Origin of the sequence: Blautia sp. HCN-1074 (assembly GCF_037890165.1) — a bacterium.
In the GTDB taxonomy this organism is placed as follows: domain Bacteria; phylum Bacillota; class Clostridia; order Lachnospirales; family Lachnospiraceae; genus Blautia_A.
In genome coordinates this window covers 1-57671 of sequence record NZ_JBBKBP010000023.1, presented here as the reverse complement: position 1 = coordinate 57671, position 57671 = coordinate 1, and the positions used below count along the sequence as shown (strand labels likewise).

Here is a 57671-nt window from a genome sequence, read left to right as displayed (position 1 = left end):
TATACGGAGAACATCCGTTTTTGGAGTTTGATTATGTGCATGGAAAAGCTGTTTTAAGGAATGATATCCAATCTACAAATATGGTGCTTGGAATTGATGAATATCTGGAAGGAGATGCGAGAGATAAAGACCTCGAATTTATAGAATTTAAGAAATTTTTTCAAAGAATACATAAGGAAACAGGGGGCTTATATGAAGGCTGGCTTGAGGAAATTCAGTCTGAGAAAAAAATATATGAAATATCAGCAATCGTTAAAGAGAATGGAATAGTTAAAAAGCATCACAGAGTAGTTAAGTACCATAAAGTTTTTATATTTGGACATTCATTAGATATTACGGATAAGGATATATTAAGAAAATTTATTTTAAACGAAAATGTTAAGATAATAATTTTTTACACTGATAAAGAGGATTATAAAAAGAAGATTATCAATCTGATAAAAATTATAGGGCAGGATGAATTGGTAAAGAGAACGGGTGGGAAAAATAAAACAATAGTGTTTCAAAAGATAAATACGTGCACATTGGAATCTGATTCCATGAGGGAAAAATAAAAAAGAATAAAGCATGGGAAGATTTGTGAATCCAGACAATAGTGCATTTCAGTTTGCTCTGAATTCCAGAATATATGTGGATAAGACAGATATTATTAGTATGCACGATGGAGAAAGAGATGAAGAAATGTCTTGTCAATGATTGACAATCGGTAGTATATCTGCTATATTAAGACATATATCTGAGAAAAATCGTTAACCGTTCGGTTATTTAATTTCCCTGTGTGACAATATGATAGAAATGATATTCAGAAAAACATGACATATTAAAAGTAAAGGGTGATAAGATGCTTACAATTGTAAATGGAGTTACATCTAAACAGGTGCTTGCAAATGAAATTATAAATCTTTTGGAAACAATGGGATTAGACGGATATTTTTATTTGGGCTACCCTGTTTTAGGGGGAATTGATGGAAAAATTAAAGTTGATGCATTGTTAGTGAGCGAACAGACGGGTATTGTGCTTTTTGATCTGGAAACATTAGCAGAAGAAAATATGGAAGATAAAATTCAGTTATTGGATGAACTATATAATAATATGGAAGCCAAGCTGAAAAGATATGGATATCTGTCAAAAAGACGAGTTTTACAAGTGCCGATTAATGTACTGTCTTATGCACCCCTTTATAAAACGAAGAGTGATGAAATTTGTACATCAATAGAAGAAGTAAAGGAATATTTAGAAAGTCTGGAATGGAAACAGGGCGAAGAATATTATAAGAAATTACTGGAAGCGATTCAGATGATTTCACAACTGAAAAAAAGAGGTGGCAGAAAAAATCTTCAGAAAGCTTCGTCAAGGGGATCAAAATTAAAAGCAATTGAAGACCAGATTTCCTGCCTGGACAAGTATCAAAGTAAGGCAGTCATTGAAACGGTAGAAGGTGTTCAACGAATCCGGGGTCTGGCAGGATCGGGAAAAACAATTGTTCTGGCATTAAAGGTAGCATATCTGTATACTATGTATGAAAATAAGATGATAGCAGTTACATTTAACAGCCGGGCATTAAAGGGTCAATTTATTCAACTGATCACAAACTTTATTGTTGAAAATACAAATGAGGAACCTGATTGGAGCAGAATTAAAATAATTCATGCATGGGGAAGTAAAAATTCAGAAGGTCTGTATTTCAATTTTTGTAAGGCAAATAATCTAGTTTGTTATGATTATATGGATGCGTGCCAGAAATATGGAAGAAATTCATCTGCTTTTGACAGAGTATGTGAAGAAGCCGTAGAATCAGTAACGAATCCCCAGCCATTGTATGATGTGATTTTAGTAGACGAAGCACAGGATTTTTCAAAATATTTTCTTCAGATGTGTTATATGTCACTCCCACATGAAAGCCGTATGCTTGTATATGCATATGATGAACTCCAAAGCCTGGATAACAAAAACGTTGAATCTCCGGAAGACATTTTTGGATACAGTAATGGACGGCCGAATGTAGTGCTTGATAACAGTAATGGTAAGGCGGAGGATATTGTCTTATCAAAATGTTATCGTAATTCAAGACCAGTTCTTATTACAGCACACAGCCTGGGATTTGGAATTTACAGAAAAAAAGAGGCACGGGAGGAAACATCGTTAGTTCAATTATTTGAAGATAAACAGTTATGGGAAGATATTGGATATACAGTGAAAGAAGGTGTGATCAGAGATGGAGAATTTGTAACGCTATATAGAACAGAAGAAACAAGTCCTGCATTTTTAGAGGATCATTCGTCAATTGACGATCTTATACAATTTAGAAGATTTGAAAATAATGTACAGGAAGCGGATTGGATAGTTGAAGATATCGAAAAAAATCTGCATGATGAAGAATTAAGATATCAGGACATTATGATCATTCACCCTGATCCCAAAATTACGAAGAGTTACGTGTCACATATCCGTGTTAAATTAATGGAAAAGGGAATTAAATCGCATATTGTTGGGGTACAGACAACACCAGATGATTTTTTTCAGGAGGATTCTATTGCAATCTCTCAGATTTACAGAGCAAAAGGAAATGAAGCAGCAATTGTTTATCTGATAAATGCGGATCTTTGCGCAAGAGGCATCAACTTATCAAGAAAACGAAATATTATATTTACTGCTATGACAAGATCGAAGGCATGGGTACGGGTTAGCGGAATCGGAGATGATATGGATCTGTTAATACAGGAGTTTAACAGCGTTAAGGAAAGGAATTTTCAATTAGAGTTCACGTACCCGGACAAATCACAACGAAAGAATATGAGAATTATTCATAGAGACATGACTCAAAATGAATTAAGAGATATCAGAAAAAGCAATTCTAATCTGGCGGATATTACCAGTAAACTTGCAAATGGAGAAATTCGAAAAGAAGATTTAGATGAAGATACTGTGAATCGCTTAAAGGATGTGCTGTATAATTGAAAGAACAAGAAAAAGTATTTCGAGAGTTAAAGAAAGTTACAAGGGAATTGATCAGATGTGGACTGGCAGAAGAATATAACTATCCTGTAATTCAACAAATGGATATTGTATGGGAAAAATATCAAAATATTTCGTTATATTTAAGGAATATGGATTACAGTACAATTTATGATGAAATAGAAAAAAATCATAATTATAATGTTAAATTGCCAGATGGCGGTATCATACAGTTGATGTATCGCTTTAATAGAACGGGAACAGAATTGATTTCGCACAGATTGGGGTATTATCCATCACCGTCGTATGAACTTTATCAGAATGATCCGGAATTATACGATGTTGACTATATTTACGGAGATATTTTAAATAAATCTGTATTGCCTGTGATTATTCGAGCTGATTACAATCGAGATCCGGAGGAGAGCGAACTGCATCATCCATATTCACATATTACTTTAGGGGGATATAAAAATTGTAGAATTCCTGTAGATCGTCCAATATCACCGATGAAATTTGTGAAATTTATTATGGAACATTTTTATTATGTTCCGAGTTCACAGTTGGAATTCAATTTTGAAATTGAGGGTATAGTAGCTTTCGAAGAACATATTGCAGAAAAAGACATAAATAAGAGCAGAATAATAGTATGAAAATGGAGAATGAAATATGGAAATTGTTAGAGAATCTATATTCATACAAACAGCTATAAAATTATAGTGTAAATTATAGTAGAAAAGTAATTGACATATTCATGGTGGCAAGTTAATATAATATTAACAACAGGCAACATGAGTGTCTGTCAAGCGTTGAAGTAAGGTGTTGTGCCAGGAGGCAGTGCCTTACCAGCTTTATAAGGGGTTAGCATATACCACAATCTGGCTAGGGAGCAAAAGCTCTCAAAAGAAAATGCTGGGAGGCTCTGCCAAGTGCAGGGCCTTTCTTAATTTTATTATGAAATAAAGGGAGTTGCGGAAAATATAGATGAGAACAGTTGTTGATTGTGTATCATCATTTATTCCTCTCTTATCAACAATCAACAGAGTATGAAATTGTTCTGGGAAGAAAAAATGTTGCGGTTAAACTTATAATAACGTTTGATAAGAAGGACTGTTTTCATTTGATGGGATTACAGGATTACATATATTATACGACAGATTGAAAAAAGATGTAAAATAGCAAGATTGCCTGATGGAAAATATTTATTCCATCAGGCAATCCTATGTAAACATTTCTTTAGTTTTGATTATTCTGCAGATTCTTTAGAAACAGAATTTTTCTTTTTTCTGGATTTACCAGAAATCATTTTATGACCGGAGTAGACAGCCATAATCATGCAGAGAAGAGAGCTGCAAGCAAAATATTTGTGAGCAGTTTTCATGTTTTTATAGCCGGTATAAAAGGTTCCAATCATGGCTGCCAATGCACCAAGTGACCAATATTTATGTGCTTTCATTTGATATACCTCCTGCGTTTTTTTATATAATACCTCTTTTTAGAAAGCATGAAAACAGGAAATTTATAAATTCTGTTCTTTCTCAATCTGCTGTTCCTGTTCGTAGCTCTTCCCAAGGATCATATCAATATTGGCAGACACGGTACGAAACTCCCGTTCATAATTCCGGCGGTTAGAAAAATCTTCCCGTTGCATATTTCGCAATTCAATAAGTCGGTCTTTTTCAGCATAGAGGGCTTTCGTGGAAGGCAGCTTATTTCCGACAGATTTTTCTTTCAGTGTTCGGAGAGCTGTATCATAAAGAGAAACTTTTTATTTTTATGGTAATAGCTGTTTAGTTTCTGACATTCAGATTACAAACCTGTTTGCGGCAGAGTTATTGATGCCGTATGAAGTCTTTCGGAAAAATTTCTTTGCACATATGAACGAATTGGAAATAACTCCCGGGAAGGTACGGTTGGATGAGGCTATCCGTCTGATTGTTTGTCAGATGAGTGATTTTTTGGTTCCTTATGCGATTAGCATAAATTAAGTTTGCGAAGCAAATGATACTCCTTGGGCTTTGCACAAGGAGGTTCATATTCTCTGTATCGCATAGTGTGTTGCTATGTACGGAGTGAACAGTAACCAGTAAATAAACAATTTATTGACAAATAACTGACCAGATGTAATAATACCACTCAGAGATAGTATTTGGACTCAAAACTATACTCTGGCTGAAATCACTGGAATCTTATATAAAAGCAGCCAGCCGGAATCCGGGAACGGGAACGGAGGGATGTATGTAATTTTAAAAGATACGAGCCGGTATTTATGATACAAAAAATCAGATTTCCAATAATCTATGGAATAGTAAAACATATTTTATGTATCAGAAACAGGACTCAATATACAGGGAATCAATCAGAAGCGTTTCAGGGTCAAAGTGTATCCTGATGCGCTTTTTTGCAGATCATAAAGGTATATTTCCTTTTTATGGTGCTGCTTGACTCTGATTTTTCCCGCAGGAAAGGACTATATAAGATGACAATAGAAATGTTAAAAGGAAAAATCCACAGAGCAACTGTTGTCCAGGCCGAACTGGATTATGTGGGAAGCATTACTGTGGATGAAGAACTGCTGGAAGCTGCCGGAATACTGGAATATGAGAAAGTTCAGATTGCAGATGTGAACAATGGCAGTCGATTCGAGACATACACAATCTGCGGAAAACGCGGAAGCGGTATGATCTGTCTGAACGGAGCAGCAGCAAGATGTGTAAGCACAGGTGACAAGATTATCATCATGGCTTACGCAGGATATGAGCCTGAAGAGGCACGCACTCATAAGCCTGCAGTTGTATTTGTAGATGAAGAGAATAAGATCAGCAGAGTGACCAATTATGAGAAACATGGTCTGCTGAAAGACATGGCCTGAAAACGTTGATATCAGATTAGAGGCTATCATAAGATGAAAGTGAATTCAGAAAAGAGGCTATCTCAAAATCTATGATACCGGTCCATTGACCGAGAAAGAGGAGATAACAATGCAGGTAACAAAAACAGTAGAAGAAACAAGAAAACAGATCAAAGCATGGAAAAAAGAAGGTAAAACTATAGGTCTTGTTCCAACAATGGGATTTCTTCATGAGGGACATGCAAGTCTGATCAAAAAATGCAGAGAACAGAACGACATTGTAGTTGTGTCTGACTTTGTCAATCCAACACAGTTTGGTCCGACAGAGGATCTTGAGGCATATCCAAGAGATTTCGAACGCGACAGCAAACTCTGTGAAAGTCTTGGCGCAGACCTGATCTTCTGCCCTGAACCTTCTGAAATGTATCATGATCCCCATGCATTTGTAAGTATCGATACATTATCTGAGACACTTTGTGGAAAAACACGTCCTATCCATTTCAAAGGTGTGTGCACAGTTGTAACCAAGCTGTTCCATATTGTAGCCCCGGACAGAGCATATTTCGGACAGAAGGATGCTCAGCAGCTGGCCATCATCCGCAAAATGGTCCAGGATCTGAATTTTGATATAGAAATCGTAGGCTGCCCGATTGTCCGTGAAGAGGACGGACTGGCAAAATCCTCCAGAAATACATATTTAAGCGATGAAGAGAGAAAGGCTGCTCTCTGTCTGTCCAGATCCGTAAAACTCGGACAGGAAATCATTCACGCAGGCATTTCCGCAGAAGAACTTCTCGGCAAAATGCGTGCAGTGATCGAGGCAGAGCCTCTGGCAAAAATCGATTACGTTTCCATGGTAGATGCACTTACCATGCAGCCTGTGGAAAAAGCTGATCATAATGTTCTCGTAGCAATGGCTGTCTATATTGGCAAAACAAGACTGATCGATAACTTCAGCTACGAGGTATAATATATGGAAAATATTTTAAAGAAAATAGGAAAAATCAGCAGTTTTGCATCCAGATATATTGGAATCATCATCATTGCCTTTTCATGCCTTGCCTTTTTCTGGAGGGATGGATTTGCATGGATGACAAATTATACATCTGTTTTTCTGGGCGTGATCATGTTTGGTATGGGACTGACCATACGTCTGGAAGACTTCCGGGCAATTTTTTCCAGACCAAAGGAAGTGATCATTGGCGCAGTTGCACAGTATACGATCATGCCAGTCGTAGCCTGGGTATTGTGTAAAATTATGAATCTTCCCGCAGATCTGGCTCTGGGTGTGATTCTTGTGGGATGCTGTCCTGGTGGAACAGCCAGCAATGTGATCACCTATATTGCAGGCGGTGATGTTGCACTTTCAGTAGGAATGACCATCGTTTCCACTCTGGCTGCTCCTGTTATGACTCCATTTCTTGTGTACATTCTGGCAGGTGCCTGGGTGGAAGTATCCTTCTGGGCAATGGTACTTTCTGTTGTAAAAGTAATTCTGGTTCCTGTACTTCTTGGAATCCTTCTCCGTACACTTGCAGGAGATCATGTAGATAAAGTTTCAGATGTTATGCCATTGATCTCTGTTGTAGCCATTGTTATGATCATTGGCGGAATCGTGGCAATTAATGCAGAGAAAATCTTAAGCTGCGGAGTTCTGGTCCTTGGCGTTGTTGCGATCCACAATTTCTGTGGTATGATGCTTGGACTCCTTGCAGCAAAAATTTTCCATGTAGAATATACACGGGCAACAGCTATAGCTATTGAAGTGGGCATGCAAAACAGTGGACTGGCAGTTTCTCTGGCAGCAGCTAACTTTGCAGCCAATCCACTGGCAACTCTTCCAGGTGCTATTTTCAGTGTATGGCATAATATTGCAGGCTCCATCTTTGCAGGAATCCGCCGTTCCGGCGTAGAAAACCGGACACGCACAGGTGAAAATGGTGTGTCTGCAGCATAAATAACAAGGGAACGTAGAAAAAAAATCCCCGGAATCCTTGGCTTAACAGTGATAAGAAACTAACACATTGGGGTCAGACCATCCGCTTTTTACAAGAGCAACCGTAGAACTCTTTGCAAAAGAAGGAGCAAAAGTCATAATTGTTGGAACAAAGGAAGAACTGGGAGAAAGCTGTGTGAATGAAATCAAGTCAGCCGGAGGAGAAGCGATTTTCTGTAAAACAGACGTGACATCTGATGAAAGTCTTGATAACCTGGTTAAAACAGCTCTGGACGCCTACGGAAAAATAGACATTCTCGTTAATAATGCAGGAGTAGGCGGAACAACTGCCGATATGGATCAGATCACAATGGATGAATGGAACACTGTTCTTGCAACAAATCTCACAGCACCATTTGTTCTTTGCAAGAAAATAATTCCTATTATGGAAAAACAAGGAGCTGGAACCATCGTCAATGTAGCTTCCATGGCAGCAACCGCAGCAGGCCGCGGAGGGCTTGCTTACACTTCTGCCAAACATGGCCTTCTTGGACTCACCCGTCAAATGTCATTGGATCATGGACGTACAGGAGTGCGTATAAATGCTGTTCTTCCAGGACCGATTGCAACAGATATGATTGCACGTGTGCTTGCAATTCCACAGCATCCGGTAACAATGAAGATTGGAATGAGTCCGGCAAAACGTCCTGGAGAACCTATCGAAGTAGCACAGGCTATTGCATTCCTTGCATCAGACGAAGCTAGTTTCATCCATGGAGCGGCTTTGGCTGTAGATGGCGGATATACGATATTTTAAAAATAATTGATATGCATTGGAAAAAGGAGTCATTTGGACTCCTTTTTTTCAGTACGTAAGACTTGACTGCGGAGATATCTCAAAACATGGTGACCTTAAGGAAAGTCCCCCAAATCTGACATCCTATGAAAAATCAAAACATTTTTATGTGGATCTGCTTGGGTTTAAAGTAATCAGAGAAAATTATCGAAAAGAACGTGATGATTACAAGATTGATCTGGCATGTGGAACGCAGGAAATAGAACTTTTTATAATAAAAAATGCTCCAGCTCATGTAAATTATCCGGAAGCATTGGGATTACGCCATCTGGTATTTAAAGTTAAGAGTGTAGATGATACAGTAAAAGAATTGAATGGGAAAGGAATTGAAACAGAGCCGGTACGCCTGGATGATTATACCGGAAAGAAAATGACATTTTTCCATGATCCAGATGGACTTCCATTGGAAATTCATGAGTAGAAAATAGCATAGAATAGAAAGAGACAGATGCAGGTAATGAAATACTCCCACATCTGTCTTTTTTGCGCAAAGATTTATTTATCGGAATGTCGCAGACAGCTTTTTATAAAGGTAGCAGCTTTTATCATTTGTTCTTTTTCTTCATTTCTTTTAAAATCGGGTCTGTAAAATTCCTAATTTTACCATCAATGCTTCCTGCAAGACCTGAGAAAAGTTAATGTTTTCACGGATTGCAGCTTCATTAAGCCATTCTGGGATGCTCAATGTTTTCTTTACTGCACGAGAACAATTCGCTCTGCGATATTCCGCCATATCAAATTCTACGATCACTAGAGTTCCATCTTCTGGATCTATAGCATCAAGAGCTGAGGCTTCTGGTATTGGTTCCTTTTCATTTTCTCTTGCGGTCAATGCCAGTCCAAGGGCATCCACAGACATTTCATATGCTTCCTGCATATCTTCGCCCTGTGTCATACATTCTGGAATATCCGGAAATGTAACCCAAAATCCGCCTTCCTCTGCTTTATGAAATACTGCCGGATAAAATAATCTATTCATATAAACACCCTCCATTTCAGGCGGCAGGGCTATTTAAGCCCCGCCTGTTTAAGTATTGCCTGCTCCAATCCCTTTTTCAGATCTTTGGAGTGATAAGGAACGATTACCGTTCTTCCGGTTTCTTGGTTATTCAGTTTGACATGAGAGCCATTCTGATTTACCGTTTCGAAACCATTTTCTTTCAGGAGAGTTAACATCTCCTTAGGACTCATTGGCATCTTTTGTATCTCCTTTCCTTATCATACTTATATTGTAATACGTATTTATACGTATGTCAATTGCTTCGTATGCTTTTTGTATTGCATATTGTAGTCTGGTGGAAAGGCAATATGTGGGTTTATCGATACGGTGAGATTTCATACAGCTCTGCGGTGTCGGAAGGAACTATTCATGCTATACAAGGATTGTACGTCAACTGGAGAGAGCCTATACTTTGGCTTCCAGCTCTTTCCGTTCTCTCTGGCATTTGTACAATCTGTATGCATAACTGGAGAAAGCAGCATAAGAAAAGAAGAGATCCTGTCAGCGGTTGTAAAAAATGGGCGGTCATATGAGGAGATCATGAACTTTTTGAATGCAGAATCAGATGGAGAAAAGACGGAAAAATAGAATTATTTTGAGTCGCAGATATAGCGACACTCGATTTAGGCGGAAAAAAACTGGAAGTTCACAATTCTTGTTACTTCAGTGGTAAAGGAGAAGGAAAAACCAGAAAAATTTATCTGAAAATTATAGTGCGAGTTTATTGACAAAAGAGCTATGAGGGCATAGGATAATAATGTATGAACTGATAGACTTTTGGGCGAGCACAAAAAAAGCAGTAAAAACAGTAATTTACAGAAAATTCTGTTAATTACTTGCAAAAATAGCTCTCGGAAGCCGCTAAAATCAAGGGTTCCGAGAGGCTACCGTAGAAATGAAAGTAAGCCCGTTGAGGGCATTGACACTTTTCTTAGACAGTTTCATAGTAATGGCTTTTGCAAAACATATCGGGTCGAGTAGACGCACCCCTTGCGGTCGTACGCCCCTCGCAGAATCCGGACTTGCGGCTTTGCCGCATACGGCTCTTTGCGAAACGAATCGTTCACATTTATCAATCGTATACACTGACATATATTCTTGCTCTTACTAACGGGTAACTGTTATCAATCATATTCAGAAACTTTACCCAGTTGTAGCTTTTCATAACATTATAACGAAATGCTGTGATTCTCTCTGAATTGTCAGTGATGCCATAGTAATGGAAATAACCAGTCAGTATCTCATTAAGCTTGGAAATGATTTCTTTTACTCTTAAAGTCCGCATGGCCCAGGACACCGGATGAAGTAAGGAAAATCTCTTTCCAGCAGGTGTAATGGCTCCTCCAGGGACTGGAAATCGAACAGAAAAAAGCCCATCATCAGGTAAAGATAGACTATGAAAACAGCTGTTTCTGATCTTCCGTGATAATGCTGTGAAAAAGCCTTGGAAAGCCTTGAAATTCAGCACTTTTCGGGGGTTCAGATATCGTAAAACAGTAGATAAAAATGTCGAAAAATGGTATGCTGTTTCTATCAAAAGTACGGAGTAAAACAGCATGACAGAGCATGAAGAATTACTAATGCTGAGAGCTCTTGCAGCAAAACAGGCGCAGGAACTGGAAGCCGGTAAAAGGATCATTGCCGAGCGTGATGAAAAGATCAGAAAACAGAATATCCAGATCGACAACATGATCCAGGCACTTCTTCATGCCCGGAAACTGCTTAAGAGTTTTGATGGATACCTGATCACGGATGCCTAAGGCTGTTCGTCCAGTTTAAAGTCAGTATGTTCTAAAACAGACTGCAAAATTAAATAGGAGATAATCAAATGGCAAAGAGTACAAGAGGATTTTGCAAATATTGCGGAAAAGAATACACAAGAACGGGGATAGCAAAGCATTTACAAACGTGTAAGAAAAGAGTTGATTCGTGCGAAAAAGCGGAAAAAACAGAAAAATATTTTGAATTGTTGTTATATGGAGCATATAATAAAGACTATTGGCTGATTATTCAAATCAAAGAGAATGCAACATTGGATGATCTGGATCGATTTATCCGTGATATTTGGGTAGAGTGTTGCGGACATTTAAGTGCATTTGAGATTGATGGTGTAAGCTATGAAAGGGAACCCGATGATGATTTTGGTTGGGGTGAGCCGGCAAAGAGTACGAATCATACATTAAAACAAGTGCTTACAACGGGAATGATTTTTAATTATGAATATGATTTTGGTTCTACAACAGAAATTATGGTCAAAGTGTTGGATCATTACAGTGCCCAAAAGCAGAACGAAAAAGTTGTGATTTTATCCAGAAATAATCCGCCACAGTTTGTATGTTCTATTTGCGGAAATCAGAAAGCAACATGGATCAATGCATTTCGTATTTATGATGAAGATCTATTCTGGTGCGAAGAGTGCGTGAATAAACTGGAAGAGGGTGAACTTGAAGCGTATGAGAATGACGTATGTTTTCTTCCAATCACGAATTCCCCAAGAATGGGAGTTTGTGGCTATGAAGGAAGTGATATTTATCCGGAACAATTTGAGCCGGATATACCAAAATAAGGATGTATGACGGGGAGTTTAAAGTCCTCTCCCTTTGGAATTTCACGTAGTCCCAAAAGGGAGAGGTTCTTTCATTAATCCAACAATTTTCCCTCTCTGTAAGACCATTCAAGATAATCTGGATTCTGGTAATATAAGTCTGTTTTAAAATCAGATATTTTATCACTGATAAAGGAAGAAAAGATGTTTATCAGCTCCTGTACTTCCGCCCCTGCTTCCGCACAATCTTCTATCATAATACTATAAAGCCTTCCAATATCAAGATAACTCGGAATGGAATATTTACAGTCAGATATAGTATCGAAGGTCCCCTGTTTTATCTGATAATAACTAATTACTTCATCACTTACCTGTTCAAAACTGAGACAATGGTTTACTTCCGCATCATATAAAAGCTTTTTTATCCCTTCCTCACCAATTGCCTTAACGATATCACCTCTATGGTTCTTAGTCTCTCTGGCAATGTATTCTATCAATGCACACACATAAAAATAATCATTTCTTTCTTGTTCTGTCATACACTACCTCACTTTTCATAAATGTCAGACAATCAATTGCCGAAAGGGTATGGAAACTGATCTGATGAGTTGGATATTTAAACTCAGCTAATACCCAGAACTGTCTTCTTGTAATTCGCCCGGTAAGAAAATCATTCACATAATTCCATACGGTATCATTTGCCATCGGTCCCTCTACAATATCATATGTATGCGTTTTTCCGCTTCTACATTCTGCAATAAAATCCAACCACTCATCAGATATCTCAGGAAATCTCAGTATTTTTAAATTTTCAGTTGGCACATACTCATAATAATTGATAATTGGTTCGCCGATTCCACGATTTGCCCAGCGTATAGCCTGATTCATATTATTTGTACAATAAAATCCCCATGAAAAATCTTTTGTATATTTTGTTTTTCTTATTTCTGGATATTGAACAATTTCTTTGCTTGCGTGATATAGTTCCATAGATTCTCACCTCATAAAAATAGTTCCACAGTACTGAGTTAATAATATCATGAAACCATTTTATCGTAAAGCTAAAAACCATCACTAATTTCTATTGCGCATCGCTCCATACTTTTCCTCAGATTGTTTGACTTGATTTGCGATTCTGCAATTTACAGTCAATACATTTCCGGGAAATGGTTGACAATCAGCTCCTTGTGTTTTAAAATGGTAAACCATAAAGCAAATGGAGGTTTACAAATGACAAAAACAAAGAGCATGATTTATTGCGGTCTTTTTACGGCGTTGATTGCAGCGGGGGCATTTATTAAAATCCCTGTACCTGTGGTTCCGTTTACACTGCAGTACCTGTTCACTATGCTTGCCGGATTGTTTCTGGGATCCAGAAGGGGTATGATTTCTGTGGTTGCCTATATGCTGCTGGGGCTGGCGGGACTTCCGATCTTTTCGGAAGGCGGTGGAATCTGGTATATTTTCAAGCCAAGCTTCGGTTATATTATAGGGTTCTGCCTGGGAACATACGTAACCGGACTTATTGCAGAACGTCTTAAGCAGAAGACAGTTTTTCGCTATTTACTTGCAAATCTGGCAGGTCTGATGATTGTCTATATCTGTGGAATGGTTTATTACTATGTGATCTGTAACTATGTGATTGATACACCGATTGGAATCTGGCCGCTGATTCTTTATTGTTTTCTGCTTGCGGTACCCGGCGATATTGCATTAAGTATCCTGGGAGCTGTCATTGCAAAGCGTGTCAGACCGGTAGTGCATCAATATCTTTTTGATTCAAAATCAAATGTCAGACTGAAAACGGAGGAGCTTGCAAAATGAATCCACTTATTTTAGCACAGGAAATTATTGATGGGCGCAGAATTACAAGGGAGGATGATCTTTCCTATTTTCTTACCTGTGATTTAGATGAATTATGTGAAGGAGCAGACCGTATCCGCGAAGCATATATCGGTGATAAGGTAGACCTCTGTTCCATCATCAATGGCCGCAGCGGCAGGTGTCCGGAGGACTGCAAATATTGTGCGCAGTCAGTACACAACCATACTTCCTGCGAGATCTATGATTTTCTTCCGGAGGAAAAGATTCTGGAAGCATGTAAAATGAACGAAGAGGAGGGCGTTGACCGTTTCTCGATCGTTACTGCAGGAAAGGCCCTGACTGGAAAAGAATTTGATCAGGCGATCCACGCCTATGAAACCATGCATAAGGAATGTAATATTGATCTCTGCGCTTCCATGGGATTTCTTTCTTCTGAACAGCTGCATCGTCTTCATGAAGCCGGAGTAACCAGTTACCATCATAATATTGAGACTTCAAAGAGAAATTTTCCTAATATATGTACGACACATACATACGATATGAAGATTGAAACTCTGAAAAAGGTAAAGGCAGAAGGAATGTGTGCATGTTCCGGCGGTATCATAGGAATGGGAGAGACCTGGGAGGATCGTCTGGATATGGCAGTCAGCCTTGCGGAGCTGGGGATTGATTCTATTCCGATCAATGCATTGATGCCCATTCCGGGAACACCTTTGGAACACCTTGATCAGCTTTCAGAGCAGGATATCCTCCGGACAATCGCCTTCTTCCGTTATATTAATCCTGAGGCTAATATTCGTCTTGCTGCCGGACGGGCACTTCTTACCAATGACGGGGAAACCGCCTTTAAATCCGGAGCCTCCGCTACAATAACAGGGAACATGCTGACTACCGTTGCCTGTGCAACAATCCGCAGCGATCGAAAAATGCTCTCTGATATGGGCAGAGATGTAACACCGGAATATTGGAAGGAAGCGGAAGAATCATGAGTAAAGCGGTATTTATTACAGGAACAGGAACGGACATCGGCAAAACCTATCTCTCAGGATTGATCGTAAAAAAACTGGCGCAGGCAGGAAAAAATCCGGCTTATTATAAAGCTGCAATGAGCGGAAATGACCGGCGTACAGACGGAAGTCTGATCCCGGGTGATGCACTTTTTGTCAAGGAGATGTCCGGTATTTCCCAGTCTCTGGATGATATGTGTCCATATGTATATGAAAATGCCTGGTCTCCTCATCTGGCTTCAAGAGTTGAGGGCAATCCGGTGGATCTTGATGTTGTGCGAAGAGGATTTTTGAAGGCGGCAAATGATTATGAATATATTACCATGGAAGGAAGTGGCGGTATCCTCTGTCCGCTCTGTTTTGATGAACGCAAAATCCAGCTTGAGGATGTGATAAAAGAGTTTGAACTTTCCAGTATTCTGGTGGCAGATGCAGGGCTTGGTACAATTAACAGTGTTGTATTGACAGCTGAGTATATGAAAGCCCATTCCCTTCCCATCAAAGGTATTATTTTTAATCATTACCATCCCGGAAATATTATGGAAGAGGATAATATTGTTATGTGTCAACATATGACTGGCCTTCCGGTTATTGCAAAAGTAGAGGATAATGCAAAAGATCTTGAGATAGATGCAGATGCACTGGCAGAATTTTATGATGAGGTGAAGATCAAATGATATGGTATCCCTATGAACAAATGAAAACAATGAAAGATCCGTATAAGATTCTGGATGCAGAGGGTGTACATCTTTATACAAAAGATCAGAAGCTGATAGACTCTATATCTTCCTGGTGGTGTATGATTCATGGATATAAGCATCCGGAACTGACAGAAGCTATCAAGGAACAGGCAGACCGTTTCTGTCATGTAATGCTTGGGGGACTGACACATGATCCGGTGGAAAAGCTTTCTGCGAAGCTGCAGGAATTTCTGCCAGGAGATCTGGATTATTGCTTTTTTTCAGATTCAGGAAGCGTTGCTGTGGAGGTTTCGCTTAAAATGGCCCTTCAGTATAACACCAATCAGGGAAGAAAGCGCCCGTTAGTGCTGGCTCTTGAACATGCATATCATGGGGATACCTTTAAGGCAATGGAAGTTGGTGATGATGAGGATTATCATTTCGCTTTTGACAAAAAAGAGGGTGTTGTCCATATTCCGACTGAGATTCCGGCCTTGGAGGAGGCATTTGAACAGTATCATGACCGTCTGAACTGCTTTATTGTGGAGCCTCTTTTACAGGGAGCAGGAGGAATGCGGATGTATGACATTTCATTCCTGAAGAGAGCAAGAGAATTGTGTGACCAGTATGATGTTCTTTTAATTTTTGACGAGGTTGCAACCGGGTTTGGCCGCACAGGTAATCGCTTTGTGGCAGATCTTGTTCTGCCGGATATCCTGGTTCTTGGAAAGGCGCTTACTGGAGGATATATTGGTCATGCTGTCACTGTGGCAAATCATAAGGTATTTGATGCCTTTTACAGTGATGATGACAGACTTGCCCTGATGCATGGTCCTACTTTTATGGGAAATCCGCTGGCATGTGCTGTGGCTTTAAAGGGAATTGAGATTTTTGAGCGCGAAGATTATATGAGTAAGATCCGTCATATTGAACAGGTTTCACGCCGTGAGATGGAAGCGTTCACAGACCCAAGAATCAAAGAGGTCCGCATCATGGGTGGCTGTGTGTGCGTGGAGGTTCATGATTCCGGGGATCTGGAAGGCTTCCAGCAGTTTGCTTATGAGCGGGGTGTGTTCAGCAGGCCATTTTTGAACTATATGTACTCTATGGTTCCATATGTGATCAGGGACGAGGAGCTTATAAGAATTTTTGATGTGATGAAAGAATGGTTTACTTTGGAGCATATTTGAGAATGCCGGAGGAATGCCGAGGTCTGACCCTATGAAGTATAGATTGTTCATACAACTAAATAGCAAAAATATAGAGCTTTTGAGAAATCAAAGGCTCTTTTTGTGCCCTAAAGTTGTTCCTGACTAGTGGATATATACGGTCAATGGAGTGTTACTGTTCACACACCACTATCCCGCGAGGTGTTTTGGCATGAATATGCCAAAATCCCGAGACATACCGCGCGAATTTATGCGAATAGCATAAATTCTGTGCATCGCGAAGCGTGTTACTGGGCACGGAGTGAACAGTAACAATGGAGTCCGAAATAGTGGAGGTCCGTGGACTCATTGACTTGCTATTTGACCTGCTAAATGGTAAAATAAAAATACGCTGGGGAGACTGCGAAGAGCTTGTTCTTTTTGCACATTACTCTAGAGCGTGTAAAGTATACTGGAATTGAAAAAACTGCCAGTTGGGTTTGGAAGTTTTCAGGAAATTCGGAAGCTTTTCTGGGTTATCTGTTAGCAGGATTCCTTACTGCCTGAGGGACACGAGGTGAGAAAAATGTTTATATTAAGAGAAAAAGAAGTAAATGTTGGGCGACAGAGGGAACTGGATCTGGTGAAGGGGTTCCTGATGATTATGATAATCTTTATTCATTCATTTCAGACAATAGGAAACATGGAAGCTGTGACATCAAATGCACATATGGTTCTGTTTACACTATTTATGCCGACAGGTGCCTGTCTTTATTTGTTTGCCATGGGTTTTGGAAGTGTCTTTACACGGCATTCTAAACCTGAAGATATGGTTAAAAACGGTGTAAAATTACTATTATATCAGGGATTGAGTAATTTATGTTATGCTGCAGCGATAGTGATCAGCTTTGGTATAAGAAATCTGATTGCAGGTGAATCAGCAGTTGGTAGAGAAGCATATGCGGAAAATCTGTATGCAGCGCTTACGTTTGTAAATATATTTTTTATATCGGGTATGTGTTATCTTGTATTGGCTATATACAGGAAATTAGGAGTAAGCCTGAGAGGTTATATAATAAGTGCCATAATAGTAGCAATCATATCGCCATTTGCAAAATTGCTGGTTTCTGATAATTCGGCAATTAACTGGATCCTGGATATGACTTTTGGCGGAAAAGGTGAGACAAGTTTTTGTTTCTTTCCATATTTAAGTTATGTATTTCTGGGCTATGTTTTTGGAAAGATACTCAGAAGAATTCCTGAGAATGAAAAAGGTGATTTTTACAGGAAGAGCGGGATAATATGCGGAGTGATAGCCGTGATATGGTTTGCATGTTGCATGATATTACATCCGGGCATTGAAGAATTTTTTAATTATATGCTTGAACAGTACAGAATTCCGGGACTTGCAAAGGTAGCAGGAAGTTTCTGTGCGATAATGTTTGTTTTTGCGATTGCATTCTGGATAATGCCGATTATAGAGAAATGGAAATTCGGATATCATAAGCTGTGCTATTATTCAAAACAGATATCTAAGATATATGCTGTACATATAGGTGTATATTATGTGATTGGCGGTTTTGCTGCTTTTGGTGGATTCAGTGTAAAAGGATGCCTCATATGGTCAGTTATTGTGCTGGTAGTAACGGATTTGCTGGTTCAGGGATATATTTCGATTGTAAATAAGATAAAGAGTGGAAAAAACTAATAGAAAGCAACAGGAGCATATCATGCACATTCAAAATTATACAGAAGAATTAATTAAACTGAGACGATATTTCCATCAGCATCCAGAGCTTGCGCTTCAGGAGGTAGAAACTTCTGCATATATTCAAAAGTATCTGAAAAATTTAGGGTATGAAATAAACCATGTAGAACCTACAGGCATTATTGCAGAACTTCCAGGTCTTTCGGACAGAGAGAAAATGGTGGTTCTCAGAGCTGAAATGGATGCGCTGCCAATACAGGAGCAGACGGATATGGCATATGCTTCGGTAAATGATGGATGTATGCATGCCTGTGGACATGATTTTATTATTGCTGCTGCGTTGATTTTGGCGAAAATTGTGACAGAAGAACAGGAGAATTTTCCTGTCAGGATCCGTTTCCTTTTTGAACCTGCAGAGGAGATCGGAGAGGGAGCGAAAAGGATGCTTCAGGCTGGCGCTTTAGAGAACCCGAAAGCGGATGCTTTCCTGATGTTTCATTATGCAGCAGATATGACACTGGGGATGGCGGTTCATCAGGGACAGGCATCTTCTATGATCAACAGTATGCAGATTCATGTTCATGGAAAATCCAGCCACTGGTGCGAGGCAGAGAAAGGGATTGATGCCATTTATGCTGCCTCACAGGTAGTCAACGCTATTCATGATCTGAATGAAAATTTCAAAAAGAAACATATAAATCCAGGAAAATATATCGTAGGAATTGGTACGGTTCATGGTGGTGAATATACGAACATTGTTGCAGATCATGTAGTGTTGAATGGAAACATCCGTGCAGTTCATGAAGAAACATATGTTGCGTTAAAGGAAGAACTGGAAAAATGTCTGCAGGAAATTGAGATAAGGACAGGGGCAGACATTCATATGGAATTTCCGAAATCTCCGGTGTATGCATTTGCAAATGATGATGAACTGGTACAGACTGCAAAATGTGTCGGGAAAGAAATATTTGGTGAAAAGTTTGTTCTGGAGGGAGAAAACGAACTGTTTTTATCCGGTGACAATGCCTATCGGTACTTCAGGGAAACAAAAGGGCTGTTTACCGTATTTCTGGCAGGAATTCGCGGAGAAGAATATCCCCTGCATCACCCGAAATTTCGGCTGGATGAGAGGATTCTTCCGTTCAGTGTAGAAGCACTGTATGAGATAGTCAGGAGAATAGGAAGCAAAGATATTACGGATTCGTTCACATGAATATTGGTATGGTAACTCCTGAGATGCAGGGGCGTCAGCTTTTTTGATAAAATTATGTATAAAAGCAGATAGAGCTGATTTTATGTGGTGAGAAATAGAATCAGGTGATGACCTTTTCTGGGGCTTATCTGGTTATTATTTTAGTGTCCCAAGTAAATACGGCAGAGTATGTCTCAGATATTCTTTTTGCTGCTGTGGATTATTCAGAAAAGCATCGGAGCAGGCGTACCAGGTATAGCAGGTATCTTTGGTGGCTGCTTTCCGGTGTTTTTTGTCAATTCCGGATCCGAGAGATTTCGGGATAACGGTATCTTCTTCTGGAAGATAATAATAATCTTTCGGGTTAGGATAATATTGTTTCAATTTACTGTTTTCTGCTTTGACAATAAATTTCACAAGTTCATCCTCACCGGTCAGATAGAATTGTTCATTTCCATTAGAAAATTTCTGCGGCAATTTACATGGAAGCTTCATTTCCAGAATCAGGTTTTCGCCGTCGAATTCCCCATATGTAATTTCATATTCTGAATCATAAATGCAAAGGTAACCAAGCATTTCAAAAATTCTCCCAAGTCCGAGCACATCTTCCAGGTTATGGCCAAGGACTTCATCGGCTATCACGTGGTCTCTCTTTTTCAGAAAATCTTTATAAAGCTGAATGCATTCTTTTCCATTGTCATAAATTCGATTTTTGATTCCGAGAAATTCCTCCAGGCATGGCTGTTTCATGGCCGGGAGTTTCAAAAGTGTCTTTAATGGCTTCAAGGTCAGATAGAGATCCAGAGAAATTTTTCCTTCAAATGGGGATGGAAGACCATATTTTTCATATCTGGCTTCCAGATAGGGCTGATCGAAGCGTTCTCCATTGTAAGAAATCAGGCAATCATACTGTTCAAGAAATTGTGAAAAAATTCTCAGAATTGTTTCTTCTTCCTTGTCATTTTCGGCCATCCATTGATAAAAAGTCCAAGTTTTATCTTCAATTCCAACAGCTCCGACCAGGTATAAATACGTGGTTTTTCTTGATAATCCGGTGGTTTCAATGTCGTAAAAAACAGGTGAAAAATTGTATTTCTGGAAGAATTTTCCAGTGAAAAATTTAACAGTCTCAAAGTCTGGAAACCCTTGCAAAATGGGCATTTTTTTAACAATCATGTTAACATTTTTTCCTTTCTGAAATTGTATTTAATTATACACAAGAAATTGAAATTTGGGTAGTGCTTTTTTTGAAAAAATGGTTTATAGTATAACTGTAAGTGATAAAAATATACAAAAAAGGGAAGAAAAAGCATGTGGAATTTATCAATTTTGAGGATTGATTTTCAGCACCTCGTGAATTGGCTTATCATATGTAGTTTCTTCAGTCTGTATGAAAGGCTTGCTATATCTCAGATGTTATATCTCAGATAGGAAAAAAGCACTCTTGAGATGCTTAATATAAAAAGGAGGGAACGAAATGGGAATTTTAACCTTTAAGGGTGGTGTTCATCCTTATGACGGAAAAGAATTATCCAAGAACAGTCCGGTAGTGAAATATCTGCCTAAGGGAGATATGGTATATCCTCTTTCCCAGCACATCGGTGCGCCGGCTGCGCCGATAGTTCAGAAAGGAGATCATGTGCTTGCAGGACAGAAGATCGCAGATGCGGCAGGATTTGTCTCATCACCGATCCACGCATCTGTTTCCGGTATGGTAAAGGGAATAGAACCACGCCTGACAGCAACAGGATCCATGGTTAATTCTATTATTATTGAGAATGACCAGAAATATGAGAGTATAGAATACACTCCTGCGAAACTGGAGGATTTATCTAAAGAAGAGATCCTTGCAAGAATCAAAGAAGGAGGAGTTGTGGGAATGGGCGGTGCCGGATTCCCGACACAGGTAAAACTTGCTCCGAAGGAACCGGATAAAATTGATCATATCCTTGTAAACGGTGCTGAGTGTGAACCGTACCTTACCAGCGACTACAGAAGAATGCTGGATGATTCTGAGAAGCTGATCGAGGGCTTGAGAGTTATGCTGAAGCTTTTTGACAATGCGAAGGGATATATCTGTATTGAGGATAATAAGCCTGACTGTATTGCGAAGCTGAAAGAGATGGTAAAGGATATTCCGCGTATTGAAGTTGCGGAGCTGATGACTAAGTATCCACAGGGTGGTGAGCGATTCCTGATCAAGGCCGTTACAGACAGAGAGATCAACTCCACCATGCTTCCGGCAGATGCAGGATGCGTAGTAGATAACGTAGATACAGTGATTGCTGTTTACGAAGCTGTTATCCTTGGAAAACCTGTTATGGACCGTATCGTAACAGTAACAGGACAGGGAATTAAGAATCCTCAGAACTTTGATGTCCTTTCAGGAACAGATATGGCAGAACTGATTGAAGCTGCCGGTGGTCTGACAGACAATGTATCTAAGGTGATTTCCGGTGGCCCTATGATGGGATTTGCCATGTATGATACTCATGTACCATGTATTAAGACAAGTTCTGCATGCCTCTGTCTGGAGAAAGATGATGTAGCAGATGCTGAACAGACAGCATGCATTAACTGCGGCAGATGCGTAGGAGTCTGTCCTGGGCATGTCATTCCTGCAAGACTTGCAACTTTTGCAGAGCATGGTGACATGGAGAGCTTCCAGAAGTTTGATGGTATGGAATGTTGTGAGTGTGGCTGCTGTAGTTATATCTGCCCGGCCAAACGTCCGCTGACCCAGATGATCAAATCTATGCGTAAGATGGTTCTGGCAAGCCGTAAGAAAAAGTAAAAGGGGGACATCATAATGGATCAGATGTTACATGTATCATCCAATCCCCATGTCCGGGATAAGATGACAACAAGCAAAATCATGCAGCTGGTTGCGCTGGCGCTTTTGCCGACCACGCTGTTTGGAATTTATAATTTTGGCGTTCGCGCATTACTGGTAGTAGTGATCACAGTTGCTTCCAGTGTATTCTTTGAGTGGATCTATGATAAGCTGATGCACAAGAAGAATACGATCACAGACTTCAGCGCGGTTGTTACAGGTTTATTACTTGCATTAAACATGCCGGTATCTATTCCACTCTGGATGCCTGTACTTGGCAGTGCATTTGCAATCATCGTTGTAAAACAGCTCTTCGGTGGTCTGGGACAGAACTTTATGAACCCGGCGCTGGCAGGAAGATGCTTCCTGATGATCTCTTTCGCAGGAAAGATGACAGACTTTGCAGTAAGTGATAAATTCAGAGGTGTTGTGGATACAGTATCCGGTGCGACTCCGCTGGCAGCCCTGAAACAGAATGGATTTACAGACAGCTCTGTATCCGTATTACATATGTTCCTTGGTGATATCCAGGGTACGATCGGTGAGACATCTGCACTTGCAATTCTTATCGGTGCAGCAATTCTTCTGATTTTTAAAGTTATTGACCTTAAGATTCCGCTTACTTATATCGGATCTTTTGCAGTATTTGTAATCCTCTATATGTTAGGAACAGGAAAAGGATTTGACGTAAATTATCTGTTCAGCCACATCTTTGGTGGTGGTCTGATGCTTGGTGCATGGTTTATGGCTACAGATTATGTCACAACACCGATCACACCTAGAGGACAGTATGTATATGGTGTCTGTCTTGGTGTACTGACCGCGATTTTCCGTCTTTTCGGCGGTTCCGCAGAGGGCGTATCCTATGCGATTATTTTCTGCAACCTGTTAGTTCCTATGATTGAACGTGTGACTCGTCACCCGGCATTTGGGAAAGGGGGCAAAAAAGCATGAGTAACAGAATTATCAAAGATACGATCGCTATTACCGTGATCACACTTGTTGCCGGACTTGCACTTGGTGTAGTCCAGGATATTACAGCAGATCCGATCGCAAAGCAGGAAGCGCAGGCGAAACAGGATGCGTACAAAGCAGTATTTGCTGACGCTGACAGCTTTGATGTAGTAGATGTAGACGCAGATGCGCTCCAGTCTTTCCTGGACGAGAACGGATATGCCGCACAGTCTATTGATGAGACAATGCTTGCGAAAGATGCTTCCGGTAATGAACTGGGATATGCATTTACAGTAACTACTTCTGAAGGTTACGGCGGAGATATCCAGTTTGCCATGGGTATTCAGGATGATGGAACATTAAACGGAATTTCCATTCTTTCCATCGGTGAGACCGCAGGTCTTGGTATGAGAGCAAACACAGATGCATTTAAAGATCAGTTCAAAGATAAGAAAGTTGATAAATTTGAATATACAAAAACAGGTGCCACAGCAGACAATCAGATTGATGCTTTAAGTGGTGCCACGATCACAACGAATGCCATGACAAACGGTGTCAACGCCGGTCTTTGTGCATTCCAGTATGAGAAAGGAGGAAATCAGTGATGAAACCAAACACACCTGCAGAACGTTTGTATAACGGAATCATCAAAGAAAATCCTACCTTTGTACTGATGCTTGGTATGTGTCCGACACTGGCCATCACCACATCTGCAACTAATGGTATCGGAATGGGACTTACTACAACCGTAATTCTTGCGGCATCTAACCTTATGATTTCTCTGTTACGTAACTTTATTCCGGACAGAGTACGTATGCCTGCATTTATCGTAGTTGTTGCTTCATTTGTAACAGTTGTACAGCTCCTTTTACAGGGATTTATCCCAAGTCTGTATGACTCTCTTGGAATCTATATTCCTCTGATCGTAGTAAACTGTATCATCCTTGGACGTGCAGAAGCATATGCATCCAAGAATAAACCGATTGCTTCTTTATTTGATGGTATTGGTATGGGACTTGGATTTACCTTGAGTATTACCTGTATTGGTGCAGTTCGTGAGCTGATCGGTGCCGGTTCTATCTTCGGACACCAGATTCTTCCTCTGGCAGATGCTGCAGCAGGTAAAGCTGGTTATGAACCAATTACGATCTTTATTCTCGCACCTGGAGCATTCTTTGTTCTGGCAGCTCTTTCAGCATTACAGAACAAATTTAAACTTGGTGCTGCCAAACGTGGCATTGATCCGAGTAATCCGGATTGCGGCGGAAGCTGTGCAGCCTGCGGAAATACCATGTGCAAGGGAAAAAGGGGGTAATGGATTATGAAAGAACTTTTGATCATACTTGTAAGCTCAGCAATCGTAAATAACGTAGTCCTCAGCCAGTTCCTTGGTCTTTGTCCTTTCCTTGGTGTTTCCAAGAGTGTGGAGACAGCAGCCGGTATGGGCGGCGCGATCATTTTCGTTATCACACTGTCATCTTTTGTGACAGGTATCATTTATAATGCTATTCTGGTTCCTACAAACCTGACTTATCTGCAGACAATCGTATTTATCCTTCTGATTGCTGCACTGGTACAGTTTGTAGAGATGTTCCTTAAGAAAGCAATGCCTTCTCTGTATCAGGCACTTGGTGTGTATCTTCCTCTGATCACAACAAACTGTGCTGTTCTCGGTGTTGCCCTTACAAACGTACAGAAAGGATACAATATCCTTCAGGGAACAGTTAACGGATTTGCAACAGCAGTCGGCTTTACGATTTCTATCGTGCTGATGGCTGGTATCCGTGAGAAAATCGCATACAATGACATTCCAAAATCCTTCCAGGGATTCCCTACAGTTCTGCTGACAGCCGGACTGATGGCAATTGCCTTCTTCGGATTTTCAGGACTGATTTAAGGAGGGGACTGGTATGAATATAGGAGCAATTATCGCGGCAACTGTACTGGTTGCGGCAGTAGGCCTTTTTATCGGTATTTTCCTTGGAGTGGCCGGTAATAAATTTGCTGTGGAAGTAGATGAGAAAGAAGTAGCCGTACGTGAGGCTCTTCCTGGAAATAACTGTGGTGGCTGTGGTTATCCTGGCTGTGATGGTCTGGCAGCAGCAATCGCAAAGGGTGAGGCACCTGTAAACGGATGTCCTGTAGGTGGTGAGCCTGTCGGCAAAGTGATCGCAGCAATCATGGGACAGGAAGTTGTTGAGACAGCCCGTCAGGTTGCATATGTAAAATGTGCAGGTACCTGTGAGAAGACAAAAGATAATTATGAATATACAGGCGTGGAAGATTGCGAAATGATGGCATTCATTCCTGGTGGCGGAGCGAAGGCATGTGCATTTGGATGTCTTGGATTCGGAAGCTGCGTGAAGGCCTGTCCGTTCGGTGCGATTGATGTAGTGAATGGTGTGGCTGTCGTTGACAAAGAGGCATGTAAGGCGTGCGGCAAGTGCGTTGCAAAATGTCCGAAACATCTGATTGAGCTTGTTCCTTATGATCAGACTACATTTGTACAGTGTAGTTCTCATGCAAAAGGTAAGGCTGTTACTTCTGCCTGTGAGGTGGGATGTATCGGATGTAAGAAGTGTGAGAAGACTTGTCCGAATGGGGCAATTACGGTTGATAATTTCTGTGCACATATAGATTACAGTAAGTGTACAAACTGCGGAGCCTGCAAAGAGGCTTGTCCGAGACATATTATTCAGTGATTATGGAGAGAACTGCTATGGGAAACTATGGCAGTTCTTTTTAAATAATGTCCTGCGCTGTACTAGAAAAAACTAAATAAATTTATTTCAGGAATCCGAATATATGTTTGCGTTCTGGAAGGGGATGTGTTATGATGGTTCAGAAGTGATGAAGATGGAAACGGAGGAAGCATTATGATTGCATTTGTTCGTGGAACGGCGGTGGATATGACCGAGAATTCTGTCATTGTTGAGGCAGGGGGAATCGGGTATGAGATATATATGACGGGTACGGATCTTTCGCAGATTCATATGGGAGAGGAAGTGAAGATTCATACTTATTTTAATGTGAGAGAGGATGCCATGCAGTTGTATGGTTTCAGGTCTAAGGATGATTTGCAGATGTTTAAGCTGCTTCTGGGCGTGAACGGAGTAGGTCCGAAGGCGGCTGTTGGAGTTCTGGCGGGAATTACTGCGGATGAATTGAGATTTGCGATTCTTTCGGATGATGTGAAGACTTTGTCTAAGGCTCCTGGAATTGGTAAGAAGACAGCTCAGAAATTGATTCTTGAGTTGAAGGATAAGATGAAGCTGGAGGATGCTTTTGAACTGAAACTGGCTCATGAGCAGGAGAAGGCTGTTGCGGGACTTGGAGAGATTTCGGATGGCAGACAGGAAGCTGTGGAGGCGCTGGTTGCGCTGGGCTACAGCAGTACAGATGCACTTCGCGCTGTGCGTAAGGTTACGGATGTGGCACCGGATGATGTGGAAGGACTGCTGAAGGCTGCGTTGAAGAATTTTTAAGTGATTGTTGAAAGGTCAGGAGCAGTATTAAATGGAGAAACGTATTATAACTACAGATGTGACGGAGGAGGATTTTTCGCTTGAGGGGAATCTTCGTCCGCAGACTCTGGATGATTATATTGGTCAGGAGAAGACTAAGAATACTTTGAAAGTATATATAGAGGCTGCCAAGCAGAGGCATGATGCGTTGGATCATGTGTTGTTTTATGGTCCTCCGGGGCTTGGTAAGACGACGCTTTCCGGTATCATTGCCAATGAAATGGGAGTTCATATGAAGGTGACTTCCGGTCCTGCGATTGAGAAACCGGGGGAGATGGCGGCGATTTTGAATAATCTGCAGGAGGGAGATATTCTGTTTGTCGATGAAATCCATCGTCTGAACAGACAGGTGGAAGAGGTGCTTTATCCTGCGATGGAGGATTATGCGATTGATATTATGATTGGTAAGGGTGCCTCAGCCAGGTCGATTCGTCTGGATCTGCCTAAGTTTACTCTGGTAGGGGCAACTACGAGAGCAGGACTTCTTTCTGCACCGCTTCGTGATCGTTTTGGTGTGATGCACCATCTGGAATTTTATACGCATGAGGAATTACAGACGATCATTATCCGTTCAGCGCAGGTTCTGGGAGTGGAGATCGATGAGAAAGGTGCTGCGGAGATTGCCAAGAGATCCAGGGGAACGCCGCGACTTGCCAATCGTCTGTTGAAGAGGGTACGTGATTTCGCGCAGGTGAAATATGACGGCAGGATTACTTATGATGTGGCCTGTTTTGCATTGAATCTGTTGGAAGTGGATCAGTATGGACTTGATAAGATTGACAGAAGAATTTTGCAGACCATGATCGTGAACTTCCAGGGCGGACCGGTCGGCCTGGAGACGCTGGCGGCTGCTATTGGAGAGGATTCAGGTACTCTGGAGGATGTGTATGAGCCTTATCTGCTCCAGAATGGCTTTTTGAACCGCACACCGCGTGGGCGAATGGCTTCTGCACAGGCGTATAAACATCTGGGGTATCCGATGCCTGATAAAAACTGAGTAAAAAAACTGTTAAAGAGATAAAAATTAAAACTTTTTTAAAAATTCCTATACATTTCGACCGCTTTCGAGTATAATGAAGTAAATGTCTGAGAATCTCAATAAATAGGAGACAGATAATCCTGATGGTAAATTGGATGATTTTATTTGCCTGATATGGGCAGGAAATGACATATATGTATATTTACAGAGACAATTCAGATTACTGAAAAATAGTAATAATTAAGATACAGGAGGCTCGTACGGATGGCGGTCAAAAATACAGCAAAGGTAATCATAGGAGGTAAGATTATTACGCTGGGAGGTTATGAATCGGAAGAATATTTCCAGAAAGTAGCATCCTATATAAATAAAAAGATGGATGAATTAAGCGGTATGCCTGGTTACAGCAGACAGCCGATGGAAACTAAGCATACACTTTTAAGCCTGAATATTACGGATGATTATTTTAAGGCAAAGAAGCAGGCGGAGATTTTTGAACAGGATTTACAGCAGAAGGATCAGGAGATGTATGATCTGAAGCATGAACTGATTTCGCTTCGCATGCAGATTGAGGAAGCTCAGAAGAATGAGCAGGAAGCACTTGAACAGAAGAGCCTTCTGGAAGGAAAGAATAAAGAACTGGAAAAGCAGATCGACGAGCTGCTGAAATAATAAGAGGGGGGATTGCTTCGGTGATTTCCCCTTTATGATTTGTTAGTGCTTTTATAGCAATTCCCAAAAATAATGCAATTAATCCAGACCATCAGAGCGTGAAGTCCCGCGGCAGATATCTTTGTTGTGCGTCAGCACGCCGGCAGATATCTTCCTTGTCCTTCGCACTCTGCTGGACTGTCTTATTTGTATTATTTTGTAGAATTGCTATAGAATGAATAATATTTTGGAATGAGGTATGTAAGTGAGAAGAGAAGAGATAGAACTTCTGGCACCTGCGGGTTCCTATGAGGGATTTGAGGCTGCAATCGGTGCAGGAGCAGATGCGGTTTATGTGGGTGGCGCAGCATTTGGTGCGAGAGCCTATGCAAAGAATTTCGGTGAAGAGGAACTTCTTCGTGCGATAGATACTGCGCATATTCATGGGAAGAAGTTGTATTTGACAGTAAATACGCTTCTAAAGAACAGAGAACTTTCCGAACAGCTTTATGATTATCTGCTTCCGTATTATAAGGAAGGCTTGGATGCGGTGATCGTTCAGGATTTGGGTGTGTTTAAGATGATCAGGGAGATGTTTCCGGGAATGCATCTTCATGCCAGCACACAGATGACGGTAACTGGTCCTGAGGGAATGAAGTTTCTGGAAGAGCAGGGAGCGTCCCGCGTGGTAACTGCCAGAGAACTTTCCCTTGATGAAATCCGGAGAATGCATGAGACAAGCCCGATAGAGATAGAATCGTTTGTCCATGGAGCATTATGTTACAGTTATTCGGGACAGTGTCTGATGAGCAGCATTCTTGGGGGCAGAAGCGGAAACAGAGGACGTTGTGCCCAGCCATGCCGCCTGCCGTATCAGACAGGACTGTGCGGAGAATACAGGGAGGAAACTGAGAATCAGAGAAGTAAAAACTGTACGAATAAGAGTCACATAAATAAAAATCGTACGAATAGAAATTTTGAAAATAAAAATCAGAGTAGCAGAAACCGACAGGATAAATTTCAGAAAGAAGTATGTCCGCTGAGTTTGAAAGACATTTCTACAATAGAAATTCTTCCGCAGATTATTGAGGCAGGAGTTACTTCCCTTAAGATAGAAGGAAGAATGAAACAGCCGGGATATACAGCGGGAGTAACATCTGTATATAGAAAATATCTGGACATTCTTTTTGAGAAAGGTGCTGAGAATTATAAAGTAGCGGAGAAAGACAGACAATATCTGCTGGATTTGTTTAACAGAGGCGGTTCCTGTACCGGATACTATGAGATGCAGAATGGTCCATCTATGATGGCGTTCACAAATGAGAAGAAGACTGGAGATATCACGCCTGTATTAAGAAAAAAGAAAGAAAAAATTCAGGGAACGTTAATTCTTTTCCCGGGAAGTCCTGCTATACTGGATGTATCCTGCAGGGGAATTCATGGATCTGCATCCCTTGGAGAAGTGCAGTATGCACAGAATCAACCGCTGACTGAGGAACGTATCCGCTCACAGATGGAGAAGCTTGGAAATACGGAATATGAGTGGGAGAATCTGGAAATTCAGATGGATGAGAGCATTTTTATCCCGATGAAAATGTTGAATGAAGTCCGCAGACAGGCGTTGGAATCATTGGAAGAAGAAATCCTTAAATCATATAGAAGAGAAGAAGTAGAAAAAAACAGTCAGCATACAAACAAAAAAGCGGATAAAATACAAAAAACGCTGCCAATTTATATATCATGTGAAGAAAAATCCACCGCTCTTGCGTTATATAAAAGAGAAGGGATACAGGGAATGTACCTTAACGGTGATGCGATGGAAGCCTGTCTTGATGAAGGTGTGAGCAGAGGAATGGAGATGTATCTGTCACTGCCACACATTATGAGAGGAGAATTTCCGGAAAATCTTCTTGCCCAGATAGATAACTGGCTGGACAGAGGAATGACAGGATTTCTTGTAAGAAATCTGGAAACTTTTGCAATTCTTAAGAAAGCCGGGCTTGCAGAGAAATGTGTGTTGGATCACAGCATGTATACATGGAATGACGAAGCAGTTGATTTCTGGATCGGACAGCATGTTATGCGCAATACAGTGCCTCTTGAGCTAAATGAGGGAGAAATCCGTCACAGAGATAATCGGAATAGCGAGATGCTCATTTATGGCTATCTGCCGCTTATGATTTCTGCTCAATGCGTGCATAAGAATGTTTATGGGTGTAATCATAAAGAAGAGTGGGTGACTATGAAGGACCGCTATGATAAGGAATTTACAGCCAAATGTGTATGTAATCCATGGAAAATGGAGAATACAAATTCCCGCATACCCTGCTATAATATCATTTACAACAGTATTCCTTATGGTCTGCTGAAGGAAAAATCACAGATAGACAGACTGGGTGTTTCTTCCCTGAGACTTGCATTCACAATTGAGAAACCGCAGGATGCAGTAAAGATTTATGAAGAGTTCAGGGACGTTTATCTGAATGAGAAGAATCCTCCGAAGCGGGACTATACTAAGGGACATTTTAAAAGAGGAGCCGAGTAAGGCATATGATTAATGTAATTGTAGAATTATCCAAGTATGTGATCCTTACCCTGATGGTAATTTATACTTTTCACTGTTTCTATCTGGTGAAACAGCAGAGTGAGGAAGAGAGAAACGAATCGTTGCGGCAGCAGCTGATGCTTATCTTTTTTATGGACTTTACTGCGTTTCTGGTCATCTACCTGAAGACTGGTAAGTTTCAGGTCATTCTGTTTTATGTAGAGATGATGGCGTTTTTTGCAGGAATCCAGATTCTGTACAGACTTATATATAAGAAAGCATCGATTTTACTGCTGAATAATATGTGCATGCTTCTGAGCGTTGGATTTATCATGCTGTGCAGATTAGATGTATCAACGGCAACCAGACAGCTGGTGATCGTAACCGGTGTGAATGTGGCAGCACTTGTCGTTCCGGTACTGATCAGAAAAATGAAATTTCTCAAAGACCTGACATGGGTTTATGCCGGAATCGGAATTGTCCTGCTGGCGGCGGTACTTGTGCTTGCACAGACAAGCTATGGAGCGAAGCTTTCTCTGATGGGAATTCAGCCATCAGAGGCAATTAAGATCACATTTGTATTTTTTATGGCAGCATTATTGAGAAATGGTGCAGATTTTTCAAAAGTAGTCCAGGCTACTATCGTGGCAGGGCTTCATGTTGGTATCCTGGTGCTTTCCAGAGACCTGGGAAGTGCGGTAATCTTCTTTGCGGCATACCTCGTGATGATTTATGTTGCTTCCAAGAATGTAGGATATCTGGCGCTTGGCCTTGGCGGCGGTTCGGTCGGAGCAGTTATTGCATATCATTTGTTCGGGCATGTACGCCAGAGGGTGACAGCATGGAAAGATCCTATGGCTGTATATCAGAATGAAGGATATCAGATCGTTCAGTCATTGTTTGCGATTGGAACCGGCGGATGGTTTGGAATGGGATTATGCCAGGGCTCCCCTGAGAAGATTCCGGTTGTTAAGAATGACTTTATATTCAGCGCCATTTGTGAGGAACTGGGGTGTATTTTTGCAATCTGTCTGATCCTTGTATGTATGAATTTCTTTCTGATGATTGTAAATATTGCACTTAAGATAAAGAAGCCATTTTATAAACTGATCGCGCTTGGTCTTGGTACGGAATATGCATTTCAGGTATTTCTGACAATAGGCGGAGCAACGAAATTCATCCCTATGACAGGTGTGACACTTCCATTGGTCAGCTACGGAGGAAGCTCTGTGGCGAGTACGGTGCTGATGCTGGCAATTATTCAGGGATTGTATATTTTGAGAGAAGATGAGGACGAAGAAATTGAGAGATATCGAAGAAAAGAAGCGGCGCAAAGAGCTCAGGAAGCGTCAGAAGCGCAAGGCTCAGGAGATTTCTAAAAAAAGAAGACCCGGTAATCGGGAATATACACTGGTATCCTGTTTTTTTGTGCTGATCTTTGTCAGCATGATCGGGTATCTGGTCTACTTTAATTATGCAAAGAGCGATGATTTTATCAACAGTCCGTATAATACAAGACAGGATACATTTTCAGACAGAGTTGTCAGGGGAAAGATCATATCTGCGGATGAGCAGGTGCTTGCCCAGACTAATGTTTATGAAGATGGGACAGAGGAGCGTACCTATCCATATGCAAATATGTTTGCTCATGTGGTTGGATATGATACAAATGGAAAAAGCGGACTGGAATCAGAAGCAAACTTCCAGCTTCTGACATCTCACGAATTCTTTCTGAATCAGATAAAAAATGAATTTCTGAATCAGAAGAATACGGGTGATTCTGTAGTGACAACCTTAAATGCTGATCTTCAGACAACGGCATATAATGCCCTTGGAGACAGAAGAGGTGCGGTAGTTGCGATTGAACCATCTACGGGAAAGATTCTGGTGGAATTAAGCAAGCCGGATTTTGATCCAAATACGATCTCCCAGAACTGGGATACATTGGTTAATGATTCCAATGACAGCAGCCTTCTGAACAGGGCGACCAACGGAGCGTATCCTCCGGGTTCTACATTCAAAGTGGTAACTGCTCTTGACTACTTCAGAACAAAGGGAAGTCTGGAAGGTTTTTCTTATCTCTGTGAGGGTAGCATTACCATGGAAGATCATACAATCAGCTGTTATGGTGGAACAGTTCATGGACAGGAAGACTTTTACAGTGCTTTTGCCAATTCCTGTAACAGTGCATTTGCGGAGATTGGAACTATGCTTGGTGGAAGCTCTTTGAAAAAGACGGCAGAGAATCTTCTTTTTAATAAGAGCCTTCCTCTTACTTCTTATAAAAAGAGTACGTTTACATTAAATGGTAAGTCTTCGGTGGCAGAGGTTATGCAGACTGCAATCGGTCAGGGAAATACCCTGGTATCTCCAATGCATATGGCGTTGATTACCAGTGCGATCGCAAATGGTGGCGAACTGATGAAACCATATCTGATTGATTCGATAGTCAGCTCAGACGGAGAAACAGTCAAGACAACAGAACCGGAGAGCTATAAACAATTAATGACTACAAACGAGGCGAATATCCTTGGAAAACTGATGAAAGGTGTTGTAGAGAATGGAACGGCATCTGCACTGAATGGAAGAGGATATACGGTAGCAGGCAAGACCGGATCTGCGGAATTTGATGAAAATGGCTCCAGCCATTCCTGGTTTATCGGTTATTCGAATGTAGATAATCCGGATCTCGTGGTAGCTATTATCGTTGAGAATGGTGGTACGGGAAGCGAAGCAGCAGTCCCGATTGCCGGACAGATTTTTGATGCATATTATTATGACAACTGATAATTAAAGAAATGCTCTGTTCAATGAGGAATTTGAAAAAATCTTTGAACAGAGCATTTAGTTTATATCCAGCAATATCGGTAGCATTAATGTTCATTATCTTCTCAGTAATACAGTCCCAATTTATTTTGGCTTGCCAGCAGCAATTGAAATTTGGCTTGTGTATCCTGGGATAGCGGTGTGTGAACAGTAACAACGGCAATGATTTCATATTTACGGGTTGCGGGTTTTGGGAAAAAGAGGTATACTATATTCAGTTTATAATACCACGCAAAACAGGAGGGATTGCATTATGATAGAAGCAACGAGCTGTGGCGGTGTGGTAATTCATCGGGGTAAGATTCTTACATTGTATAAATCTTACAGGAACCGTTATGAGGGCTGGGTATTACCGAAGGGAACAGTGGAACCGGGTGAGACGCATGAACAGACGGCATTGCGGGAAGTGATGGAAGAGGCTGGAGTGCGTGCGACCATTGTGAAATATATCGGGAAGAGCCAATATAACTTTACCGTTCCGGAGGACGTGGTTTCCAAAGAGGTACATTGGTATCTGATGACTGCGGATAATTATCATAGTAAGCCCCAAAGAGAAGAGTTTTTTGTAGATTCCGGATATTACAAATTCCATGAGATCTACCATCTGCTGAGATTTTCCAATGAAAAGCAGATTGTAGAACGTGCTTATCAGGAATATCTGGAAATGAGAAGCAACGGACTCTGGGGAAAACAGCATAAGTATTATTAACGAGAACAGGGCTGTGTTTTTACGACGCAGCCCGGTTTAAATTCAGGAGAAAACGGGAATACTTTAAATGAATTACGTTACAGAAGAAATGACTGTTGGGATATAAAAGACTGAGAAATAAAAAGGATAAGCTTATTGATTTGGTGTAGGCAGAAATGAGAGAAGGTGTAAGATGCTAAAGTGGCAGGAGAATTTTCTGGCAGGGGAATCTGTAAAGAATCCCGGTAAGATAAAAAAGAAATTAAATAGTGGAAAACTGGTGCCAGGCATTTATCTTCTTACATTATCAGAAAATCCATCTAATCTTATGGATATTATTCCGGCAGCGATGTTATTCCAGAAGAGCTTTTACGGAATCTGTCCTGAAATCATAGGAATGGCAAAGGGCAAGGAAGAGGCTCTGGAGATGGTGAGGAGCCTGATTGATGAAATGTATACGGAGACAGGAACCTTTGCAATAGCTGAATATATAGAAAACAGGTGAGAATATGTTACATATTTTATGGCTGATCCTTAAGTTTATATTGATCATACTGGGGATCCTGCTGGGACTTCTTTTACTGGCAGTGCTTCTTGTTCTGTTCTGCCCTGTGAGATATAAGGCATCAGCTGTTAAGACGGAAGGAGCCTGGAATCAGATAGAAGGAGAAGGCGTTGTAAGCTGGTTATTTCATGGAGTTTCGCTGAAAGCTGAATGGAAAGATCGGCAGATGGAAATGTCGTTTCATCTATTTGGAATTCCCGTAGATAAATTATTGAAGAAACGCCAGAAGAAAAAATCAGATTCGGAAAATACAAAGAATACAAAGAACACTTCAAAGAAATCGAAATCTGGTACAAAAAATTCGAGATCTCAGGCGGTAAATTCAAAGAATGAAGAGCATGAATCAGAAGTAAAATTATTGAATGATTCGGCAGACCAAGGTGTAAATTCTACTGAAAATCATACTAAAATCAATGAAAATGAAGAAAGTATAAGACAGGACCAGCACAAACCAGATAATGAATCAGAAAATACTGAAACGGTGACAAATGAAAATAAAATTCAACCAGAAGATACAGCTTCAGAGGAGGTTTCAGAACAGAAAACGTTCTTTATTAAAAGAATATATGACCGAATTCGAAATATATTCAAAGGAATTCGGACAAAATTGCAAAATATTCGCAGGACACTCAAGAAAGTCAAAAATAATCTGTCCTGGTGGAAATCTTTTCTCGAACATCCGAGAGTAAAAGCTGCCAGAACTCTGGTGTGGAAACATGCGAAATTTCTTCTTAAGCATATTTTCCCTACAAAGATAGAAGGACAGGTTGCATTTTCTTTTGAAGATCCGGCGCTGACGGGAACAGCACTTGCTGTACTTGGTATGACAATTCCTTTTCATAAGAACTGTGTTCAGATCAATCCTCGCTTTGATGGAGAGAATTATCTGCAGGGAAATATCAGGGCAAAAGGCAGAATCTATGGATTTGTTTTTCTGCGCGCTGCATTGATCATTTATTTTGATAAAAATATAAAATACGTTATAAAACGTTGGAAAACCAGGAGGGCATGACCATGGCAAACGAAAATAACTTTAAAGAAACTGTAAACTCATTATTCAAGGGAATGGACAGCTTTATCTCTGCAAAAACTGTAGTGGGAGAAGCAATCCATGTAGGCGACACGATCATCCTTCCTCTGATGGATGTTTCTTTTGGCGTAGGTGCCGGTGCTTTCTCAGGAGAGAAGAAGGATAACGGCGGCGGTGGAATGGCCGGAAAGATGACTCCATGCGCAGTACTTGTAATTCAGAATGGAACAACCAAACTTGTCAACGTGAAGAATCAGGATGGACTGACCAAGATTCTTGATATGGTGCCGGATTTTGTAGATCGTTTCACATCAGGAAAAGGTGACGATGAACCAATCAGTGAGCCTGAAAAATAAGACAGAAATCCGTTATAGGCATTCATAATAGAGTTTTTGCATAAACTATATCAAACCAATGAAAAAGAAAAGGCGCAGAAGAATTGGAAAAGCTGATAGGTTTTATGCTGTTTTTCATAGGGCTTGGGATGGTGATCGGATTATTGATCGCAGAGAATGTGATCCTGGTAGTTTCAGCCGGAATTTTCCTGCTGCTGGGATATCATCTTTTCTGCCACTGAAAATAATATATAAAAGAAAAAGAGACTACAGGATCAGCCATGATTTCTATAAAATTTTGTAGAATATCTGGCAGACTGTGGTCTCTTATATTTTTATCTGATAATTGTGGATTTTAACAGATTAGGTAAGTTTCATGTAATTGTAAATATCCATTGGATCATTGGAAATGAGAGGCTGATTTTCTAAAAGGTAAAAAAAATACCCCTGTAAAAACAGGGGCAATTGGTGTTATTATGCTCTTTCTACTTTACCGGATCTTAAGCAAGAAGTACATACATATGTCTTTCTAGCTCCGCCTTCAGCAGTTTTGATTTTAACGGATTTTACGTTAGATTTCCACATTTTATTGGATCTTCTATGTGAATGACTTACATTATTTCCGAAATGAGCAGCTTTTTCACAGATTGCACATTTAGCCATGATAGCACCTCCTTGACGCTTTATTGTTACTGTCTGCTGTGTGCCTGGTGTCTAAAACAGTAACCTTTTGTTCAACAGATTACATTGTAACAGATGAATTGTGCTTTTGCAAGCAAAAAAAGGAAAAAACTCAAAAATTATATTTCCTTTTCTGTAAAAAGAGGTTATAATACACTTACATACAATATATTAATTGGAGGTAACCATATGAATGGACGTATAGATTCCGGATTAGGTCAGATCATAATTGACACAGATGTAATCGCAACCTACGCAGGAAGCGTTGCAGTAGAGTGTTTTGGTATCGTAGGTATGGCTGCAGTCAGCATGAAAGACGGACTGGTTAAGCTTCTTGGTAAGAACAGCCTGAAACATGGTATCAGTGTCAGAATTACTGAAGACAATAAAATCCGCCTGAATTTCCATGTTATTGTGGCATATGGCGTGAATATAAGCACAATTGCAGACAACCTTGTCAGCAATGTCAAATATAAAGTCGAAGCCTTTACAGGAATGGAGATTGATAAGATCGATATTTATGTAGAAGGTGTACGTGCAATTGATTAGGATAGAGGAGGAACTTGTGGTGAATAACAAAACCATAGATGCCAGAATACTTTCCAGAATGTTTCTTGCAGGAGCCAAGAATCTGGAAGCTAAGAAAGAATGGATCAATGAACTGAATGTATTTCCGGTACCGGATGGAGATACAGGAACCAATATGACAATGACAATTATGGCAGCGGCTGCAGAGGTAGGATCTCTTGGAGAGCCTGATATGGAGTCACTGGCTAAAGCGATTTCTTCCGGTTCTCTGCGCGGTGCAAGAGGTAACTCAGGTGTTATCCTTTCCCAGCTTCTTCGTGGTTTTACCAAGAGCGTTAAAGGCAGCAAGGAATTGGATGCCAGCGCTATCGCAGCAGCGATGGAGAAAGGTGTGGAGACTGCATACAAGGCGGTTATGAAACCGAAAGAAGGAACAATTCTTACTGTTGCAAGAGAAGCAGCTGCGAAAGCTGTTGAAATTGCAGAGACAGCAGAGGATCTGGATACATTCTTTAAAGGTGTGATTGCTCATGCAGAGGAAACTCTGGCGAAGACACCGGAGATGCTTCCTGTTCTGAAAGAAGCAGGAGTAGTGGACTCTGGCGGACAGGGACTCCTGGAAGTATATCATGGTGCATATGATGGTTTCCTTGGTAAAGAGATCGATTATACTCAGTTTGATAAAGCGAAAGGACCTGCAGTAACTAAGATTGATGCTCAGACAGAGGCTGACATTAAATTTGGCTATTGTACAGAATTTATCATTCTTCTGAATCAGCCGATGTCCGGGGAGACAGAGCATGAATTCAAGAAATTCCTTATGTCACTGGGTGATTCTATCGTTCTTGTCGCAGATGATGAAATCGTGAAAGTACATGTTCATACAAATCATCCTGGACAGGCAATCGAGAAAGCTCTTACATTTGGTGCTCTTTCCCGCATGAAGATTGACAATATGCGTGAGGAACATCAGGAGAAACTGATCAAAGATGCCCAGAAGCTGGCGAAAGAGCAGGCTGAACAGGAAGAGAAAGAAGTAGCAGCACAGCCTCCGAAGGAAGTTGGGTTTATCTCCGTATCTGTTGGTAATGGGATGACAGAGATTTTTAAGGAACTGGGAGTAGACTATCTGATCGAAGGTGGTCAGACAATGAACCCAAGTACAGAAGATATGCTGAATGCAATCGCAAAAGTAAATGCAAAGACCATCTATATCTTCCCGAATAATAAGAATATTGTTCTTGCTGCAAATCAGGCAAGGGATCTTACAGAAGATAAAGAGATCGTAGTTGTTCCGACTAAGACAATTCCGCAGGGAATCACTGCTATGATCAGCTATGTGCCTGAGAAGAACAGTGCTGAGAATACAGAGGCAATGCTTCAGGCAATCGAGAATGTCAAGACGGGACAGGTTACTTATGCGGTTCGTGATACCAGAATTGATGATAAGGAGATTCATGAGGGAGATATCATGGGTATCGGTGATCATGGAATCCTGGCTGTTGGTAAGGATCGTGTGGAAGTTACGAAGGAGACTGTTGCAGAGATGGTGGATGAGGATTCTGAGGTGATCAGTATTTATTATGGTGCTGATACTGAGAAAGCGGAAGCTGAGGAACTGGCAGCAGCACTTGAGGAGGCTTATCCGGATTGTGATGTGGAACTTAATGCGGGCGGACAGCCGATTTATTATTATGTTATTTCCGTTGAATAATGGTCGTTAGGATTTAAATGAATATTTATAGGTAAATGAGGACGGATATAGGTCGCCGGAGAGGTGAGGTATATCCGTTTTCGTATTTCAATAGGGGACGGCAGGAAAGTTATTTGTTTTTATATGCGGTTTCGAGCTCTAAGATATTCCAAGCTATTAAAAACAAATAATTTTCCTGCCTGGTATTTAAATGTGATACGAAATATTTATGGAAAGAAAGGAAGCTGTGGTATATGTCAACATCTTTGCGTACGTTGAAGGGTGTAGGTGAGAAAACAGAGAAGCTGTTTTCGAAAATCGGGGTGACGGATGTGGAGTCGCTGTTGAGTTATTATCCCCGGAATTATGATGCGTATGAGGAGCCGGTGGAGATTAAAGCAGTGGAGGAGGGCTCTGTTGTGGCAATTTCCGGGACGGTTGTTACGGGGGTATATGTGAATCAGGTGAGAAATCTTCAGGTGATTACAACTACGGTGGCGGATCTTACAGGGAGGCTTTCGGTTACCTGGTTTAATGCGCCGTATTTGCGTTCTACGGTGAGAAAAGGGTGTGCTTTTATTCTGAGGGGAAGAATCGCGAGAAAGCAGGGAAAGCTGCAGATGGAGCATCCGGAGATTTTTACTCCGGCGGCTTATGAGGAGATTCTGCATAGTCTTCAGCCGATTTATGGGCTGACTTCAGGGCTTTCGAATAAGACAATCGTGAAGCTGCTTCATCAGGTGTTGAAGGAGCAGAATCTTCAGGCGGAGTATCTGGCGGATGAATATAAGGAGAAGTATCATCTGGCAGACAGGAATTTTGCAGTTCCGGCGATTCATTTTCCGAAGAATATGCAGGAGTTGTTATCTGCCAGGAGGCGTCTGGTGTTTGATGAGTTTCTTCTTTTTATTCTTGCGGTGCAGAGGTTGAAGGAGAAGACGGAAGAGGCGCCGAATGAGTTTCCGATGCATCCTGTCTGGACGACGGAGAAGATTATAGAGGATTTGCCGTATGATTTGACGAAGGCTCAGCTGAATGTCTGGCATGAAATTGAGAGGGACTTAAGTGGCCAGGCGTTGATGTCCAGACTGGTTCAGGGAGATGTGGGAAGCGGAAAAACGATTCTGGCTTTTCTGGCGATGATTATGACGGTTGAGAATGGTTATCAGGCTGTTTTGATGGCGCCAACGGAGGTTTTGGCGAGGCAGCATTTTCAGGCGATGGAGAAGTTGTTGCAGGAGCATAATATAGAATTTGGTCATCCGGTACTGCTTACCGGATCGGATACGGCGAAGGAGAAGCGGGAAAAATATGCGCTGATCGTATCGAAAGAGGCGAATCTGGTCATAGGAACGCATGCTTTGATACAGGAGAAGGTGCAGTATAATAATCTGGGGCTTGTTATTACGGATGAGCAGCACCGTTTCGGTGTGAAGCAGAGGGAAGCCCTGACGACGATGGGAAATCCGCCGAATGTTTTGGTAATGAGTGCAACACCGATTCCGCGTACTCTTGCTATCATTATTTATGGTGATCTGGATATTTCTGTGATTGATGAGCTTCCGGCGCAGAGACTTCCTATTAAGAATTGTGTTGTGGATACTTCTTATCGGCCCAAGGCTTATTCTTTTATGGAGAAGCAGATCCGTCAGGGACGTCAGGTTTATGTGATCTGTCCGATGGTTGAAGAGAGTGAGGGCATGGATGGAGAGAATGTTCTGGATTATACGATGAAGATACGGAATGTTTTTCCGCCTGATATTAAGGTGGCGTCTCTTCATGGGAAGATGAAGGCGAAAGAGAAGAATGCGGTCATGGAGGCTTTTGCAGCGGGAGAAATCCAGGTTCTTGTGTCGACGACGGTTGTGGAGGTAGGCGTGAATGTGCCAAATGCGACAGTGATGATGGTGGAGAATGCGGAGCGTTTTGGACTGGCACAGCTTCACCAGCTTCGTGGGCGTGTAGGGCGTGGAGAATATCAGTCCTATTGTATTTTTATGCAGGGAAATGGGGCGAAGGAGACTTCGAAACGTCTGGAAATTCTGAATAAATCTAATGATGGATTTTACATCGCAGGGGAAGATCTGAAGCTTCGAGGCCCTGGAGATTTGTTTGGAATCCGCCAGAGTGGTCTGCTGGAGTTTAAACTTGGAGATATTTATCAGGATGCGGATATCCTGAAAGCAGCCAGTGAGACAGCGGCAGATATTCTTTCTCTGGATGAAGATTTAAGCCTTCCGCAGAATCAGGAATTGCAGAAAAGGCTGTCTGAGTATATGAAAGAAGATTTGCAAAATCTGGGATTATAAGTAATATTGCACAAAATGGGAGCGAAAGAATATAGGCAAAGGCTGTCTGTTTGTAGTAATTTTTCCATGTAAAGGCAAAAATCATTGCAAAAACAGGAGATTAGTAGTATTCTATTTCCATAAAAAGAATAATTATACCTTGTAAGGAGGCTATCAAATGGCAACAAAAAAAACTACAGCAGATCTCAATACATCCACTGCGAAGACAACCAAAGTTAAAGAGGCTCCTGCAAAGACAACTGCTTCAGAAGTAGCTGTAAACAAAGAAGCTGAGAAGAAAGAAACCGATAACAAAGAAACTGCAAAGAAAGAGGCAGCAAAAACAACTAAAACTACAGCAAAGAAGACAACTACAAGAAGAACAACAAAGAAGGCTGCAGAGAAACCAGTTGAAAAAACTGCTGAAAAAGCTGCAGAAAAGCCAGTTGCAAAAGCAGCAGAGAAGAAGACAACTACCAGAAGAACTGCTAAGAAAGAAGCAACTGCAGAAGTATACGTTCAGTTCATGGGCAAAGAAGTCTATGCAAAAGATGTTTTAGAGAATGTAAAGAAGATCTGGACAGAAGAAATGGGCAAGAAGGAGAAAGATCTTAAAGACGTTAAGATTTATATTAAACCGGAAGAATATAAAGCATACTATGTAATTAATGGCGATATCACAGGCGCTATCGGACTCTGATATATAAAAAAGCAGAAGCAGGAAATAAATATATAAATACTGCTAAAAGATTCACTAATAAAAAATCAAATAAATGTCGGGACAGATGTTGTGATTTGTCTGGATGAATTCAGGAAACTCGGATGATAAGGTAAATTCATCTGAGTTTTTTATTTCTGCAATATTTTTCATTTCTGTAATATGAAAAAATTTATAGGAAATATTGTATCTATAATTTTTTCCACTGCCTGTCCTACTTGACAAAAATTATCAGTTAGTATAAGCTATCTTCGATGGATAAATTATTGATAATAATTAATCATTAGCCAATAACAACCAAATGACAAAACGAAAGAAGAGCGAACGATAATGACATTAAAAGATTTGGAAATTGGAAAAAGTGCCGTGATCAGATCGGTTGGTGGAAAAGGTGCCTTACGTCAGCATTTCCTGGATATGGGTATGATTCCCGGTGCGGAGGTTACGGTTGTAAAATTTGCGCCTATGGGAGATCCGATGGAACTGCAGGTGCATGGATATGAGCTGACCTTAAGACTGGCAGAAGCAGAACAGATAGAGATTGAGCAGATTCCAAGAAGAAGCAGAAGTCATAAAGGAATTGAATCTATGAGTGACGCAGAACATCCGGGACTGGGAGAGGAAGGAAAGTATCACTCCAAGAAAGACGAGCACCCTCTGCCGGAAGGAACTACTCTGACTTATGCACTGGTAGGAAATCAGAACTGTGGAAAGACTACATTATTTAACAAACTGACAGGCTCTAATCAGCATGTAGGGAATTTTCCGGGAGTAACTGTAGACCGTAAAACAGGTTCTATTAAGGGACACCCAAATACAGAGATTACCGACCTTCCGGGAATTTATTCTATGTCACCTTACAGCAGTGAGGAAATCGTTTCCAGAAATTTTGTTCTGGATGAGAAACCAAGTGCGATCATCAATATTGTTGATGCGACAAACATAGAGAGAAATCTGTACCTTACCATGCAGCTTCTGGAAATGGACATTCCGATGGTCGTTGCATTAAATATGATGGATGAGGTGCTGGGAAATCAGGGTTCCATTGATGTAAATATGATGGAAGCATTGTTGGGAGTTCCGGTAATCCCTATTTCGGCGGCAAAGAATGAAGGTGTTGATGAACTTGTAAACCACGCATTACATATAGCAAAATATCAGGAACATCCGCTGCGCCAGGATTTTTGCGATAAGAATGACCATGACGGTGCTGTTCACCGCTGTATTCATGCGGTAATGCATTTAATCGAGGACCATGCGACGCTGGCAGGCATCCCATCTCGTTTTGCCGCAACCAAGGCAATCGAGGGAGATCCTCTGATCATGGAGAAACTGAAGCTAGACACCAATGAGACGGAGATGCTTGAACATATCGTACAGCAGATGGAGACAGAACGCCAGGTCGACAGGAGTGCTGCAATCGCGGATATGCGTTTTGACTTTATCGAGCGATTATGTGAGCAGACCGTTGTAAAGCCAAAAGAGAGCAAGGAGAGGATTCGAAGTGAAAAGATCGACAGGATTCTGACAGGAAAATATACGGCGATTCCTTGTTTTATAGGAATTATGGCACTTGTTTTTTATCTGACATTCAATGTAATCGGTGCGTGGCTTCAGGGAATCCTGGAAATAGGAATTGATAAGATTTCTGCATTGACCGATGCAGCATTGACAGCTGCCAATGTAAACAGTGCCATGCACAGTCTGGTAATTGATGGCATCTTTACAGGTGTGGGAAGTGTTTTGAGTTTCCTTCCTGTAATTGTTACTCTGTTTTTCTTCCTGTCCCTTATGGAGGATAGTGGATATATTGCACGTGTGGCATTTGTGATGGATAAGCTTCTGCGAAAGATTGGTTTATCCGGTCGAAGTATTGTGCCGATGCTGATTGGATTTGGATGTACGGTTCCGGCGGTTATGGCAACGCGTACCCTTACAAGTGAACGTGACAGAAAGATGACGATTCTGCTTACACCGTTTATGAGCTGTACTGCGAAGCTTCCAATCTATTCTTTCTTTGTGAATGCATTCTTCCCAAAGAAAGGCGGGCTTATTATGACAGGATTATACCTGCTTGGTATTTTTGTGGGAATCCTGGCGGCACTTCTGTACAATGGTACTCTTTTCAAAGGAGAACCCGTGCCGTTTGTCATGGAACTTCCAAATTATCGTCTGCCGGGAGCGAAGAATGTTGCACAGTTACTGTGGGAAAAGGCAAAAGATTTCCTGCAGAGAGCGTTTTCTGTAATCCTGCTTGCAACTATGATTGTCTGGTTCCTCCAGAGTTTTGACCTGCATCTGAATCTGGTAAAAGATTCTTCTGACAGTATTCTGGCAATGGCAGCTGGACTTCTGGTTCCAATCTTTAAGCCACTTGGCCTGGGAGACTGGAGAATCTGCACCGCTCTTATCAGTGGATTTATGGCAAAAGAAAGCGTGGTATCGACACTGGAAGTGCTTTTCAGTGGAAGCATTGCTTCTGTACTGACACCACTGGCAGCAGCATCACTGCTTGCATTCAGCCTGCTTTATACTCCATGTGTGGCTGCAATCGCGTCAGTGAAACGTGAACTTGGCGGAAGATGGGCCATAGGTGTAGTTGTGTGGCAGTGTGTGGTTGCATGGATCGTTGCACTGATCGTTCGTTTTGTTGCGGCATTCATTATTTAACCAAATCAAGTAAGTCCCCTGCTTCAATTGCGAAGAGCAATAAGCAGTGGGTGGGGACTTGCTTGTATCAGAAGGGGTACAAGCCCCTTCTGATAAACTGCGAAGCAGTTATTTGGTTATGAGCAAGTAGCGAAAGCGGATTGCGAATATCCGATTGACTATTGATTAAAATCCTCGATCTACTGTCTGAAATAATGTGCAGCAGACGGGGATTTTTTATGCTATGAAAAATTATTCTGTAATGTTCTTATAATTAAAAAAAGTTTCCCGGACATTTTTATGATTAGTGAAGAATAAGGTCGAAAAAATTAGAAACTTTACGGAAAAAGCTTTTTATGCTATCATAGCGTCAATGACTAGTACAGCGAAAAGGTCTTCAAAAAAGATGAAAAAATAAGGAACAAAGGAGTAAATTCAAAGTATGGGAATTGTTGTGATCGGAGATGTATTTATTGATATAAAGGGATATTCCATAGCATCTTATATTCCTCAGGGAAGAAACGTAGGAACTATCGCACAGATTCATGGCGGCGTAGGCAGAAATGTAGCAGAGGATATTGCAAATCTGGAACTTAAACCAACATTTATCAGTCTCGTAAATGACGATGCCATGGGAGAGGAAGTCATCCGTAAATTGGAACGCCATAAAGTAGACACAAGTTATATGCGTAAAGTACCAAACGGTATGGGAACATGGATGGCAATCTTTGATAATAATGGAGATGTAGTTGCTTCTGTTTCCAAGAGACCAGATCACACACCGGTGGAATATATTCTGGATGAGTGTGGAGATGAGATTTTTAAGGACGCAGACAGCATTGCGATAGAGATTGATACAGACAGAGAAATCGTTAAGAAAACCTTTGCGTATGCAGAGAAATATAATAAGAAAGTATATGCAATGGTATCCAATATGAGTATTGCTGTAGAGCGAAGAGACTTTCTGAAAAGAACCTCCTGTTTCGTATGTAATGAACAGGAAGCAGGCATTCTTTTCTCCGAAGATTACAGTCAGACAGAACCGGAAGAGATGGCTAAAATCCTTGCAGAACGTGTGAAATCCGCACGTATTCCACAGATGATCGTGACAATGGGAGGACAGGGCGCTGTATATGCAGATCAGAATGGCGGATATGGCGTATGTCCGGCTATGAAGGTAGATGTAGTTGATACTACGGGAGCGGGAGATGCTTTCTTTGCAGGAACTTGTGCAGGACTTACTTATGGAAAAACATTAAAAGAGGCATGTGGAATCGGTACACGTCTTTCCTCCACTGTAATCTGTACTTCAGAGAATATCTGCCCGCGCTTTATGCCGGAGGAATTCGGACTAAATTATAATACAAAGAATAAAAATCAGAAATAAATTGCAGAAATATACGCTGCATGAAATGAAGCACATAGCAGTTAATATACAGCCAATGGAGGAAAAACAAAAATGGGAAGCATTGTGATTGGAGTTGCCGGAGGTTCCGGCTCTGGTAAATCTACTTTTACAAACAGGATTAAAGATTATTTCGGAGATGATGTAGTTGTTCTTTATCATGACAACTATTACCGCAGACAGGACGGAGTTCCTTTTGAACAGAGAGTAACTGTAAATTATGACCATCCGGATTCACTGGAGACAGAGCTTCTGGTAGAGCATCTGAAGCAGTTAAAAGAGGGAAAATCAATCGAGTGCCCGGTTTATGATTATACGAAACATAACCGTTCTGACAAGGTGATCAGAATCGATCCGAAACCGGTTATTCTTGTAGAGGGAATCCTGCTTCTGGCAGATCCGAGAGTGAGAGACCTTCTGGATATTAAAGTATATGTAGAAGCAGATGCAGATGAGCGTATCCTGCGAAGAATCTCACGTGACGTAGAAGAACGCGGAAGAGATCTCAACGGCATTATCAAACAGTACCTGACTACTGTAAAGCCTATGCATTACCTTTACGTAGAACCGACCAGATCAAAAGCTGATATTGTTATTAACAGCGGTAAGAATGATATTGCATTCGACCTGTTTGTCTCAAAAATCCGTCTGTTGCTGGATAAAAAGGAAGATTGAGTGTAAAAATAAAAGCAAGTTTCTAAGTTCATCAAGATATAGTGAACTTTGGAAACTTGCTTTTTGTAAAAAATTTTATAACGGTTTAACAGTTCTGTATTCTGAAGCCTATTGATGAAAACAGCTTGTAACCAGATCAGGTAAGCCTGTTGTTTCAGTTGTGAAGAGCAATAGACAGTTAACTATTTGTCAATAATGTGAATTATATCCTCACATGACTGAAGTCACGTGCTTCCAGACGCTTTAGGCGTCAGACTAAATATCGGCGGATACGCCTGTAACTTAGGTTTGCGCAGATATGCGCTTTTTCCCATGCCAGATATGGCAGGTCCCCACATTACAGGTAGTCCGCTGTATATCTGCCTGCATCTATGCAGCCATTAAGAGTCCCATCTCAGAACTGAGTTCCCTTAGATCTGCATAAACACATGAGGTTCTACGCTTTACTGCAGGGACTTTTGCCTCCAGCAAAGACCTTTCCGTTGCCGGAAGGGGTTTTAAAAGTTCACGGATAAAATATCTGGCCCCGATATTATAAGAAGCTGACAAGTCACAGTTATATCTTTTTCCCGTCTGAAATGCGCAGAGGCTGTGATTTCTCCAGTCACGCAGGACTATCCCTGATCCATCATACGCAAGCCTGCTCGTATTCCATGCACAGATCCTGGATATGCGCATCCCTTTCCTGTTCGTTGTGTGAATCAGATGTTCTGCTGCATTAAAGCGTTTTTTTGCTTCCGGGATCATTTTCAGTTCTGCCCACACCTGTTCATAGATTTCCGTCAGATAGCTGACCGCCTGACGATAGATTTCCAGTGTCTGGCGGATTGGGATATTCTGTTTTCGTATTTCCACACCATAACTGGATACCGTCTGCATTTTCTTCTCCTCTGAACTGTTTTTTTATTTTGTGCTATGAACAAATAGTACCATAGATATCTTATTCTGTAAACATACGTTCTTTTTTTGACAAAAAAATTGCGCGTCTAACTCATCACTGAAGTAACGAGAATGCGACGCGCGGTCATTCAACAGGAATATCATCTCTGGCATCCAGATCATTGATATATTTTCTTGTTTCCGCAACGATCACATTTGACAGAAGCAACACAGCCACGAGGTTTGGAATTGCCATCAATGCATTCAGGATATCGGCAACGGTCCATACAAGATTCAGGGAAATAACCGGTGCGATCGCGGCAACTGCGATATACAGTACGCGATAAGGAATCAGTCCTTTTTTACCTGTAAAATATTCCACACATCGTTCACCGTAGTAAGCCCATCCAAGAACTGTTGAGTAAGCAAAAGAAATAATGCCGACAACCAGGATCACCGGACCAAGTACCGGAATCTGCTGAAATGCCAGAGTGGTAAGCACACCGCCATCTGTGATACTTCCCATATCAATGGAAGGATTTTTCATAATACTTGTGACGAGAACCAGACCTGTCATGAGACATACAACAACGGTATCCCAGAAAGTTCCGGTGCTGGAAACCAGTGCCTGACGTACAGGATTTCTCGTCTGGGCGGCAGCTGCTGCGATAGGGGCAGAACCCATACCTGACTCATTGGAAAAAAGGCCTCTGGCAATTCCGTACTGCATTGCCATCATAATACCGCGTCCAACCAGTCCGCCGGCAGCAGCTCCTGGGGTAAATGCCATCTTGCAAATCGTTTTTACTGCCGGAATAATAAAATCATAGTTGATTCCCAGAATGATCAGACATCCAAGTACATAAAAGAAAGCCATGAACGGAACCAGGCGTTCACATACGGTTGCGATTGATTTGATGCCGCCAAAGATAACAAGTGCTGTCAGTGCGGCAACTGCGATTCCGATAAAAACCGGAGAGATATTCAGATTCTCATTACATACAGTTGCAATTGCATTTACCTGAGTAGCACATCCGATTCCAAAGGAAGCGAAGCCGCCGAAGAATGCAAAAAGCAATGCCAGCCATTTCATATGTAACCCGCGTTCCAGTGCATACATGGCACCGCCCTGCATACGTCCGTCTTTCGTTTTCACACGGTATTTGACAGCGATAAGAGACTCGCTGTATTTCGTGGCGATTCCGAAAATGCCTGTCAGCCAGCACCAGAGAACAGCACCAGGACCACCCAGCGCGATAGCGGTTCCCACACCAATGATATTTCCGGTTCCAATTGTAGAAGCGAGAGCAGTGGTAAGTGCACCAAATTGACTGACTTCGCCTTCTGCCCCTGTATCTTTCGTGACAGATAATCGGATAGCTGTACCGATTTTTCTCTGGATCACACCTGTGCGGACTGTCATAAAAATATGAGTCCCGAGAAGCAGAAGAATCATCCACCATCCCCATACAAGACCATCCAGTTTGTTAATGAAATTTGCGACAGAATTAATCATAGGCTTCCTCTCCTTTTTATGAATTTATGTGAGTAAAGAAAAGAAGATACATCTTTGAACTTTAAAGATACCGTTTTATATAATAAAAAATTAATGTTATATAAAAAAAAGCATACATACACGATAGTTCATGTGATGTACGCCTTTGTACGGTTCGTCTTTTAGTTACACACATATACACAGATACAAATATCTGTCTGAAATTAAAGATTAATCTCAGTAGTTAAATGTAATTATACTGTAAAAAATATAAAATTGCAATAAATTTTCCATGCTCTTCCTTAGTATACGAAAACTTCCAGTGTATTATTCTTCTAGCTTCATATACTAGCATTGCAACACCAAAACAATCAAAAATGAAAACAACAACCAAGGAGGAAATTGATATGTCAAACACAAAATCTTCTAACCAGGCAGCTGTACCAGAAGCAAAAGGTGCGTTAGACCGTTTCAAATTCGAGGTTGCAAACGAATTAGGTGTACCGCTTACAGATGGATACAACGGTAACCTGACATCCAAACAGAACGGTTCAGTCGGCGGATATATGGTCAAGAAAATAGTATCGGAACAACCATTGAATTTTAGATTTATGTTTTATATCATGATTTAAGCGTCAAAAGCTCATACCTATTCAGCAGTTATCTTTTACAGATTCTTTTCATTTTCTGACAAAACGGGAACAGCGAATGCTGGAAAAATCATGGGCAAAATATTTTGCTGATGAGATATTCCCAAAGATCGGTGAAAAACCGTATGCTGAAAACGGAGATAAGCAGGGAGGTTGTTTACTTGTATCTGAAAATGAATTAGACAAAAGCAGGATGACATGGTAGAATATAACAGCCAATTTAATAGAAAATCAACCGAAACCATTTTGCTGGTTTTTATTTTTAATTTTGTGCCATTTAAACGATTTAAAGAATGAGAATATGTTGGATTTACTATATCATTTATATGAGCGTATTGTAAAATACAAATTGACATATTTTTCGGGGGGCTATAATAGAACTAAAGAAAGTAAATATTTTAGCAAAACAGATGAAAGTCTGTGACGCAAAGCTATAGGGCCTGTAAAATGGCAGCCAGTTGCATATGAAATAGCAAAGGGATACTATGGTTAATTAGTAGTAGTTTCTTTGCTTTTTATTATGGTTTAGCTTATCTGAATAGAGTAACAGAGAAAAGAAATAGAAAGATTAAGTAAAAAAGATAACGGAGATTAAAGATGATAAAAAAGGAGGCTGACAGGCAGAACTACAGTATCCTTGCAGGAGAAGGAGCTATTCTGCGGATTTTAAAAGAAATATTCCGATCATTGCTGTGACTGCCAATGCCTTTAAGAGTGATGAAGAATATTGTGCTGAAGCAGGAATGAATGCTCATCTTTCAAAGCCTTTTGATATAAATAAACTAATGGAAGTACTTACATCCCTGTTGGACTTAGAATATACGGAGGATAAAAATGTTCAATAAAGAAAAGCAAAGTGAAAATAATATCTTTTCACTGGATAATACAAAGTTAAATGAAAACTGTCAAAAAATCGTACAGGATGCAGTGAGCGAACTGAATATTGTTGGATTCATGACAGGATATTATGATGAAAATCTTACAATTACACAGGTCAGTTCACACATGTTGAGGAATCTGGGATATACGTTTGAAGAATTTCAAAAGAAAACATCAGGTTCTCTGAGAAATCTTTTATATGGAGAAAACCAGACCTTTCTTGAATACGACAGGTTCCAGCGCCTTCAAGGGTGTGGAGAAGGACAGATGCTGATGAGCGATGGCACACCTGTATTTGTCCGTATGTGCAAGAAAGATGCCATAGCAGATGATGGAAAGCAGGTATGGGTATTGTCTGTTCAGATTGACTGGATGCAGCAGAATCTGAAACTGATCAATAACGTGATTCATTCTGGGATGTGGCATTTTGATTGTGACAAAAGCGGAAATATTAAGGAAGTGTGCTGGAGTCATGAGTTTCGCACGATGCTTGGGTATCATGACATTCTTGATTTCCCAAATAAACTGGAATCGTGGTCAGATTTGTTACATCCAGAAGACAAGGAAGCAACACTTGCACTGTTAGAGCAAGCAATTCAAGACAAAACAGATAGTGTGAAATATGACTGTGAATACCGCTTGAAGATGAAAGATGGTTCCTATCAATGGTTCCGGGCAAATGCCGAGACAACCAGACGTCTGGACGGAACAGTACGTTTTATTGTCGGTACATTCATAAATATTGACAAGAGAAAGCAGAGCGAGATGAAAGCACAGAGAAATGAGGCATTTCATCGCGCCTATACAGAGGGAAATATCTGCGAGTATTATGTAAATCTAAAGGATAATTCTTTTGAGTCACTAAAAGTAGAGGATTCTCTTCTGGAGATTTTTGAAAAGAGCCATACATGGGATGAACTGATTCAGGCATACCTGGATAATTATGTTGTTGATGAGGACAAGGAAGCGGTTTCTCATTTTTACAACCGTAATTTTATTGTTGAAAAACTGAGTGAAGGTTCAAAAGAAATTAACCTTGAATGCAGAATACGGATACAAGGTGATGAACACTGGGTTCGTAATGTCCTTATGAGAGGAGAAGAAAATGACGGTTCACGCTATGCAATGATCTTCGTCCGGGATATTACAGAAGCCAGAAAAGAAATGGAAAACATATTGGAGCTGACACGTAAGAATGATGCGATGGATCTGCTTCTTCAGGGAACAATGCGTCTGGTCAATCGTTTTGCTATGTGCAATCTGGAAGATGATACTTATAAGTTTTATAGTCTGCACGGAAAAAAGCCACCATACGATGCTTACGGAACATATCATGACCTGATCAGGAGGATTGCATCCCGCTATAAAGTGGTGGCAAAGGATGAAACGATTGACAAAGTGATTTCAGCAGATCATATCCGTGGCATGATTAGAAGCATGGATGATATTTATAAGCTGGAATATTGTACGGAAGATGAAAAGCATTTTAAGAGCATGGCTTTCATTCCTTTGTCTTGGAAAGACGGAGTACTTGAAAAGGTGCTGTTGATCGCACAGGATACCACTCAGGAAAAACTTGCGGAGATAGAATCGAGGATTGCTTTGAAGGATGCTTATGAAGCGGCTAACAAGGCAAACAGGTCAAAGACAGAGGTTTTATCAAATATGTCTCATGATATTCGGACTCCGATGAATGCAATCGTTGGTATGACAGCCATTGCCGGAGCAAATATTGATCATCCGGATCGTGTGATTGATTGCCTTGGAAAAATAACCAAGTCGAGCCGTCATCTGCTTGGTTTGATTAATGAAGTACTGGATATGTCACGCATTGAAAATGGAAAGATCGAACTGACGGAAGAAGACTTTAATCTGGCTGAACTGGTAGATAACTTGATCGCAATGACACGTTCCGAGATTGAAGCTCACCATCATGATTTTGAAGTACGGCTCAACAAAATTGAACATGAATATGTAAGAGGAGACAGTTTAAGAGTACAACAGATATTTACTAATATTATGAGTAATGCCATCAAATATACCCCAGATGGCGGCAAGATACTGTTTTCTATTACGGAAAAGCCTACCACTTCCCTGGGACGCCGCTGAAAAACTGTTTTTTCATACTATATACAGTGTCTCAAAGTTGATTGATGTACTTTATTTTGTGCTAATTTATACGCAAAAAGGACTTTTTCAGTGGCCTTCCCTGGATATAGGATGCTATGAGTTTGTGATTCAAGACAACGGTATGGGAATGAGCGAGGAATTTCAAAAGGTTATGTTTGACCCGTTTACTCGTGAAGATGATAAACGCATCAGCGAAATCCAGGGAACCGGTTTGGGAATGGCAATCACAAGAAATATCGTCAATATGATGAATGGAAACATTAAGGTAGAAAGCAAGCTGGGAAAGGGAAGCAGATTTACCGTTACTATTTTCCTTCGTCTGCGGGATGAAAAGTCAGAGACTATTGATGAACTGGTCAACTTGCCCGTGCTGGTTGTGGATGATGATAAGATATGCTGTGAAGGAACAGTGGCTATTCTTAATGAGATTGGAATCGACGGAGAGTGGGTACTGTCAGGAAAAGAGGCAGTAGAGCGTGCAGTGAAACGTCATGAGAATGGCAATGATTATTTTGTATATATTATTGACTGGCAGATGCCGGGAATGGATGGAATTGAAACAACAAGGCAGATACGCCAAAAGATAGGACCTGATGTTTCTGTCATTGTTCTGACGTCCTATGATTATACAAAAATCGAAGAAGAAGCCAAAGCAGCAGGAGTAGATGAATTCATTTCAAAACCGTTGTTCCGCTCAAGACTTACCGCAGCACTGCAAAAAATAATCTCCGGAAAGCCGAGTCAGGATGCAAGAGATTACCTGAAAAATATCGCTGCAAGTGATTATACAGGAAAGAAAATCCTTTTGGTGGAAGATAATGAACTGAACAGAGAAGTTGCAGCTGAGATCATAGGTATGACAGGTGCTGAGATTGAAACGGCTGTAAATGGAAAAGAAGCTGTAGATAAGGTGGCAGATCATCCAAATGGATATTATGATTTGGTCTTTATGGATGTGCAGATGCCGATTATGAATGGGTATGAGGCGGCTACAGCTATCCGTTCCCTGCCTAAACACAAAGGTGAGCTGTTGCCAATCGTTGCAATGACGGCAAATGCATTTACGGAGGATGTGATACTTGCAAAGAGTGCAGGAATGAATGAACATATTGCGAAACCTCTTGATATGGAAAAATTGAACAGAATGTTGCACGAATGGATGTAAGCCACGATAATAAAAAAATCAATTTACAGATGAGTGATAATTAAGAGGAGAAGGAAATAATTATAAGTAGAGTGTATTCAAGATTGTTTAATAATCCACCAAGAAGCAGTAAGGAATGGAAACTGGAATACAATGCAAGAACTTCTGCTGAGCGTTCTAATAAACGCGAGAAATTAGATTTTAAAGCTCATATAATGACACTATATTGACGTGACACGAGTATGTGAGTATACTGTAAACCATGTGGAGGTTTTGCGTATGTCAGCAACAAATCTGAACATCCGAACGGATAAGGAAATCAAAAATCAGGCTGAGGAGATTTTTAATGAACTCGGTCTGAATATGACAACTGTGATCAATATGTTTCTGAGAACTGTGGTTCGAGAATACGGCATTCCATTTGAATTAAAACTGGACGTGCCGCAGGAAACAGCGGCAGAAGCATTTAGAGAGCAAGAAATTGTTGTCTGACCTTTCAGAATGTAAATCCTCGAATGAGGAAACAATTAAAGGATAAATCTGAAAAGCGAATCAGCTGATGGAAAAATGCACGCTCTGCAGATGCGGTATTTACATCAGTCCCTTCCACATATTTCTATGAAATAAAAAGTGGAGTCAAATTGAATGAAAACACAATCGGACAAGAAGTCAGTCAAAGACATTAAGGAGTTAAAGCAGAGATTTACTAAGCTTTCCATAGGTTTATTTGCAATTTTGACGCTTTCAATCATATTGTTGGCATCAGCATATACATATATTCTGCAAAAATCGTATACAGATATCGCCCTTGAAACGGAACTCAAACGTGATATGGAAAATGCGGATGTAATCCATAAATTGGTAAATGAAAAAATCGGAAGAGAAGAATTTGCCACGCTCCGCCATCAATCTGATGAAAATACAGAAATGTATCACGAGGTTTCCTCGTTTCTAAATGAAATTCGAACGCTGAATTCAACCAGATATTTATACACTGCCACCCGAAATGAAGAAAACAGGCTGATCTATGTGGTGGACGGTCTGGATCCCAACGCAGGAGATGTCAGACATCCGGGAGACTATATTGAGGATGAAATGATTCCGTATATTAACAAGGCTCTTTCAGGAGAAACGGTGTATTCGCAGAACATTGTTGATACGACATGGGGTCCTATTTTCACAGCCTGTTATCCTATAACGGGCGATTTAATGGGCGATTCGGATGAAATAGTTGGTTCTTTATGCATTGAAATGGATATGCAGTCTGTGAATGGGCTGGTAGAGCGAACAAGAAGAGCATCCGTTTATGTTGGAACTATGGCAGGATGTGTGCTGTTTTTGCTTTGTGCTGTCTGCTTTATCAGCTACAAAAGAAAAAGAGAAGATGAAATTGAACAGAAGCTTTTGTTGAGCGAGGCTGCGGAAAAAGCAGAGACCGCAAACAGAGCAAAATCATCCTTCTTACTTAACATGTCACATGATATTCGATCACCTATGAATGCTATTATCGGGTTTACGGACATTGCACTGAACCAGACAAATGTATCTGAAATTCACGATAGTCTGCAAAAGGTAAAAATAAGTTCAGAGCATCTGCTGTTGTTATTGAATAATGTACTGGATCTTAGCCGTATCGAGAACGGAAAGGTAAGCTTCTCACCTGAGCCGGAGGATTTGCCTGTACTAATAGATAATGTGATTGCTATCGTGGATGGACTCCTGCTGAATCGGGATTTAACATTTGAGATACATCGCAACATCCCTAAAGAACTTTATGTTCTGACGGATGCAACAAAAATTCGTGAGATATTGACGAATCTTCTGAGTAATGCGGTCAAGTTTACAAAAGATGGCGGAACGATTACTTTTGAAATTAGTATCAAACCGGGCATAGACGAACGGCATATTGTAGGCAGTTATGTGGTAAAAGACAATGGCATTGGTATGAGTGAAGAATTTCAGAAAAGGCTGTTTGAACCCTTTTCACAGGAGGATAACGGCGCACGAACACATTATGCCGGAACGGGGCTTGGAATGGCAATTTCCAGGCAATATGTAGAACTGATGGGCGGTACAATTACGGTTCACAGCAAGAAAGAGTGTGGTTCGTCTTTTACAGTAGAAATTCCTATGGAACTTGCAGACCCAAAACAGATACCTGAGCTGAATCTGATACAGGATGTCAGCCTTAATGGAGTAAAGGTTCTTCTCGCAGAAGATAATGAGCTGAATGCGGAATTGGCAATCACGCTGCTCGAAGAAGCAGGTATGCATGTAACTCGTGCAGTAGACGGACAGGACGCAGTGGCTTGTTTTGCCAACAATCCAGCAGACACATATGATGTGATTCTAATGGATGTCCTGATGCCTAAAATGAATGGGCATCAGGCGGCAAGGGCAATTCGTGCAATGAGCAAGGAGCGCCCAGACGCTGCGAAAATTCCAATCATCGCACAATCTGCAAATGCTTTCAAGGAAGATGTACAGGCATCCTTGGATTCTGGAATGAACGGACACATTTCAAAGCCATTCAATATAGATGCAGTGACCACTGCAATAAAACAAAATATAAAGAGATAGAAGATTGAGCAACAATCCGATAACTATCAGAGCATCGTTCAAGGTTTATTTGGACGGTGCTTTTTCTATACCCATTTTTCAGAGAGAAAGCAGAAGCTGACAGCGGCAGGCTATGATTATTCTGCGGTGCAGAAGCGTGTCAATGAACTGCTCAGATAACTGAATAAGTACACAGCAGCAATGCCCATCGAGGAGTTGATTCCTTGGTGGGCATTATTTTTTTGCCTTTCAGTTCTTAAAGCGTAACCTTTTGTCCTTTCACCAGTAGAGGGCAGACAACACGATACGCACCCTCGGAACGGAGGTCACAGGATGACAGAATCACAGAAACAACAGATCATATCCTTTCGCAGACAGGGCATCGGATATTTGAAAATAGCACAGGAACTTGGCATTTCGCAGAATACGGTAAAGTCATACTGCCGCAGGAACAATCTGACGAAACCAATTGAATAACTGCGCGTCGCATTCTCGTTACTTCAGTGATGAGTTAGACGCGCAATTTTTATAAAAAATATTCAGAACAAATGTTTACTTAAAGAAATGCATATGGTATAATACAGACATGGAAAAAGATATATTTAATATAAATAAAAATCAGCTTTCATATGGTAGAGGATACGTATATTCTCTGCAGTATCATT

At 40.9% G+C, this 57671-nt stretch carries 60 protein-coding genes, 1 pseudogene and 1 riboswitch (1 of these 62 running past the window's edge); of the genes and pseudogenes, 50 read left to right on the top strand and 11 right to left on the bottom strand.

Features of this window, described 5'->3' with window-relative positions:
• From WKT11_RS16145 to WKT11_RS16135, 3 genes are all read left to right on the top strand, one after another.
• A protein-coding gene (locus WKT11_RS16145; protein WP_055152402.1) for an AbiH family protein crosses the window boundary here: on the top strand, positions 1 to 554 show its final stretch. It extends 700 nt beyond the left edge of the window; only the last 554 of its 1254 coding nucleotides appear in the window; its start codon lies beyond the left edge, outside the window; its stop codon occupies positions 552 to 554.
• A gap of 287 nt (positions 555 to 841) precedes the next feature.
• The gene (locus tag WKT11_RS16140) at positions 842 to 2959 is read left to right on the top strand and encodes a DEAD/DEAH box helicase (protein WP_008704369.1); all 2118 of its coding nucleotides are present in this window, start codon (positions 842 to 844) and stop codon (positions 2957 to 2959) included.
• Positions 2956 to 3609 (top strand): DUF2290 domain-containing protein, encoded by a 654-nt coding sequence (locus WKT11_RS16135; protein WP_055152347.1) that lies wholly within the window; start codon positions 2956 to 2958, stop codon positions 3607 to 3609. The genes WKT11_RS16140 and WKT11_RS16135 overlap by 4 nt, the downstream gene beginning before the upstream one ends.
• 593 nt (positions 3610 to 4202) lie before the next feature.
• Here the strand turns inward: WKT11_RS16135 and WKT11_RS16130 are convergent.
• Together WKT11_RS16130 and WKT11_RS16125 are read right to left on the bottom strand one after the other, a co-directional pair.
• The gene (locus WKT11_RS16130) at positions 4203 to 4412 is read right to left on the bottom strand and encodes a DUF6219 family protein (RefSeq protein ID WP_117677487.1); all 210 of its coding nucleotides are present in this window, start codon (positions 4410 to 4412) and stop codon (positions 4203 to 4205) included.
• Between the two features lie 63 nt (positions 4413 to 4475).
• Complete coding sequence (locus tag WKT11_RS16125) at positions 4476 to 4607, bottom strand: hypothetical protein (protein ID WP_008704366.1); 132 nt, start codon at positions 4605 to 4607, stop codon at positions 4476 to 4478.
• An 828-nt stretch (positions 4608 to 5435) separates the two neighbouring features.
• On the opposite strand from WKT11_RS16125, the gene panD reads away from it, so the two are divergent.
• The 5 genes from panD (at position 5436) to gloA2 (ending at position 9020) form a co-directional block, all read left to right on the top strand.
• Positions 5436 to 5828, top strand: coding sequence for an aspartate 1-decarboxylase (gene panD, locus WKT11_RS16120; protein ID WP_340285206.1), 393 nt, complete (start codon positions 5436 to 5438; stop codon positions 5826 to 5828).
• A gap of 109 nt (positions 5829 to 5937) precedes the next feature.
• Complete coding sequence (gene panC / locus WKT11_RS16115) at positions 5938 to 6777, top strand: pantoate--beta-alanine ligase (RefSeq protein ID WP_117845821.1); 840 nt, start codon at positions 5938 to 5940, stop codon at positions 6775 to 6777.
• Between the two features lie 3 nt (positions 6778 to 6780).
• The gene (locus WKT11_RS16110; protein WP_118137803.1) at positions 6781 to 7764 is read left to right on the top strand and encodes a bile acid:sodium symporter family protein; all 984 of its coding nucleotides are present in this window, start codon (positions 6781 to 6783) and stop codon (positions 7762 to 7764) included.
• Between the two features lie 67 nt (positions 7765 to 7831).
• Positions 7832 to 8560 carry an SDR family NAD(P)-dependent oxidoreductase gene (locus WKT11_RS16105; RefSeq protein ID WP_118137805.1) on the top strand — a complete coding sequence of 243 codons (729 nt, stop codon included), beginning with the start codon at positions 7832 to 7834 and terminating at the stop codon, positions 8558 to 8560.
• Between the two features lie 115 nt (positions 8561 to 8675).
• The gene (gene gloA2 / locus WKT11_RS16100) at positions 8676 to 9020 is read left to right on the top strand and encodes an SMU1112c/YaeR family gloxylase I-like metalloprotein (protein WP_117677504.1); all 345 of its coding nucleotides are present in this window, start codon (positions 8676 to 8678) and stop codon (positions 9018 to 9020) included.
• A 150-nt stretch (positions 9021 to 9170) separates the two neighbouring features.
• Here the strand turns inward: gloA2 and WKT11_RS16095 are convergent, their stop codons facing one another.
• Positions 9171 to 9578, bottom strand: a complete 408-nt coding sequence (locus tag WKT11_RS16095; protein ID WP_117677492.1) for a type II toxin-antitoxin system HicB family antitoxin — start codon at positions 9576 to 9578, stop codon at positions 9171 to 9173.
• A 29-nt stretch (positions 9579 to 9607) separates the two neighbouring features.
• Complete coding sequence (locus WKT11_RS16090; RefSeq protein WP_117677493.1) at positions 9608 to 9796, bottom strand: type II toxin-antitoxin system HicA family toxin; 189 nt, start codon at positions 9794 to 9796, stop codon at positions 9608 to 9610.
• A gap of 172 nt (positions 9797 to 9968) precedes the next feature.
• Here WKT11_RS16090 and WKT11_RS16085 point away from each other — a divergent pair, with 172 nt between their 5' ends.
• Positions 9969 to 10187 carry a hypothetical protein gene (locus WKT11_RS16085; RefSeq protein WP_055052862.1) on the top strand — a complete coding sequence of 73 codons (219 nt, stop codon included), beginning with the start codon at positions 9969 to 9971 and terminating at the stop codon, positions 10185 to 10187.
• A gap of 484 nt (positions 10188 to 10671) precedes the next feature.
• Here WKT11_RS16085 and WKT11_RS16080 read toward each other — a convergent pair whose 3' ends face one another.
• Positions 10672 to 10884: a group II intron maturase-specific domain-containing protein gene (locus tag WKT11_RS16080; protein WP_182439643.1), complete on the bottom strand. Its 213-nt coding sequence runs from the start codon at positions 10882 to 10884 to the stop codon at positions 10672 to 10674.
• Positions 10885 to 11155: 271 nt separating this feature from the next.
• Between WKT11_RS16080 and WKT11_RS16075 the strand changes: the two genes are divergently transcribed.
• The gene (locus tag WKT11_RS16075; protein ID WP_118137809.1) at positions 11156 to 11359 is read left to right on the top strand and encodes a hypothetical protein; all 204 of its coding nucleotides are present in this window, start codon (positions 11156 to 11158) and stop codon (positions 11357 to 11359) included.
• A gap of 68 nt (positions 11360 to 11427) precedes the next feature.
• Positions 11428 to 12165, top strand: a complete 738-nt coding sequence (locus WKT11_RS16070) for an IS1096 element passenger TnpR family protein (RefSeq protein ID WP_118137811.1) — start codon at positions 11428 to 11430, stop codon at positions 12163 to 12165.
• Positions 12166 to 12239: 74 nt separating this feature from the next.
• On the opposite strand, the gene WKT11_RS16065 is transcribed toward WKT11_RS16070, so the two are convergent.
• Both WKT11_RS16065 and WKT11_RS16060 read right to left on the bottom strand, forming a co-directional pair.
• Positions 12240 to 12683 (bottom strand): hypothetical protein, encoded by a 444-nt coding sequence (locus WKT11_RS16065; RefSeq protein ID WP_340285205.1) that lies wholly within the window; start codon positions 12681 to 12683, stop codon positions 12240 to 12242.
• Complete coding sequence (locus WKT11_RS16060) at positions 12661 to 13134, bottom strand: DUF3990 domain-containing protein (protein WP_118137815.1); 474 nt, start codon at positions 13132 to 13134, stop codon at positions 12661 to 12663. Before WKT11_RS16060 ends, WKT11_RS16065 begins: the two co-directional genes overlap by 23 nt.
• A 240-nt stretch (positions 13135 to 13374) precedes the next feature.
• Here WKT11_RS16060 and WKT11_RS16055 point away from each other — a divergent pair, with 240 nt between their 5' ends.
• From WKT11_RS16055 to WKT11_RS16030, 6 genes are all read left to right on the top strand, one after another.
• Positions 13375 to 13968: a biotin transporter BioY gene (locus WKT11_RS16055; RefSeq protein WP_025581222.1), complete on the top strand. Its 594-nt coding sequence runs from the start codon at positions 13375 to 13377 to the stop codon at positions 13966 to 13968.
• Positions 13965 to 14957 (top strand): biotin synthase BioB, encoded by a 993-nt coding sequence (gene bioB, locus WKT11_RS16050; protein WP_117845842.1) that lies wholly within the window; start codon positions 13965 to 13967, stop codon positions 14955 to 14957. The genes WKT11_RS16055 and bioB overlap by 4 nt, the downstream gene beginning before the upstream one ends.
• Complete coding sequence (gene bioD, locus WKT11_RS16045; protein WP_117677498.1) at positions 14954 to 15652, top strand: dethiobiotin synthase; 699 nt, start codon at positions 14954 to 14956, stop codon at positions 15650 to 15652. Before bioB ends, bioD begins: the two co-directional genes overlap by 4 nt.
• The gene (gene bioA / locus WKT11_RS16040) at positions 15649 to 16845 is read left to right on the top strand and encodes an adenosylmethionine--8-amino-7-oxononanoate transaminase (RefSeq protein WP_118247884.1); all 1197 of its coding nucleotides are present in this window, start codon (positions 15649 to 15651) and stop codon (positions 16843 to 16845) included. The genes bioD and bioA overlap by 4 nt, the downstream gene beginning before the upstream one ends.
• Positions 16846 to 17389: 544 nt before the next feature.
• Entirely contained in the window at positions 17390 to 18511 is a 1122-nt protein-coding gene (locus WKT11_RS16035; protein WP_118630447.1) for an acyltransferase family protein, read from the top strand.
• A gap of 22 nt (positions 18512 to 18533) precedes the next feature.
• The gene (locus WKT11_RS16030; protein ID WP_340285204.1) at positions 18534 to 19724 is read left to right on the top strand and encodes a M20 metallopeptidase family protein; all 1191 of its coding nucleotides are present in this window, start codon (positions 18534 to 18536) and stop codon (positions 19722 to 19724) included.
• A gap of 135 nt (positions 19725 to 19859) precedes the next feature.
• Here the strand turns inward: WKT11_RS16030 and WKT11_RS16025 are convergent, their stop codons facing one another.
• On the bottom strand, positions 19860 to 20864 hold the full coding sequence (locus tag WKT11_RS16025; protein ID WP_340285208.1) for a ribonuclease H-like domain-containing protein: 1005 nt from the start codon (positions 20862 to 20864) through the stop codon (positions 19860 to 19862).
• A 316-nt stretch (positions 20865 to 21180) separates the two neighbouring features.
• Here WKT11_RS16025 and rsxC point away from each other — a divergent pair, with 316 nt between their 5' ends.
• The 17 genes from rsxC to WKT11_RS15940 all read left to right on the top strand — a co-directional run bounded on the left by rsxC (position 21181) and on the right by WKT11_RS15940 (position 36875).
• A complete protein-coding gene (gene rsxC, locus WKT11_RS16020; RefSeq protein WP_117677358.1) occupies positions 21181 to 22497 on the top strand; it encodes an electron transport complex subunit RsxC in 1317 nt (438 codons plus the stop codon).
• Positions 22498 to 22512: 15 nt separating this feature from the next.
• On the top strand, positions 22513 to 23490 hold the full coding sequence (locus WKT11_RS16015) for an RnfABCDGE type electron transport complex subunit D (RefSeq protein ID WP_117845851.1): 978 nt from the start codon (positions 22513 to 22515) through the stop codon (positions 23488 to 23490).
• Complete coding sequence (locus WKT11_RS16010) at positions 23487 to 24095, top strand: RnfABCDGE type electron transport complex subunit G (RefSeq protein ID WP_117845853.1); 609 nt, start codon at positions 23487 to 23489, stop codon at positions 24093 to 24095. Before WKT11_RS16015 ends, WKT11_RS16010 begins: the two co-directional genes overlap by 4 nt.
• Positions 24095 to 24805 (top strand): electron transport complex subunit RsxE, encoded by a 711-nt coding sequence (gene rsxE / locus WKT11_RS16005; protein WP_117677355.1) that lies wholly within the window; start codon positions 24095 to 24097, stop codon positions 24803 to 24805. The genes WKT11_RS16010 and rsxE overlap by 1 nt, the downstream gene beginning before the upstream one ends.
• A gap of 6 nt (positions 24806 to 24811) precedes the next feature.
• Positions 24812 to 25387: an electron transport complex protein RnfA gene (locus tag WKT11_RS16000; RefSeq protein WP_117677354.1), complete on the top strand. Its 576-nt coding sequence runs from the start codon at positions 24812 to 24814 to the stop codon at positions 25385 to 25387.
• A gap of 13 nt (positions 25388 to 25400) precedes the next feature.
• Positions 25401 to 26192 (top strand): RnfABCDGE type electron transport complex subunit B, encoded by a 792-nt coding sequence (locus WKT11_RS15995; RefSeq protein ID WP_117677353.1) that lies wholly within the window; start codon positions 25401 to 25403, stop codon positions 26190 to 26192.
• 174 nt (positions 26193 to 26366) lie between these two features.
• Positions 26367 to 26975, top strand: coding sequence for a Holliday junction branch migration protein RuvA (gene ruvA, locus WKT11_RS15990; protein WP_117845857.1), 609 nt, complete (start codon positions 26367 to 26369; stop codon positions 26973 to 26975).
• Between the two features lie 31 nt (positions 26976 to 27006).
• Positions 27007 to 28011 (top strand): Holliday junction branch migration DNA helicase RuvB, encoded by a 1005-nt coding sequence (gene ruvB / locus WKT11_RS15985; RefSeq protein ID WP_340285203.1) that lies wholly within the window; start codon positions 27007 to 27009, stop codon positions 28009 to 28011.
• Between the two features lie 246 nt (positions 28012 to 28257).
• The gene (gene zapA / locus WKT11_RS15980) at positions 28258 to 28665 is read left to right on the top strand and encodes a cell division protein ZapA (RefSeq protein ID WP_117677350.1); all 408 of its coding nucleotides are present in this window, start codon (positions 28258 to 28260) and stop codon (positions 28663 to 28665) included.
• A gap of 244 nt (positions 28666 to 28909) precedes the next feature.
• Positions 28910 to 31189, top strand: coding sequence for a peptidase U32 family protein (locus WKT11_RS15975; protein ID WP_340285202.1), 2280 nt, complete (start codon positions 28910 to 28912; stop codon positions 31187 to 31189).
• A gap of 5 nt (positions 31190 to 31194) precedes the next feature.
• Positions 31195 to 32568: an FtsW/RodA/SpoVE family cell cycle protein gene (locus tag WKT11_RS15970; protein WP_117677348.1), complete on the top strand. Its 1374-nt coding sequence runs from the start codon at positions 31195 to 31197 to the stop codon at positions 32566 to 32568.
• Complete coding sequence (locus WKT11_RS15965; protein ID WP_117845861.1) at positions 32477 to 33976, top strand: peptidoglycan D,D-transpeptidase FtsI family protein; 1500 nt, start codon at positions 32477 to 32479, stop codon at positions 33974 to 33976. Before WKT11_RS15970 ends, WKT11_RS15965 begins: the two co-directional genes overlap by 92 nt.
• A gap of 292 nt (positions 33977 to 34268) precedes the next feature.
• Entirely contained in the window at positions 34269 to 34724 is a 456-nt protein-coding gene (locus WKT11_RS15960; protein WP_055060056.1) for an NUDIX hydrolase, read from the top strand.
• Between the two features lie 172 nt (positions 34725 to 34896).
• Positions 34897 to 35208 carry a hypothetical protein gene (locus WKT11_RS15955; protein WP_117677346.1) on the top strand — a complete coding sequence of 104 codons (312 nt, stop codon included), beginning with the start codon at positions 34897 to 34899 and terminating at the stop codon, positions 35206 to 35208.
• Between the two features lie 4 nt (positions 35209 to 35212).
• The gene (locus WKT11_RS15950) at positions 35213 to 36280 is read left to right on the top strand and encodes a DUF2953 domain-containing protein (protein ID WP_118247878.1); all 1068 of its coding nucleotides are present in this window, start codon (positions 35213 to 35215) and stop codon (positions 36278 to 36280) included.
• Positions 36281 to 36282: 2 nt separating this feature from the next.
• The gene (locus WKT11_RS15945; RefSeq protein WP_117677344.1) at positions 36283 to 36654 is read left to right on the top strand and encodes a GerW family sporulation protein; all 372 of its coding nucleotides are present in this window, start codon (positions 36283 to 36285) and stop codon (positions 36652 to 36654) included.
• An 83-nt stretch (positions 36655 to 36737) separates the two neighbouring features.
• A complete protein-coding gene (locus WKT11_RS15940) occupies positions 36738 to 36875 on the top strand; it encodes a hypothetical protein (RefSeq protein ID WP_178760763.1) in 138 nt (45 codons plus the stop codon).
• A 232-nt stretch (positions 36876 to 37107) separates the two neighbouring features.
• On the opposite strand, the gene rpmB is transcribed toward WKT11_RS15940, so the two are convergent.
• Entirely contained in the window at positions 37108 to 37296 is a 189-nt protein-coding gene (gene rpmB, locus WKT11_RS15935) for a 50S ribosomal protein L28 (RefSeq protein ID WP_019161496.1), read from the bottom strand.
• A gap of 207 nt (positions 37297 to 37503) precedes the next feature.
• On the opposite strand from rpmB, the gene WKT11_RS15930 reads away from it, so the two are divergent.
• The 7 genes from WKT11_RS15930 to udk all read left to right on the top strand — a co-directional run bounded on the left by WKT11_RS15930 (position 37504) and on the right by udk (position 47270).
• Complete coding sequence (locus WKT11_RS15930; protein ID WP_020993850.1) at positions 37504 to 37863, top strand: Asp23/Gls24 family envelope stress response protein; 360 nt, start codon at positions 37504 to 37506, stop codon at positions 37861 to 37863.
• A 58-nt stretch (positions 37864 to 37921) separates the two neighbouring features.
• The gene (locus tag WKT11_RS15925; protein WP_445291953.1) at positions 37922 to 39556 is read left to right on the top strand and encodes a DAK2 domain-containing protein; all 1635 of its coding nucleotides are present in this window, start codon (positions 37922 to 37924) and stop codon (positions 39554 to 39556) included.
• Between the two features lie 233 nt (positions 39557 to 39789).
• Positions 39790 to 41844, top strand: coding sequence for an ATP-dependent DNA helicase RecG (gene recG / locus WKT11_RS15920; protein WP_340285201.1), 2055 nt, complete (start codon positions 39790 to 39792; stop codon positions 41842 to 41844).
• Between the two features lie 157 nt (positions 41845 to 42001).
• Complete coding sequence (locus WKT11_RS15915) at positions 42002 to 42523, top strand: DUF6465 family protein (protein ID WP_117677341.1); 522 nt, start codon at positions 42002 to 42004, stop codon at positions 42521 to 42523.
• Positions 42524 to 42871: 348 nt separating this feature from the next.
• On the top strand, positions 42872 to 45211 hold the full coding sequence (feoB, locus tag WKT11_RS15910) for a ferrous iron transport protein B (protein WP_117677340.1): 2340 nt from the start codon (positions 42872 to 42874) through the stop codon (positions 45209 to 45211).
• A 421-nt stretch (positions 45212 to 45632) separates the two neighbouring features.
• On the top strand, positions 45633 to 46577 hold the full coding sequence (locus tag WKT11_RS15905; protein WP_117677339.1) for a carbohydrate kinase family protein: 945 nt from the start codon (positions 45633 to 45635) through the stop codon (positions 46575 to 46577).
• 72 nt (positions 46578 to 46649) lie between these two features.
• Positions 46650 to 47270: a uridine kinase gene (udk, locus tag WKT11_RS15900; protein WP_117677338.1), complete on the top strand. Its 621-nt coding sequence runs from the start codon at positions 46650 to 46652 to the stop codon at positions 47268 to 47270.
• A gap of 369 nt (positions 47271 to 47639) precedes the next feature.
• On the opposite strand, the gene WKT11_RS15895 is transcribed toward udk, so the two are convergent.
• Entirely contained in the window at positions 47640 to 48149 is a 510-nt protein-coding gene (locus WKT11_RS15895) for a hypothetical protein (protein ID WP_340285200.1), read from the bottom strand.
• Between the two features lie 145 nt (positions 48150 to 48294).
• The gene (locus WKT11_RS15890; protein ID WP_117677707.1) at positions 48295 to 49665 is read right to left on the bottom strand and encodes an alanine/glycine:cation symporter family protein; all 1371 of its coding nucleotides are present in this window, start codon (positions 49663 to 49665) and stop codon (positions 48295 to 48297) included.
• A 386-nt stretch (positions 49666 to 50051) separates the two neighbouring features.
• On the opposite strand from WKT11_RS15890, the gene WKT11_RS15885 reads away from it, so the two are divergent.
• The 9 genes and pseudogenes from WKT11_RS15885 to WKT11_RS20090 all read left to right on the top strand — a co-directional run.
• Positions 50052 to 50276: an alpha/beta-type small acid-soluble spore protein gene (locus WKT11_RS15885; protein WP_117677706.1), complete on the top strand. Its 225-nt coding sequence runs from the start codon at positions 50052 to 50054 to the stop codon at positions 50274 to 50276.
• A 76-nt stretch (positions 50277 to 50352) separates the two neighbouring features.
• Entirely contained in the window at positions 50353 to 50499 is a 147-nt protein-coding gene (locus WKT11_RS15880) for a hypothetical protein (protein ID WP_181977751.1), read from the top strand.
• A gap of 185 nt (positions 50500 to 50684) precedes the next feature.
• Positions 50685 to 50760, top strand: a riboswitch (cyclic di-GMP riboswitch).
• A 368-nt stretch (positions 50761 to 51128) separates the two neighbouring features.
• The gene (locus tag WKT11_RS15875; protein WP_340285199.1) at positions 51129 to 53282 is read left to right on the top strand and encodes a PAS domain-containing sensor histidine kinase; all 2154 of its coding nucleotides are present in this window, start codon (positions 51129 to 51131) and stop codon (positions 53280 to 53282) included.
• Complete coding sequence (locus tag WKT11_RS15870; RefSeq protein WP_117677703.1) at positions 53200 to 54468, top strand: response regulator; 1269 nt, start codon at positions 53200 to 53202, stop codon at positions 54466 to 54468. The genes WKT11_RS15875 and WKT11_RS15870 overlap by 83 nt, the downstream gene beginning before the upstream one ends.
• A 258-nt stretch (positions 54469 to 54726) precedes the next feature.
• Positions 54727 to 54939: a type II toxin-antitoxin system RelB/DinJ family antitoxin gene (locus WKT11_RS15865; RefSeq protein WP_117677702.1), complete on the top strand. Its 213-nt coding sequence runs from the start codon at positions 54727 to 54729 to the stop codon at positions 54937 to 54939.
• A gap of 153 nt (positions 54940 to 55092) precedes the next feature.
• Positions 55093 to 57027: an ATP-binding protein gene (locus tag WKT11_RS15860; RefSeq protein ID WP_117677701.1), complete on the top strand. Its 1935-nt coding sequence runs from the start codon at positions 55093 to 55095 to the stop codon at positions 57025 to 57027.
• A 3-nt stretch (positions 57028 to 57030) separates the two neighbouring features.
• Positions 57031 to 57186 carry a hypothetical protein gene (locus WKT11_RS20095; protein ID WP_445291952.1) on the top strand — a complete coding sequence of 52 codons (156 nt, stop codon included), beginning with the start codon at positions 57031 to 57033 and terminating at the stop codon, positions 57184 to 57186.
• Positions 57187 to 57339: 153 nt separating this feature from the next.
• Positions 57340 to 57483, top strand: a complete 144-nt coding sequence (locus WKT11_RS15855) for a helix-turn-helix domain-containing protein (RefSeq protein ID WP_117677700.1) — start codon at positions 57340 to 57342, stop codon at positions 57481 to 57483.
• Between the two features lie 109 nt (positions 57484 to 57592).
• Positions 57593 to 57671: pseudogene (locus WKT11_RS20090) on the top strand (IS200/IS605 family transposase); the annotation flags it as partial.

Bases quoted from the DNA above. Each gene is read 5' to 3' on its own strand.
- WKT11_RS16070 (WP_118137811.1), top strand. From the start codon at position 11,428: ATGGCAAAGAGTACAAGAGGATTTTGCAAATATTGCGGAAAAGAATAC.
- WKT11_RS15860 (WP_117677701.1), top strand. From the start codon at position 55,093: ATGAAAACACAATCGGACAAGAAGTCAGTCAAAGACATTAAGGAGTTA.
- WKT11_RS15875 (WP_340285199.1), top strand. From the start codon at position 51,129: ATGTTCAATAAAGAAAAGCAAAGTGAAAATAATATCTTTTCACTGGAT.
- WKT11_RS15970 (WP_117677348.1), top strand. From the start codon at position 31,195: ATGATTAATGTAATTGTAGAATTATCCAAGTATGTGATCCTTACCCTG.
- WKT11_RS15915 (WP_117677341.1), top strand. From the start codon at position 42,002: ATGGCAACAAAAAAAACTACAGCAGATCTCAATACATCCACTGCGAAG.
- WKT11_RS15955 (WP_117677346.1), top strand. From the start codon at position 34,897: ATGCTAAAGTGGCAGGAGAATTTTCTGGCAGGGGAATCTGTAAAGAAT.
- WKT11_RS16015 (WP_117845851.1), top strand. From the start codon at position 22,513: ATGGATCAGATGTTACATGTATCATCCAATCCCCATGTCCGGGATAAG.
- WKT11_RS15950 (WP_118247878.1), top strand. From the start codon at position 35,213: ATGTTACATATTTTATGGCTGATCCTTAAGTTTATATTGATCATACTG.
- WKT11_RS16035 (WP_118630447.1), top strand. From the start codon at position 17,390: ATGTTTATATTAAGAGAAAAAGAAGTAAATGTTGGGCGACAGAGGGAA.
- WKT11_RS15895 (WP_340285200.1), bottom strand. From the start codon at position 48,149: ATGCAGACGGTATCCAGTTATGGTGTGGAAATACGAAAACAGAATATC.
- WKT11_RS16055 (WP_025581222.1), top strand. From the start codon at position 13,375: ATGACAAAAACAAAGAGCATGATTTATTGCGGTCTTTTTACGGCGTTG.
- WKT11_RS16110 (WP_118137803.1), top strand. From the start codon at position 6,781: ATGGAAAATATTTTAAAGAAAATAGGAAAAATCAGCAGTTTTGCATCC.
- WKT11_RS15870 (WP_117677703.1), top strand. From the start codon at position 53,200: ATGCCATCAAATATACCCCAGATGGCGGCAAGATACTGTTTTCTATTA.
- WKT11_RS16095 (WP_117677492.1), bottom strand. From the start codon at position 9,578: ATGAATAGATTATTTTATCCGGCAGTATTTCATAAAGCAGAGGAAGGC.
- WKT11_RS16085 (WP_055052862.1), top strand. From the start codon at position 9,969: ATGCTATACAAGGATTGTACGTCAACTGGAGAGAGCCTATACTTTGGC.
- WKT11_RS15890 (WP_117677707.1), bottom strand. From the start codon at position 49,665: ATGATTAATTCTGTCGCAAATTTCATTAACAAACTGGATGGTCTTGTA.
- WKT11_RS16090 (WP_117677493.1), bottom strand. From the start codon at position 9,796: ATGCCAATGAGTCCTAAGGAGATGTTAACTCTCCTGAAAGAAAATGGT.
- WKT11_RS16065 (WP_340285205.1), bottom strand. From the start codon at position 12,683: ATGACAGAACAAGAAAGAAATGATTATTTTTATGTGTGTGCATTGATA.
- WKT11_RS15880 (WP_181977751.1), top strand. From the start codon at position 50,353: ATGCTGGAAAAATCATGGGCAAAATATTTTGCTGATGAGATATTCCCA.
- WKT11_RS16030 (WP_340285204.1), top strand. From the start codon at position 18,534: ATGCACATTCAAAATTATACAGAAGAATTAATTAAACTGAGACGATAT.
- udk (WP_117677338.1), top strand. From the start codon at position 46,650: ATGGGAAGCATTGTGATTGGAGTTGCCGGAGGTTCCGGCTCTGGTAAA.
- WKT11_RS16060 (WP_118137815.1), bottom strand. From the start codon at position 13,134: ATGGAACTATATCACGCAAGCAAAGAAATTGTTCAATATCCAGAAATA.
- WKT11_RS15885 (WP_117677706.1), top strand. From the start codon at position 50,052: ATGTCAAACACAAAATCTTCTAACCAGGCAGCTGTACCAGAAGCAAAA.
- rsxE (WP_117677355.1), top strand. From the start codon at position 24,095: ATGAAACCAAACACACCTGCAGAACGTTTGTATAACGGAATCATCAAA.
- WKT11_RS15925 (WP_445291953.1), top strand. From the start codon at position 37,922: ATGTTTCTTGCAGGAGCCAAGAATCTGGAAGCTAAGAAAGAATGGATC.
- WKT11_RS16125 (WP_008704366.1), bottom strand. From the start codon at position 4,607: ATGCAACGGGAAGATTTTTCTAACCGCCGGAATTATGAACGGGAGTTT.
- WKT11_RS16080 (WP_182439643.1), bottom strand. From the start codon at position 10,884: ATGCGGACTTTAAGAGTAAAAGAAATCATTTCCAAGCTTAATGAGATA.
- panD (WP_340285206.1), top strand. From the start codon at position 5,436: ATGACAATAGAAATGTTAAAAGGAAAAATCCACAGAGCAACTGTTGTC.
- WKT11_RS15930 (WP_020993850.1), top strand. From the start codon at position 37,504: ATGAATGGACGTATAGATTCCGGATTAGGTCAGATCATAATTGACACA.
- WKT11_RS16130 (WP_117677487.1), bottom strand. From the start codon at position 4,412: ATGAAAGCACATAAATATTGGTCACTTGGTGCATTGGCAGCCATGATT.
- rsxC (WP_117677358.1), top strand. From the start codon at position 21,181: ATGGGAATTTTAACCTTTAAGGGTGGTGTTCATCCTTATGACGGAAAA.
- WKT11_RS15945 (WP_117677344.1), top strand. From the start codon at position 36,283: ATGGCAAACGAAAATAACTTTAAAGAAACTGTAAACTCATTATTCAAG.
- bioD (WP_117677498.1), top strand. From the start codon at position 14,954: ATGAGTAAAGCGGTATTTATTACAGGAACAGGAACGGACATCGGCAAA.
- feoB (WP_117677340.1), top strand. From the start codon at position 42,872: ATGACATTAAAAGATTTGGAAATTGGAAAAAGTGCCGTGATCAGATCG.
- recG (WP_340285201.1), top strand. From the start codon at position 39,790: ATGTCAACATCTTTGCGTACGTTGAAGGGTGTAGGTGAGAAAACAGAG.
- WKT11_RS15865 (WP_117677702.1), top strand. From the start codon at position 54,727: ATGTCAGCAACAAATCTGAACATCCGAACGGATAAGGAAATCAAAAAT.
- WKT11_RS16075 (WP_118137809.1), top strand. From the start codon at position 11,156: ATGACAGAGCATGAAGAATTACTAATGCTGAGAGCTCTTGCAGCAAAA.
- bioB (WP_117845842.1), top strand. From the start codon at position 13,965: ATGAATCCACTTATTTTAGCACAGGAAATTATTGATGGGCGCAGAATT.
- ruvA (WP_117845857.1), top strand. From the start codon at position 26,367: ATGATTGCATTTGTTCGTGGAACGGCGGTGGATATGACCGAGAATTCT.
- ruvB (WP_340285203.1), top strand. From the start codon at position 27,007: ATGGAGAAACGTATTATAACTACAGATGTGACGGAGGAGGATTTTTCG.
- WKT11_RS15960 (WP_055060056.1), top strand. From the start codon at position 34,269: ATGATAGAAGCAACGAGCTGTGGCGGTGTGGTAATTCATCGGGGTAAG.
- WKT11_RS16000 (WP_117677354.1), top strand. From the start codon at position 24,812: ATGAAAGAACTTTTGATCATACTTGTAAGCTCAGCAATCGTAAATAAC.
- WKT11_RS16010 (WP_117845853.1), top strand. From the start codon at position 23,487: ATGAGTAACAGAATTATCAAAGATACGATCGCTATTACCGTGATCACA.
- panC (WP_117845821.1), top strand. From the start codon at position 5,938: ATGCAGGTAACAAAAACAGTAGAAGAAACAAGAAAACAGATCAAAGCA.
- WKT11_RS16140 (WP_008704369.1), top strand. From the start codon at position 842: ATGCTTACAATTGTAAATGGAGTTACATCTAAACAGGTGCTTGCAAAT.
- bioA (WP_118247884.1), top strand. From the start codon at position 15,649: ATGATATGGTATCCCTATGAACAAATGAAAACAATGAAAGATCCGTAT.
- WKT11_RS15995 (WP_117677353.1), top strand. From the start codon at position 25,401: ATGAATATAGGAGCAATTATCGCGGCAACTGTACTGGTTGCGGCAGTA.
- WKT11_RS15905 (WP_117677339.1), top strand. From the start codon at position 45,633: ATGGGAATTGTTGTGATCGGAGATGTATTTATTGATATAAAGGGATAT.
- WKT11_RS15965 (WP_117845861.1), top strand. From the start codon at position 32,477: ATGAGGACGAAGAAATTGAGAGATATCGAAGAAAAGAAGCGGCGCAAA.
- zapA (WP_117677350.1), top strand. From the start codon at position 28,258: ATGGCGGTCAAAAATACAGCAAAGGTAATCATAGGAGGTAAGATTATT.
- WKT11_RS16025 (WP_340285208.1), bottom strand. From the start codon at position 20,864: ATGCCCATTTTGCAAGGGTTTCCAGACTTTGAGACTGTTAAATTTTTC.
- WKT11_RS15855 (WP_117677700.1), top strand. From the start codon at position 57,340: ATGACAGAATCACAGAAACAACAGATCATATCCTTTCGCAGACAGGGC.
- rpmB (WP_019161496.1), bottom strand. From the start codon at position 37,296: ATGGCTAAATGTGCAATCTGTGAAAAAGCTGCTCATTTCGGAAATAAT.